Here is a 57671-nt window from a genome sequence, read left to right as displayed (position 1 = left end):
CTACTCCCTCTGGAACTTCAAAATCTACGGCGGCGAACCGGCCCCGGCGTCCACGACCCGCACCGACCTCGCCCTGAACCACCCCGCGTACACCAACTACTACCAGGACGCGGGCCACTCACCGGCGGCCGTCACCGACGGCGGCTGGCCGGCCGACCTCAGGGGGGACACGACCCGCTGGTCGACGGACTGGAACGCCGACCGCTGGGTGTCCGTGGACCTGGGCGCGCCCTCGACGATCGACACGGTGGACCTGTACTGGGAGTCGGCGTACGCGGTCGACTACCTGCTCCAGGTGTCGGACGACAACCGCACATGGCATACCGTCTACGAACCGTCGGCGGCGGACATCGCGGCCCGCCGCGCGAACGTGAAGTCGCCCGGGGACGCTGCCGGCCTGCACGACACGGTCAAGCTCCCCTCCCCGGCGACCGGCCGCTACGTCCGCATGCTCGGCAAGGAACGCCGCTCCTTCTACAACCCGGCACCGGCCACCGCCCAGTTCGGCTACTCCCTCTACGAGTTCCAGGTCTGGGGCACGGGTGGCAGCGCGACGGCGGCGTACCCCGCCCTCCCCGCCGACCAGCCGGGCACGTACCGCACCACGTTCTTCGACGACTTCACGGGAGCGGGCCTCGACCGTTCCAAGTGGCGGGTGGTCCGCACGGGCACGGAGATGGGCCCGGTGAACGGCGAGTCGCAGGCGTACGTCGACTCCACGGACAACGTCCGCGTGGCGAACGGCGAGTTGCTCCTCCAGGCCAAGTACTGCAAAGGCTGCACGAAGGCGGGCGGCGGCACCTACGACTTCACGTCGGGCCGCGTCGACACCAACACCCACTTCGACTTCACGTACGGCCGGGTCAGCGCCCGCATGAAACTCCCGGTGGGCGACGGCTTCTGGCCCGCCTTCTGGCTGCTCGGCAGCAACGTCGACGACGCGTCGGTCTCCTGGCCGGCCTCCGGCGAGACCGACATCATGGAGAACATCGGCTACGGCGACTGGACCAGCACGGCCCTGCACGGCCCCGGCTACTCGGCGGACGGCAACATCGGCGCCCGCCAGACGTATCCCGCCGGCGGCACCGCGGACCAGTGGCACATCTACGCGGTCGAATGGACCCCGACGGCCATGCGCTTCTACGTCGACGATCACCTGGTCCAGGAGACGACCCGCAACGTCCTGGAGTCGACGCGAGGCCAGTGGGTCTACGACCACAACCAGTACGTGATCCTCAACCTGGCCCTGGGCGGGGCGTACCCGGCGGGCTGGAACAAGGTGACCAGCCCCTACTGGGGCCTGCCCCAGTCGAGCGTGGACAAGATCGCCGGTGGGGGAGTGCGGGCTGAGGTGGACTGGGTGAAGGTGGAGCAGAAGGGCTGAGCGGCGGCTGCGCGCGCCGGGCAGTCGTCCGGCCCGCGTCCGTCACCCTATGCAAAGCAAGTCCTTCATTGAGTGTGTGTTGACCTTGTCAACGACACGCATCGTTGCCTGTCAGGCAAATCGCTGTGTACGGTTGCGGCCATGGCAGACAAGCCCGCGGCACCGGCAGGGTCCCTGGTCACCAGTTCCGAGATCGCCCGGATCGCAGGCGTGACCCGTGCCGCGGTGTCCAACTGGAGAAGGCGGTACGACGACTTCCCCGCCCCTGCCGGCGGAGCGGTGAACAGCCCCCTTTTCGACCTTGCCGAGGTGCAGGAATGGCTGGACGGGCAGCGCAAGGGGCAGGACGTCACGCAAGAGGTCCAGCTGTGGCAGACGCTGCGCGCAGCCTACGGTGACGACATGATCGGCGGTCTCGCGGATGTGGCGCAACTGCTCGCCGACGACGCGGGCAAGCCGTCCGAGGCGCTGCCGGAGGACGCCGGACGCCTGGCGCGGGACCTGGCCGACAGCGGATCAGCGAGCGAGGTGGTGAACGCTCTCGCGGAACGTTTCACCGACTCCGTCCGCCGGGCCGGATCGGATCAGGTCACCTCCCCACGCATCGTCCGCGCCGTGCAGCACTTCGCCGGAGAGGTGGCGCCCGAAGACACCGTCTTCGACCCGGCCTGCGGTATCGGCACGCTGCTGCTCGCGGTCGGACCCGCGCACGGACCCCGAAGGTGCGGCCAGGAATCGGACCCCCGTAGCGCGCGCTTCGCTCAACTACGAGCTGCCCTCACGGGCCGTGCGGACGCGGACATCGTCACAGGAGACTCGCTGCGCCATGACCGGTGGCCGGAGCTGAAGGCCGATCTCGTCGTCAGCGATCCACCGGTGAACGACACCGACTGGGGTCGTGAAGACCTGCTTCTGGACTCACGTTGGGAGTTCGGAACACCCTCACGGGCCGAGAGCGAGCTTGCGTGGCTGCAGCACGCCTATGCGCACACGGCACCCGGCGGTCGCGTCGTCATGGTCATGCCTGCCTCAGTCGCTTACCGAAAGGCAGGCCGCCGCATCCGCGCCGAACTCGTACGGCGCGGGATCCTCACCCAGATCACCGCCCTGCCACCGGGCGTCGCGGCATCACATGCGCTCCCCGTACACCTCTGGCAGCTGCGCCGACCACGTTCCCTCGGCGACGCCGTCACCAGTGTACGTATGGTCGATCTGACTGCTAACGATCCGGACGGCTCACTGGAGGCGAGACCCGACCAAGTGGCGGAGGTGTCTCTGATCGAATTGCTCGACGACGCCGTGGACCTCACCCCAGGGCGGCGCGTCGCCGAGTCACACCGTGACTTCGTGGCCGAATACCAGGCCCTGAAAAAGGAGCTGGCCCACCAGGTGCGGCAACTGGCCGAGCTTCTGCCGGCGCTGACCGAGGGCGCCGGCGCCAGTGCACTGGACGGGCCGTCCGTCAGCGTCGCCGACCTCGCTCGCGCCGGACTGGTCCAGTACGGCGATCCGGAACCGGTCTCTGTCAGCGACCAGCTCGACACCGACTTCCTCCAGGGATTCCTGCGCAGTTCGGCGAACACCCGCAGGTCCACGAGCGCCAGCGGCACGTTCCGCCTCGACGGCAAGGGCGCCCGGATCCCGCAGATGAGCATCGCCGAACAGCGCCGGTACGGGGCCGCGTTCCGCGCACTGCAGGAATTCGAAGAACTGACCCGGCGGGTGTCCGAGTTGAGCAAGCAGACCTCCGCACTGGCACGGGACGGTCTGGGAAACGGAGCACTGGCACCGACGGAGTAGCGGCTGAAACGGTCGCTCCGATTTCCAGGTCAGCCGACCGAAGGCACGAACGGACTGGCCGCGCCACTCCACGACACCGCCAGCGCCTCCCGAGCCCGCGTGCATGCCACGAAGAGCAGGCATCGCTCGCGCAGCGGGTCCGAGTCGTGCTGCAACGCGTCCACGGAAGCCGGTGTGACCTCGCGTGTGAAGGGCACCGCACTCGCCGTCGCCCCGAGGACGGCCACGCACCGGAACTCGAGCCCCTTCATGGCGTGCATGGTGGCGAGCCGCACGCCGTCGACGTCCGGCCCGGGGTTGTCCTTGACCTTCACCACCGGGACACCGGCCGCCCAATTTGTCGTAGGCCTTGTCCAGGAGCACGTTGAAGCGGGCGCAGACGCCGATTTCGGAGGGCCGGATGCCCTGGGCTATCCAGTCCTGGACCCGTTCGACGAGCGATGTCACCTCGGTCTGCTCCGAGCCGTAGATGAGGAACTACGCGCTGCCGTTCATGCCTTTCTCGGTCAGCACACGCCCGCGGGCGTATGGCCCACCGTTCGGCAGCCGCAACCGGAACTCCGGGTACTGCTTCTCGTCACCGTCCATGCTGATCGCTCCCCTCAACAGCCGGCTCGGATGAAAGGCTAGGCCGCCCGCTCGACACCTTTCGTCGTCCGGTGCTGGAGAAGCGCCGGACGCCTCACTACTGCCTTGGTGCGCGCAGACTGATCGAGGTTCGGACCCGTGCCCCGTCCAGCACAGTGTGGTCGATGACGGGCCGGGGCCTGGGAGTGGCCGCGGTCAGCTTGATCATGCCGCGGTCACTCAACGCGGTCTGCCATTCGCTCGGCCTGGGACGGGTACCGCGCTCACCGGCCGCCTGCGAGAAGAGCCGGAGCACCGCGTCATCCTGGCGGTCATTCAGGCAGCCGGCTACGAGTTCCAACGCTTGCCCCGGCGTGACATACGGATCCTGGGCCAGAATGCGCCCGACCACGAGAGCAGTCTTGTACGCGTCCGTGTCCACCGATGCCTCGGTCGAGGGCACCAGCGGGTCGTTCCAGTCGGGAGTTCCGGCCTGGGCCTGCACGGGTGCCCGCCCCACCTGGCGGAAGCCGTCGCAGTCCAAGAAGTACACGGCGGTTTCCGGAGTGAGCGACCACAGTACGTTGGCCTGTGAGATGTCCCCGATCACGAGCCCGGCGCCGTGGAACCAACCGATGGCCTCAGCACAGTCCAGGGCCAGCGCTTTGCGCTGCTCCGGTGTGGGCTGGACCACCTCCTGCCAGGCCACCTTGGGTTGCCTGATCAGATACTGCAGTTCGAGCAGCTTCGTGGATCCCGCAGCGGTGCACCACGTCATGTCGGACGGGGCGCGTCGCATCAGGAAGCCGACCACTCGATTTCCCTCGACCACCCGGCACAGCGGCCAGGCGGCAAGGGAGTCGAGGCGGCTGCGGTCGGACCGGCCTAGGCTCTGCCGGAACGCGACCAAGTCTGCGAGGGCGCCACCGTTGACCTTGGACGGGTTCTTGTACTCCTTGAAGAGCAGCGGCCCGTCGGCCAGAGCGTGCACATCACCCTGGCCGCCGCTGCCGACCCGGTCCCGTAGAGCGAGTGACGCGCGGGCGATGTCCACACCGTCTTCCGCGCTCATGCTCCGTCCTCCCACACGCAGATGACGGTGCGGTCGTCGTCGTAGGACTTGGCCCGTGTCTGCGCCTGCCAAAGGAAGTCGGACAGCGAGGGAATTTCAGGGCCGCCCCAGGCGTCAGCGAGATGGTCGGCGAACCCCGGGTCCTTCTGTGTCAGGGGGTTGGTGATGCCGTCGGTGCCGAGGAGGAGAACCTCGCCCGGCAGGGTGGGCACCAGGGCAGCCTTCACGCTGCTGTAGGCATGGGGAAGCGCCTCGGTTCGGGTGTCGAGAATGGCGCCGTCATCCATGGGATTCACATGGTGCCAGCGGCCCTCTGCCAGGACGAAGAGCCCACCGTCGCCCACGCTGAACAGGGCGCGTTCACGGACGCGAGGGTCCGTGGGGACGAGCAGAACGTGCAGGGTTGTCGCGTAGTCGGCGTCAACATGCACGCGCTTTTTCCGGTAGGCCTCTTGCTGCCAACCGGCTCGCAGTTCGTGAGCCACCCCCGTGATGGCCTTGTTGGCCAGTCCGCAAAGTTCGGTCTCGTTCTGCGCGCACAACGCCGCATAGATGCCTTCGGCCTCGTGGTCCAGGTACTCAGCCGTGAGACGTGTGACGCGATGCGACCCGATATGTGAATAGCGGGCTGAGCCGACCCCATCAGCCACCGCCAGGAGAAGCATCTCGGCGTCCGGGGGACCGATCCGCGTGATAGTCATGGCGTCCTGGCGACAGGTTCCCTCCCAGTTGTGGGAGTCCCCACGCACCGATGTGGCCCGCACGGTGATAGCTCCCACGCGGGCGCCATCCAGAAGGACAGCGGGGGTGACTGCTGCGAACGCGTCCCCGTCCCGTACGGAGGGGCGTGACAAGGGATGCGGCGGATAGCTGGGAGGACGGTGACCGATGTGATCGGGTACTCCGCGCAGTATGCCGACCCCGGCCTCCTGGGTCGCCATAGGGCGTTCCAGGGCATGGGCCTGCGGTGCCGGCGACTCGTTCGCCTGCGACCGGGAGATCGCCTCGTCCGCGACCATCTCGGGCGGCAGCGTCGCATAGTGGGCGTCGACGACGTTGCCGGCGGCGGGTTGGTCCACGTTCCAAGCGACCTGCCCTGCGTCGCCCGACTTCTCGAAACTCACCGGGCCGCTCACAGCTTGTCCAGGGAGAGCTTCGAGAAACCGGTGATCTGCTCCTCGACCTGGAGCTCGAAGCCCTCACCGCCCTGGGCGGCCATGCTGGTCGCAGAACTCACAATGGAGCGGGTAAGGCTCGAAGCGAACTCTCTGATTGCCATGGCAGGGGAGATCGATTCATCCTGCTGGATGAACGCCTTGAAGTTGGCCACCTCCGTGATGGTGGCTGGTTCGGCGTCACTGATCCCGAACGCGATGATCTTCGGCGCATAGCGGAACGAATTGAGTTCCTTGAGGTCGGTACGCCAGCCCTCGTCCGTGGGGATGCCGTCGGAGAGGAAGAAGACCACCGGCCTGTAGACGTCGTGGCCTTCGGCCTTCAGCTCCGCGACGTCCCTCTCGATGGTGTTCTTCAGCAGGCGGAAGGCGGCTCCGAAAGAGGTGACTCCGCCGGCCGTCAGGGACGGCAGTTGCGTCAGCTCGCTCAGGTCGGCGAGCGGCTGAAGCACGGAGGCCTGCGTGGAGAATCCGATCAGCGCGAAGCGGGTCTTGTCCGCGACGCTCGGGTTGGTGCTGATCTCCTGGTGCAGGTCGGGCAGCGCCGAGTTGATGGCGTCCACGCCACCTCCGGCCATGGAACCGGACTCGTCACACACCATGTAGAAGGGAAGGATCTGCATGGACTCTCCTGAGCTCAAGAAAACGGCCTGAAGACGGCTTGGCCGTCACCGGGTGTAGAAGTAGATCTCCAGGTCGGCCGCGCCGGAAGCGCCGCCGTTCCAGAAGTCCCGTGTCGTGGCGTCGCTGAACATGTCCGGGCGCGCCTTGTGCAGGGACTTGTTGATGTCGCGGGCGTATGCCTGACCATCAGTGGGTTCGTGGGCCTGTCCGAAGGTCAGCACGAAGGCCGCGTCGCGTGCCTTGTACCGGGCGGTGGCAGCGCGCAGCTCCTTCACCATCCGCGAGGTGTCACCCGGCAGCGCCGCCACATGGAGCTTGACCGGCTTGCGCTCCACGGAACGCGGCCCCGTCGGTCTCGGGCTCGGCTTGGGCGACGGCTTGCCGTCGGCCGACGGGGAGGGATGCGCGGCGGCTTGGGCCGCCAGCGGATCCCCTCGGTCGCCCATGGACACCAGAGCAAGGACGAGCAGCATGTCGGCGAAGAGCCACCCGGCAAGGTGCAGAGGGTTGAACCTGAAGCTCGGCTTGCGAGGGCTCACCGTGCCGATCCGATCCCGGCCTGCAGCTCCTTCGCCTGCCGCAGCTCCTCCTCCGCGCGCCGCAGTTCATCCGCGGCGCGCCGCTGGGCCGCCTCGGCTCCGAGTCGCGCCGCCTCGGCGTCGGCTCGTGCCGCCTCCGCATCCGCTCGTGCCGAAGCCACGTCGGCTCGCGCGGTTTCCGTCTCGCTGAGCGCCCGCGCCAAGGCGTCGGTGACGCTCGCGAAGCGGTCGGCGGCATCGTGCAGGGCACGGCTGCGGGCCTCGATGCCGAGCAGGGCCTCGCGTGACGACTCTGCGGCCTCGCTGGAGCGCTCGGCTACTGCGCCGAGGTCGTCGAGCAGTCGGCCGTTGACGTCGGAGACGACCTCGATGCCTGTGGTGAACCCGCGCTGCGAGGCCGCCAGTACGGTCAGGGAGTCCTCGACCTGCTGGGCCGCGTCGGACAGCGCGCCGCGGACACGGTCGCCGTTGTCGCCCACCGCCGACTCCAGTCGGTCTGCGGCACGAGATAGCACGTCGCGCATTGCGTCGCCGGCCGCCCGCAGGTCTTCCAGCGCCTTGTCGAGCACGCCGGTCTGACCGCTGACCGCGTCGGCCAGCTGCCGTCCCGCCTGTGTCACCGGGTCGGCGAGATCCTGGACGGCGGTCTGAAGGGCCGTTCCACTGTTCCGGACGGTTTCCTCGATCTGCTTGACCACGTGCTCGATCGGCCGCACGTACGCCTCGGCCTGGGAGAGGCGCTGCTCCGCCTTCTCCATGGCCTCGCCGACGAGTTCCGCGGCGCGAGTGAGTTCCTCCTGCGTGGCGATGGCCTTGGAGTGCATGCGCTGGAGTCGTCCGGCCGCCGAGTTGAGCTCCGCCGCGAAGCGCTGAGGGGAAGCGACACGATGCCGGTTGAGGCAGAGCTGAGCGCCTGTCAGGACCGGGGTGAGGCGTGCGAGGACTGCCTGGGTACGGTGGCGTGCCTGCTCCTCGCCTCGTTCGGCGGCGGTGCGACGGTAGCCGTGGACCGCCGTGAGGACGAACAGCATCCCCAGCGCAACGCAGCCCGTCACAGCGACGTGCCCGAACCGGAACACGTCGCCCAGGTGTCCGTCGAACCCGGACTGCCACAGCTGCAGAAAGGGTCGGCCGGCCGCCTTGGGGTCGTCACCGGTGAGTGCTCCGTACGCGCTCGAGGCCTGCCAGAGTCCGAACCACGTGAAGAGCAGGGGCAGGAAGACCAGGGCGCCGAGAACCACGTCGAGCAGGGAGTTGAACCGCGTGCGGCGGCTCTCCTCCGAGGTCTCGGCAATGCTCTCGGGCCGTGCGAAATGCCCCATCAGATCGAGGTCGGCCCACGGGTCGAGGGCCTCCGCGTCATTGGAGACCAGTGCCTTGGCCAGTGCGCGCAGTTCGTCGGCGCGCGGCGCGAGCAACGGTTCCTGCGCCATGTCGTCGAGGTGACGTGCCGCCACCCCGCTGTCGATTTGAGTCCCCGCGAACATTCCCTACCCCTGCCCGGTGATACCGGGCCATCTGTGCAGATCCATGTGACCGTCGGCGCGGCAGTGCCTTGACGCTCACGCCTGCGTGTCAACAAACATGGTGCCTACAATGTTCACACCTTCTTCACCGCTGACGCAACAATAGGTGAGAATCACACGGTCGATCCGGCGTGTTGAGAACGATCGATATCGATCGGTGATGTACGGGGAGGGCTGCGATGAGCGGTGACACAAGGCAGCGAGGGGTCATCCAGCTGGGCCGAGGAGCGGCGCCCGTCCAACCTGAGCCCGCGGAGCGACGCCCGCGGGAATCGCGGATGCGCACCGTGGACCTCACCAAGCAGACGCCGCGCGCCCAGATCGCGGGCCGGGGCATCCTTCAGGTGAACCTCAAATGGTCGGTGGCCTCGGAGGCCGACCTCGATCTGGGCTGCATGGTCCTCACCCGCGACGGAATGGGCGCCGCTGTACAGCCCCTCGGTGAGGAGTGGGGGAGTCTCGACGCCTGGCCCTACGTCAGCATCGACCAGGACGACCGGACCGGCGAGACCTCCGACGGGGAAACTCTTCGTATCAGCCTCGAGCACCGCCGCGAGTTCACCAAACTCCTCGTCTATGTGTACATCTACGAGGGCGCGGCCGACTTCCGGACACTCGGAGGCGTCGTCACCGTCAGCGCACCTAGCGGCACCTGGCGCATCCACCTCGACGACTCCCCGGACGGCGTCACCGCATGCGCCATAGCGCTGCTGACCCCGGGGCAGGACACGCTCGAACTCCGACGTGAGGGCCGCTGGTTCACGGCACAGCCGTGGCTGCCGAACCAGCTGCTCATCGACAAGGCATACGGCTTCGGCTTCGACTGGGTGCAGGGCAGCAAGCCGCCGCTGTGAGCCGGTCCCGGTCCGGCATGGGTTCTGGCCGAGCCGTCCGCTGCGGCCACCTCATGGCAGCGCGGTGCGCATCCACGCGCCCGCCTGCTCCGGTGGGGCGTGTGTGTCGATGCCGAGCACGTGGATGACACCCAGACCGCGTTGAGGACTCCCGACCTGAAGGGTGCGTTGGGCGTATCCTCCCGGCTGGGGATGGACGATGACCGCTCGCGGCGCGTTGACCGGGGTGTAGCCGGCGCTGTAGGTCAGGAGCTGGTGGATGTCGCCCGCGCTCACGCCGTGGCGGTCGTAGCGCTTGTACTTGGCGTCGACGGGCAGCAGGGCGTGCTGGTGCGTGCCGGGGCCGGGCAGGCTGAGCAGCATGTCGGGGCGGAACGTCGAGGCGCTGCCGAGGTCGCCGCGGACGGTGATGCCGGTCTTTCCGTTGCTGGGGACGGGGCGTCCGCCGTGCGGGGCGACTGCCTCGGTGGCGAGCCGCCGGACGACGGCTTCCCAGAGGGCGGGCATGGCCAGTAGGAGGCCGCCTGCCGTAGAGCCGTGGTCGGTCAGCAGGTCGTTCGGGCCTCCGCCGTGCAACAGCAAGCGGGCCCACGTGTGGGCAGCCCGATAGCGGGCGTTGAGGCGCGTGTACTGGGTGCGCTCGAGGGCGCGCAACGCGGCGGCCGGCGTGCCGGAGTGCGGGAACGCGTCGGCGACGTCGTGCAGGCGGCGGGCCAGTCCGGCGTCGGTCGACAGGCTGAGCGCTGCCATCAACGCCGTCCCGAGTATGCGGTTGTCCCCGATGTCGGCCTCTCGGTCGAAGGCGCGGACATGCAGTTGGTCCAGTTGCCCGAAGCGGCGGGTGACCTGCGCGGCGACGTCCAGGCGCCCGCGCAGTACCGGCTGGAGGCTCTGACGGCGCACGTAGTCCCGACGCAATCCCTCCCGCAGGAGCTTCTCGCACTCCTCCAGCAGGGCCGAGGCCACGAGGTCGGCGTAGCCGTCAGGGGAGCTGGACCAGCGCCTGGCCGCCGTCGGGACGGTGGTGTGGAGCGCGTAGGCGAGCCACGCCATGAGCTGCTCGCCCGGGATCGCGAACTTCGGTTTGATGACCAGCCGTACCCGGTCCAGGGGCACTACGCCGACGGTGGCGTCGGCCTTGAGCCGCCAACCCGCTCGGGCTGTGGTCAGGGTCAGACAGCCTCGTGCCTGCAGGGCGTGGAGCCGGTCGAGATCACGGGCGGTGAGCTGGTCGGAGGCCAGCTCGGCGGACTCGTACTCGCCGAGCCGGACCCCTGGGCGGCGGTCAGGCATCAGGGCCCGTCGTGTCGCTGGTGAATTCGGTGGCCAGCGCATCGGCGAGGTCCTGAGGAGACATGAGCACGGGCCGCCCGGTGTCCTGGTCGACCAGGCCGCCGAGGACGCGGTGGAGCAGGTCCGCGCGGCCGAGACAGTAGTCCTCCAGGAGGGGCACCACCTCGTGGTGGAAGGCGGCCGCCAGGTCCTCCTCGGTGGCGATCGGCTCTCCGTCGCGCATCAGGTAGGCGTGCCCGATCTGGTGGTCGGCGTCCAGGTGGTGGGCGATGCGGCTGTTGAGAGACTCGAAGAAGGCCGCCAGGTCGAGCGGGCCGACCGTTCCCGACACGGCGTCCGGGTCGGGACCCACGGACAGGAAGGCGAAGCGGCGGCGTACCGCGGCGTCCAGATGGCTGATGCTTCGGTCGGCCGTGTTCATCGTGCCGATGATCCGGACGTTCGGCGGCACGGAGAAGCTGCGCTTGCTGACCGGCAGGTCGACAGACAGGTTCCGTTTGTCGAGTTCGAGGAGCGTGATCAGCTCACCGAAGATCCTCGGCAGGTCGCCCCGGTTGATCTCGTCGATGATCAGGAGGAAGGTCTGGTCGGGATGGCCGGCGGCGCGTTTGCAGAGCGAGTGGAACAAGCCGTCCGCGAGGGCGAGAGTGAGCCCGGAACTCTTTGCGTCGAGGTCGGGCTTGAAGCCTTCGACGAAGTCCTCGTATCCGTACGAGGGATGGAAGGTGACCAGCCGGACCCGGTTACCGCTCAGCACCTCGGCCTGCGCCCGAGTACGTCGCTCCGGCTCCGAACCGTCGAGTACGTCCGCGCGGCCGGCCAGGGCGAGGGCAGCACCGAGGGCGAGCCGCGTCTTGCCGGTGCCGGGCGGTCCGTGCAGGATGACCTGGCCCTTGCGATCGAGGGCGTTCATGACCGCCTGCACGTCGTCGGGCAGGTCGACGGGCGTGCTCGACACCACCGGACGGGCGTCCCGAGCGATGCCGGATGGCCGCATGGTGAACCTGGCGAAGGTGGCCGGGTCGACCCTGGCGAAGGTGGACCGCCAACCGCGCTGGGGCTTGGGCAGTCTCTGTGCGTGGGATAGGTCCCACTTCACCGGGACGATGTGCTGGTACTCCGGTCGATCCGGAAGGAACTGGTAGCTCGCGGTGACAGTGCCCGTGGCCAGGATCTCGTCGAGCCCGCGGTTGGCGACGATCCGGTCGCCCGGCTCCAGATCCCGGAAGGCGAGGAGCCGGCGTGCCGTGTTCAGACTGCCGCCGCTGCCGCTGGGATATCCCCTGTCAAGGGCGTCCTTGAGTTCTGTGTCGCTCCGGTACTGGCCCAGGTCACCCAGCTCGTCCCAGCCCACGCAGATGAAGTCGCCGTCGCGGCACTCGCCCCAGAGCCGCCCGCGCTCGCCAGGAGCGATTTTCCAGATCGTGCGTTGCCGGGGACGTGGGTCGAAGTCCTGGTAGAGGAACGTCATCACTTCGTGCCTGCTCCAGCCCTCGAACTCGGTGCGCGACCGTATGAGTTCGAGGAGCCTGCGATTGCTGCGCCAGGCAGGCGCATCGGCTTCCGCCGTGCCGCCGAGCAGGATCAGGAACCGCCGCAGGTGTTCGGTGGAGTAGACGGGCAGGAAGTGTTCGGGGAAGTAGACGGCCAGCGACTTGGTCACCAGCGCCGGACCGAACCGCAGCGCGGAGAGTTCGTCCACGGCTTCGAAGTCCCCAGCGGCGACCGCGTCGAAGGCTGCGACGAACTGCCCCCGAAGCTCCTCCCACGCATCTCGCGGCTCGGCCTTCCCTAGCGGAGCCGCCAGGCGCCACTCGCCCGAGTTGTGGAGGAACATGATGTGCTTCGCGGCGCTGCCGCCCTTGATGCTGCCCAGGTCCGGAGTGAGGAACTCGAGCAGGCGGCAGTACGTCGGTTCCGATCCGGCGGGAGCCGACTGTCCGAGGGCATAGCGCTCGAGCGGTAGCGTCTTCCATCCCTCCAGCGGGAACTGGGACAGAACCCGCTTGCGCTCCACCTCGGCAGCAGACTCCCTCTCCGCTACGGCCGTCCGGTCGAACCGAAATGCCGCCGTGCGCACATCCACCCCACCTGTCATGCCGCCATGATGCCGGAAGACGTTGATCCCGCAGCCGGAGGTCGATGGTTCGTCTGCGAACGGCTCTGTGGGCTGACACCATGGACCGGCAGGGGCAGCTCCAGCTCGCTACGCGCGGAGCGCAGCGACACAGGTGATGGGGGAAGCCGTGGAGGACTGGATCTACATCCTCAACCCGAACAAGGACACCCTGGACGGCGAACCATCGACCAAGGGGACCATCCGCCGACTTGGCCCATGAAGAACCCGAACTCGACCTCTGGCTCAGCCGGCGCAACCGTATGAGCCCAGGAGACCGTCTGTGGTTCTACTTCAGTCAGCCGGAGTCAGCCGTGGCGGCGCTGGCCGAGATCGACAAGGAACCGTACGAGGATCCCGAGGATCCGGAGTTCTCGTACCGGGTCGAGGTGACCCTGCTGCCGGAGGCGACGGATGCCTTGCACGACAGCCCGGTCAGCCGTGAAGAACTGGGGCTCGGCCAGGTGAGGTCGGTGCAGAAGGTGAAGCCCGCAGCGCTGTCGGTGCTGCTGGCGAGAGCGGGGCTGGAGGACGACGGGACGTGGGCGGAGCCGGACAGGGCAACCGGCTTGAGATCTCCGCGCCCGTCGAGCAGGCAGGTCACGTCCGGCTCTCGTGATCGGCATGCCGTCCTCGCGTCTGCCGCCCATCGGAGACCGGGCCGCCCTGAGCGTCGAGAGCTACCGCTGGAGCCGGTGACCGGCTGAGGCGCCACACCCGCCGCAGGGGGCTGGTCACTCGCCTCCGGCCGCCGCCAGGTGCTCGCGCATCACGGCGGCGATGCCCGTGGCGTCTCCTGTCGCCGGCAGGCGCCACGACATCTCGTCGCCGTTCTCCATCACGAAGCTGCTCATGAAACACACACTGGCGGGCGAGGGGACGTACGAGTCTCGGAGCCACACGGCGAAGGCGGCCGCTTCGTCCGGCGTCGCCTCGATGACGCTGATGTAGGCGTAGTCCACGGTAGGCATCGCCGACGTACCGGTGATGTAGACGTCCGGCGCCACCTGGATCTCGAAGTCCAGGACCGGAAAGTCGCGCAGGGCGGAGGTGTTCGCCTCCAGGAAGGCGCCGGGGAAGTCCCGTTCCAACGCGTCACGGAAGGTTTCCAGGCTCGCCTGCCATGCTGCTGGGTTGTCCGTGGGCGGAGCGAAGACGAAGTTCGACCGCTGGTGGTACTCGGTTGTCACAGAAGTCCTTCACTCTCAGGGTACGTACCGTGCGGAACCGCTGACACCGTTCATGGCGATCATCGACTCCCAGTAGGCGGCGTTGTCCTTGCCGTTCGTCACGATCTCAAGTCCGCGGATCTCCGAGTTGGCCGGATTGGCCATCGCGTTCTTGTATCGGCGCAGCTCCCGCTCGTCACCGCCGTACATGCCGTCGATCATCGGGTCGAACTTCAGCTTGCCCTTGTCGTCCACCTTCACCGGCTTGGCCAGCGTTTCGTTGACACGTTCGATGCTGCGAAAGCTGCGCTTCTTGCAGTTCGGGTCCTGCACGTGCTTGGCCTCCACCAGGTAACCGTCCGCCGGACGTATGCCGTCGACCATGAGACCACGCTGATGCCCGACGAGGGGAACCTCGCGCTCCGGGTATCCCGCCACGCGCAGCTGGTAGGCGTTGTTCGGATTCGTGGCGCCACCGCCTCCGGCGAAGCCGCCCGTGTTCAGCGAGTTGAGCCAGGTCCGGAAGTGCTGCTGCTCGGCAGGCGTGAGCAGACGGGTGGTGCCGGGCTCCGGGGGGATGGGGTCCTGCGCGGGTATGGACGGGTCGACCCTGCTCGCCATCGGCACGAGCCCTGGTGGCTGTCCTCGGAACGAGGCGAGGGTGATCGGTACCGGCACACCGCCGGGCACCGGCACCGGCAGCAGGGGCGGGAAGGGCAGGCCGGGCGGGTCGTCCGAGCCATGCGGGAGCTTGACGCGGCCCTGGGACTCGTCGAGGGCGTGGGCGACGTTGCCGAGGCGGTGGATCCACACGTCGTCGAGTACGGCGTCCAGCAGTCCGCCGTCGTCGCCGTTGCCGCCGAACATCGGCTGGTCCCAGGGCATGTCGACGTGGAAGAGGTCCGTCCGGTCCTGGATGATCTTCCGCTTGGCCGCCTCGACGTGGTCGGCGTACTGGTCGCACGCCTTGGCGAGCTGGTTGCAGGCGGCCACGAGGTTGCCCACCAGGGTCTCGTCCTGCTGTGCCTGGTCCGGTGGTTCGGCGAAGCCGACGAAGTCCGCGAAGTAGCGCCGGAAGGCGTCCGCGGCCTCTCCCGAGTGGGCCTTGTCCGCGGTGTGCGCGTAGGCCTGCGCGTCGTGCAGGAAGCGCAGCATCATCTTGCCGCCGGCCCGCCAGGAGCCGGCGACGTCACGGAGCTTCTCCGGTGACCCGCGGAACCGGTCGCTCATGCCGGCGGGCGCGTATTGGTCGTACCAGGCGGTGTCGCCGACGACCTCCGGCAGTTCCTGCCCGAGGCCCAGGAAGCTCTCCGTGCAGTCCTCACCGGGGTCGCCCATGCCGGCCGTCAGGTCGACCTGCTTTCCTAGGATCGCCGAGGCGATGTGGCTCTCATGAGCCATGAACTCGCGGGCGTTGCGCATCAGCCCCTTGCCGGTCTCGCCCATCACATAGGCGCTGAAGCCCATCTTGTCGAGCGTGGTGGCCGCCGCCGGCTTGTACACCTTCGCGAACGCCCGCCCGGCGTCGTCGTCCCCCGCCATTCCATGCTGTCGGTCCAGCTCGTGGAAGAGCGCGATGGCGGTGTCGCGGGTGCCGACCATCACCGTGCCCACCATGCCCATGGACGCCTTGATCATGCCTTCGGCGATGACCTTCAGGTCCGGTGGCAGCCCCACACGCATCTCCCCCTGACGTACGGCCCGACGAGGCCGGCGAGTTGGACGTCTTTTCTATCGCACAAGGATTCGTCGCGGTACGGCGGCATCGCGACAAGGCGATTCACTCCAAAGGCGAGGCCGGCGTGGCCAGTCCACGCAGACGGTCTTACCGCCGGGCGGCCACGGCTCTGTGCCCCAGCGGTCGGCCAGGGCGGTCACCATGAGCAGGCCGCGGCCCGACTCGGCGTCGGGGGTGTGGTGAGGTCCGTGGCGGGGGAGGGGAGGCGGTCGCCTTGCGCGTCGGTCATGGCGATCCGTAGCAGGCCGGCCGACGGGTCGAAGTGAAGCGGCAGCCGGAAGTCACGGCCTTGAATGCGGCCGTGCAGTGCTGCGTTGGCGGCCAGTTCGGCGATGACTTGTTCCGCGCGTTCGGTCAGGGGCGGCGGCACCTGCCAGACCTGGAACTCCGCCACGGCGAGGAGACGGGCGAGCCGGGCGCCGCGACGGGTGGACGACAGCTGCTCCGCGAACGTCCGGGCGGTGGTGGGGGAGTGGGGGGTACTCACGTTCGTGGGGGCACCGTGACGCGCGGGAGGTGGCGGGCACCAGGTGCACGGCCCGTACGTTGCGTCAACGTACGGACGCGTTCGGTGGACAGGGCCAAATCGGTTTGGCCACGCTGGGGTTCTGGACCAGGTTCGGCGCTCACTTACCTTCCTCGCCGCGTTCTTCCTCACCTCCGCGACGACGGCGCGCTCGCTCGACGATATCGCTGGAGAGCTTGCCCTTGACCGAGTTAGCGCGGTCGAGGGTCTCGTTGCCGAGGCTCCTGGCGGCACCGACGCCCTTCGCTCCTGTTTCGAGTGCCTTGTCTCTCACTACAGCAGCCGCGTCCACCCACCGTCTCGCCTCCGACGACCGGCGCCCGGACTCGATCCCGAGGCGCTCGCGGAAGTCATGGACGCCGGTCGCGACGTGATTGGCCGACTGGACTACAGCCGGGGACTTGGTCGGATGCAGCAGCACCTTCGCGTTGGCCGTGTCAGCAGCTGCGTTCATCCGGGTCAACAGACGTTCGGTGCTCCGCGAGATGAGATCCAGCCGGTTCTGCCGGGCAGCCCGAAGCCCGACGCGGTGCTGGTCCAGCTCATCCGGAGTCGCGTCGAGCACTCGGTCGAGTTCGAGCACGGCGACCGCCTCTTGTAGTTGGAAGCAACGAGCCAAGACAGCTAGCCACTCCTGCGCCTTGGACTCGGCGTCCTGAGCCGTAGCGGCGAGATCACCAATCTTTGTCTTGCTCTCCATCTTCTCCGCGAGTGCGTCGAGTTGACGCAACGCATACGCCTGGGTATCTGCGATCGTCGCCGGCGCGCCCTGCACCTTGGACCACGTGACCTCGGAGACCCGGCCCACCTGCTCTCGGATGGTCATGGTCTCGTCGATCAGGAAGTCAACTCCGATCATGCGGGCCACCACAGCGTCCTTCTGGGCGCGGAGCACGTCATCGACCTTTTCGTCGATCGTGGCGAGATAGTCGGTGATCTCGTCCATGGTCTGCTGCATCGCGAGCTGGGCCATGATCCCCGCGGCACCAGACAGAAGCGCCGGGTTGGTCAGGAACGAGCCGGCCCCCTTCTCGACTTGGAGCCAGTTCTTGATCGAGCCAGGTTTCCCCACCATCGCATGGCTGACACCTGGCGTCTTGCTTTCCATCAGCCCGAACTTCTTGACACGCTGCGCGGAATCGTGGGTCAGCTTCAGCCAGCGACCAGAGCTTGCGGCAATGTCCGAACCTGCCTGCGCGGCTGCAGCCCCACTACCGAAGGCGGACTTGAGCCGTTGCAGGCCGAGGTCTTTGGACGACAGTCCCTCCGAGACGAGGAAGCGTTCGACATCCGTCGCATTGCCGATGACCGCCAGACCATCACCGTCACTGATCAGCTGAATCTCTTTATCCATTGCCCGCTCCTGAAGTGGCTTCTCGCAGTTGAGGGTGATCGGGATGCGCGCGGCGATCGCCGGGCGGTCAGGCGGGGTGCCGGGGGCCGTGGCCGGGCGGCGGGGTGAGGGTGGAGCGGTAGTTCTCGCCGTCCACCAACGGGTTCTCCAGGCTGACGCCGGCTGCGGCCATGCGGTCGTACTCGGCGAGGATTAGCTCCTTGGTGCGGTAGGTGCCGTACTTGGCCTCGTCCTTGCGGCGGACGGTGGGGAAGGCGTCGAGGATGTAGTCGGCGTCATCGCGGGAGATTCCGTAGAGATGGAAGAAGAGTGAATCCAGTTCTGCGCGGATTTGCTCACGACGCTCGTCGCTCCTGAGAAAGGGACGGCCGCTGTCACCCAAGTCTTCCGCGAATCTCGCCATCTCACGGGTTATATAATTCAACGTGACGGGCGCCGGCCGCGGCGCCGGCGCCGACGGGGCGGCGAGGGCTCGGGCGGCCATGGCGGCCAGGGGCCGAGTCGGGTCGAGAGCGCTCCAGTGGGGGAGTCGCGGAGTGTCGCCGTCGCCCACGGCCAGCGGATACAGGGAGTCGTGGACGTCGGCCGCACTCGCCGGGCGGTCGGCAGGGTCCTTGGCCAGCAGCCGGCCGACGAGACGGATCAGTTCGGAGGGAATCCCTCCCCGGATGACGCCGAGCGGCGTCGGCTCGGTCTCGAGGTGCTTGCGGGCGAGTTCGAACGGCGACTCGCTGACGAACGGCGGTACGCCGACCAGCATCTCGTACAGCACACAGCCGAGGGTGTACAGGTCGGCGGCCTGGGTCACCAGGCGGGCCTCGAACTGCTCGGGCGCCATGTAGCGGGCGGTGCCGACGCTGACGCCGGTGCTGGTGAGCCGTGCCTCGTCCGGATCGTCGACGATGCGGCCCATGCCGAAGTCGAGGACCTTGACGGTGCCGCCCCGCGTCAGCATGACGTTCGCCGGTTTCAGATCGCGGTGCACGACGTCGGCCGCGTGGGCCGCGCTCAGCCCGTAGGCTATCTGGGCGCCGATGGCTGCCACCCAGGAGACGGGCAGTTGGCGCTCCTCCTCGATGAGGTCGCGCAGTGTCTCTTCGTCCAGGAACTCCATGGCCAGGTAGGGCAGTCCGCCATACTTACTGATTCCACCGGCTATGAGCCGTGTCAGGTTCGGGTGCTCGAGGCGGCGCATGATGCGCACCTCGCGTGCGAAGCGCTCCACGGCCTTGTTGTCCGTGCCGGTGTCGATCAGGCCGCCGGTACGGCGGCGAAGGATCGTCTTCACGGCGACCGGGCGGTCGGCGCTGCCCTCCGGGGCCCGGAGATCCTCGCCCCGGTGAACCTCCCCCATGTTGCCCTTGCCGATGACCTGCCCGACACGGAACCTGCCATCGATCAGCTCGTGGCGCACGGTTTCTCCCCCGCCCTCTATTTTCCCGTCCCGTCAAGGGACTTGCCCCTGTGACCGCTGTCCTGCCGCCTGGTTCCGAAGCGGAGAGTGCTGACGCGGTCACCGTACACGAGAAGCGTCAACTTTCCTAGAGAGCAGATGTGTTGACAGTGTTAACGCAATGCCTTTACTGTCCGGCGTGTAACCGTGTTGGGGGTGGATGGCATGCCGGGACAACAGGACGTCGGAGAGTCGGAGGTTTCCGTCACCCGAGCCGCCCTGGCGGAGCTGATGGTTCATCTGCGCCGGGCCGCTGTCGGCGGAGTCGTGCCGGAGTCGGTGTTCCTCGCGCAGGCGCGCAGGCTGGGGCTCGGCGAGGGGGAGCGTGAGCGCCTGCGGGGCGAACTGCTCAGGCTGAAGGTGCCTGTCCAGAGGAACGTGGTGCATGCAGGCATCGACATTCCAGATGTGGAAAAGGTTGCACGGAAGCGTGTAGAAATTGTGTTCCCCCGGCTGGATCGGGGGATGCGGCTGCTCGAGCGGTACGCCGATGCCGAGGGGTACGTGACATCACGGGCCCTGGAAGGGGTCGTACGGCTCGCGGGACTGAACTCTCGCGAGGCGGCGGCCCTGAGAGAGGCCCGGGTGGGGCGGCCCGAAAATCCGTCGGTGGAGACGACGGCCGGGGCCGCGCTCGATGAGATGGGCGGGGAGCCGGAGCCGGCCACTGACGCTCGGGGCGTTGCAGAGAAGTCGGTCGGCGAGCCTTCGACCGCAGAGGAGCGAGCCTCACAGGCGGAGAGCGGCGAACCGGCGGAGGACTTCCCGCTCGAACCGTCCGAACTGTCCGAACCCTCCGAAGCGGTCGTACGTACGGACGCGGACCGGGCCGCCGCGGTCGCCGCGGCCCGGTCCGTCATGCGCGAGGACCGTATGCGTCGTCGGCCGGAGAACCGCCTGCTCACCGCGCAGGAGGAGGTAGGGCTCGCCGTGCTCGTGCGGGGAGGTGCGGACGAGGAGCCTGAACAGGAGACGCTCAGCGCGCTGCCGTCGGACGACATCAGGATTCGCGCGCGGGACTGCCTGGTCGTGCACAACCAGAGACTCGTACACAGCATGGTTCCCCGCTATCTGGAGCAGGGGCTGGACTATGACGACCTGTTCCAGCACGGAGCGCTGGGGCTGATGCGGGCGGCGCGCAAGTTCGATCCGGCGAAAGGATTCAAGTTCTCGACGTACGCGACCTGGTGGGTACGTCAATCGATCACCCGGGGTATCGCGGACGAAGGAGCCGTCATCCGTATCCCCGTCCACATGCACGAGCAGATCCGCAGAGTGGCCAACGCCGAACGGTCCCTTGCGGCGCAGGGGCGACCGGCAACGGCTGCCGAGGTCGCCGTCCTGTGCGACGTGAGTCTGAGCAAGGTCGAAGAGGCTCGACGGCTGAGCATGCGTACCGACTCGCTGGACCGGGTGATCGGGGATGGAGCGACCCTGGGGGACTTCGTGGCGCGTACCCGGGCCGTGCCGTCCTTCGAGGCGCGGGTGCACGACGCGTTGCTCCTGGCGGACGCCATGGCCGTGGTGGACACCTTCTCCGGCCGCGACCACCGGATTCTCGTACGGCGCCTGGGACTCGACGACGAAGCACCGTCGACGCTGGATCAACTGGGCAGCGAGTTCGGTGTGACGAGGGAGCGCATCAGGCAGCTGGAGGTCAAGCTGTTGCCTGCGTTGCGGGAGCGGCTGCGGAGCGCTCGTCTCCTCGGGGGCAGTGCCTCCTCGGTGCAAGAGAACTCCGGGGCAAAGGAGAACAGTTCCGCCAAGCGGGTCTCCCGCACTGGCCGTCCAGCTCGTCCTGTCCGTGCTGGCACGGCACCTGATCTGTCTGTGGCCACGCTGCCCAGCGGCCGACCTCCGACGGAGTCCCCGGTGGATCGGGAGGACGGGATGGCGACGGAGATGGCGGCGTCCGTGGACACGCCGGACTGGGACAGGGCCCGCCGGTTGGCCGAGGAGCCGTCCGGACAAGCGTGGCTCGCGAACTACGCCCTCGCCGCGGTGGGAGGCTCGGGGCTCGCCGAAATCCTCGGTCAACCGGCGGCCGACGCGGTGCTCAGGATCGCGCGGGAGCACGAGCCGGCCGACCACGACGTGCTGGCAGCACTCGAGGTGCTGCGCCGTGTCTGCGACGGCGCCGCGGCGTTCGCCTTGCGCCCCCAGGACTTCCTCGACCGCCCTTCCGAGGCGCTGTGCGGCGTGACGCCGCGGGCCTACCTGGCCCGCAAGCCGTTGGTGCACGGTGAGCCCCGGCTTGCGATGCGTGACGCCCTCAAGGAGTTCCTGGCCGCACCGCAGGCCCTCCCAGAGGCGGCGCCGGTGGCAGGCGAGGAGGAGGCCCCGGCCCAGCCAGAACCGGCCGAAGAAGCGTGTGTCGAGTCGGGCTCGGTCGAAGAGGTGCTGATCGAGCCGGAGCCGGCCGAGGAGGAGTCAGCCGAGAAGGACCATGCATCTGCCCCGCTGCCGCGCGATGAGTCGGCGACCGCTGCCGACGAGCCCGCCACCAATGTGGCCGAATCCGAGCGGAGCCGTACAACGGTAAGTGCCCTGGGAAAAGAGGACATGCCGACACGACCGCAGTACACCGCCGACTGGGACAAGGCACGAGAGCTGGCGCCGCCGCCCTTCGGCGGGGGTGTGGCCTGGCTCGCCGAGTACGCGTTGCTCGCCGTCGGGCATCTACAGCTGGCCGTGCTGCTCGGCTCGCCCGCCGCGGATGCCGTGGTCAGGGCCGGGCGGGAGCGGGGCACGCTCGACCGTCGCGTGGTCAAGGCCCTGGAAGTACTGAAGAGCGTGTTCGATGCGCTCAAAGAGCTCGGGCTGAGGCCTGAGCACTTCTTCGAGTGGACGTCCGAGGCACTGGACCGGACGACGCCCCGCGCGTACCTGGCCGCCAAGCCCCTGGTGGCGAACGAGTCGCGTGTTGACATCCGTCACGCGCTGGACGAGTTCGCGACGACACGGCCGGCGCAGCGCGACGCCGATCCGGAGACCGCGGATGCAGGTACTTCGGAGGACGCACGGGCTGTATCCGTGGAGGGCGCGACAGCACCCGTGCCGGAGCCCGCCCCGCACCCCGTGCACAGTGCCGACGTTCGGACTGATCAGGCACTCCCCGTCGAGCCCCCCGCAGACCTCGCGCGACTACTCGCCGAGGCCCGGGCCCTGCACGATGCGGAGATCGCGAGCCTGACGCAGAGCCACGAACGGCGTATGGCCGACGTGCAGCAGGCGGCCGAAGCGCGGGTCAAGGACGCCTTGGCGCAGACGGAACAGCAGCTCGACAGCTGGCAAGAGACTCTGCTCAACCGTGCGGACAAGGCGCTGGCCCGGCAGGAGCAGCACCTGCGGCGCCAGGCCGACGAGCGCGTCGCGCGGCTCAAGGAGGAGCAACGCGAGGCGAACCTCGCCGCCACACGTCGTGCACAGGAACGCATCGTGGACCTCGAGATCCGGTTGCGACACGCGGAAACGGCGGCCTCCAACGTCTCGGCCGAGCAATCGTCCCGGGCCCAGGCCCGGGCAGAGGAGGCCGAGCAGCGGCTGCGTGTGTACCGCGACGCCGCCGAAGCGCGCATCGCACAGCTCGAGGCGCGGCTGCGACAGAGCGAGACCCGGCTCATCGCCCGGGACCGGGCCATGTACGAAGCCGGGCTGCGTGCCGCCACCGACGTGGAGCAGGCCCAGCAACGGGCCGAGGCGGCGGAGCAGCGGGCCGAAGCGCTGGTGACGGCCGCCAACCAGAGGGAAGCACGGGCTGTGCAGGAGCAGCAGCTTGCCGCCGCACGCCTCGCTCAGGCCGAACACGACGCCTGGGCCCGCATCTCCGAGTTGCAGGCGCAACTCGCCGTCCTCCAGGCACCGGCAGAGGGCCGGGCATCCCTGCGGGACCGCTGGCGCCGGTCCTGAGGGCGAACATTTCCCCTCTGCTTTTCGCACCTCTCCACCAGTCCCCAGGAGCATCATGGACGCCCGGCAAGAGCTCGTCGACTACCTGCACCGCCAACTCGTCGGTCCTGTAGGCGGCGAGCAGGAGATTCTCGACGCCCCGCCCGACCGGCAGTACCTCATGGGCACCCTCTATCCGCAGGAAGCCGATCTGCAGAGGCAGCTGTACCTGGCGGCGGAGGAGCCGGACGGTCCGGGCACGGAAGCGCGGGCCGACGACACCTCTCCGTCCACGGATCCCGTTCCCGAGGCGAACTCCTGGTTGCCGTCCTCCCTCGGCCTGAGCTTCTACACCGACACGACCACAGTCACTGTCAGCTGCTCCGGTGCCCGCTACGAGACCAAGGCCGCAACCGGCGAACGGGGCCGGCGCTGGCTGCGAGTTCCGCTCACCCCCGAAACGCACACGCTCGGACCCGACCGTGACCGCGTGCCCGTGCTCGACGGCAGGGCTGAGATCCGGGTGCGCCGGCGCACGTTCGGGAGTGGGCATCTGGTCACCGTGGCCCTGGTCAACGCCACGCACCACGAGCAGGCGCTCGGCAGGGTGGCACAGTGGGACCGCATGCTGTTCCAGGTGGGCCTGGAGGCGCGGCCCATGGACGGTACCGTCCTGCCCTACCCGAGTGTCCGCCTGGCCAGCCGCGACCCCGAGGAACAAGAACTGCGACTGCAGTACCGGCACGTCCAGACACACGCCGTGGGGCACGGGTGCGCCGTCGAGGAGCAGCGCGACGAGGACTCGGGACGGGTGACCGCAGTGAAGGCCGCCGTCATGCCGCAGGCCGAGGTCAGCGGCACCCGGGCTGCCGGACTCACCGACTCGCCCGTACTCAACGTCCTGCACCTCGCCGACGACACCGTCTCGGTGGAGCAACTCCACGAGGAGCTGCACGAGTTCGCGGCCCACTACCGGGCCTGGTACGTGGGACAGCTCAACACCGAGATCCCCGAGTGGGGCCGCGACGCCGCCGATCGCATTCTCGACCGCATCGACGCGGCGGTCATCCGCATCGAGTCCGGTGTGCGCGCGCTCTGCGACCCACACCGCCCCGAACTCCTGCACGCCTTCCGGGCCGCGAACCGTGCCATGGCACTGCAGATGCGGCACTCCGCTCGCGACCAGGCCGGCGAGCGGCGCGCGCGCCGTGACCCCGTGCTGCTCGACCCGACGCCGAAACCGGACGCGACGTGGCGGCCGTTCCAGCTGGCGTTCTTCCTGCTCGCCGTGGACGGGGTCGCCGACCCGGGACACCCGGACCGAGACGTCACCGACCTCATCTGGTTCCCCACCGGCGGTGGAAAGACCGAGGCCTACCTGCTGCTGGCCGCCTTCGTCATGGTCCTGCGCCGCGCCGCACCCGACGGAGGCGGGACCGCCGTCGTCAGCCGCTACACCCTCAGTCTGCTGACGACACAGCAGTTCCAACGGGCGGCCACCACTGTCTGTGCTCTGGAGACTTTGCGCCGCGCCGACCCGGAGACGTACGGAGAGGAGCCGTTCTCCATCGGCCTCTGGGTGGGCGAGGCCACGTCCCCGAACTCCTACGACACGGCCCGCACCAAGTTCGAGGAAGTACGCGGGGCCGCCAAGCCGGACGACGTGTTCATCCTGGACCGGTGCCCCTGGTGCGGCACACGGATAGTTCCCTCCCACAAGTCGCCGGACATCGGCGACTACGGCGTGCGTGCGACCGCCGACTCCTTCGCCTTCCACTGCCCGCGCGACGACTGCGCCTTCCACGACGAGCTGCCCGTCGGCGTCGTGGACGAGCAGCTCTACGACCGGCCGCCCACGTTCGTGCTCGGCACCGTGGACAAGTTCGCCCGGCTGGCCTGGGAGCCGCGGGCCGGGCGGCTCTTCGGCGCCGAGACCGGGAACCTGCCGCCGTCGCTCGTCATCCAGGACGAGCTGCACCTGCTCACCGGCCCCCTCGGCACCACCGTCGGCCTGTACGAGTCGGCCGTGCTCGGTCTGTGCACGACGCCCGAGGGCGTCGGACCGAAGGTGGTGGCCTCCACGGCGACCATCCGCCGCTCCGGTGAACAGATCCGTGCGCTGTACGGCAGCGAAGTACAGCTCTTCCCACCGGCCGGACTCGACGCCCGGCACTCGTACTTCGCCGAACCCGACAGGTCCCGGCCGGGCCGGCTCTACCTCGGCGTCATGGCCCAGGGGCACACCGCGGGCCGCGCCTCGGTGGCCACCGCAGCGGCCATGTTGCAGGGCGCCTGGGAACTGCCCCTGGAACACCGCGACGACTACTGGACCCTGGTCGCCTACCACCACAGCCTGCGCGAACTCGGGCGTACCGTCACAGCCGCGGCCGACGACATCCCGGCCCAGCTCAAAGGCCTGGATTCCGGGTCCGGCTCAGGCATACGGGAGCTGGGCGATCATCAGGTCCAGGAGCTGACCAGCAACCTGCCCCGCGCGGAGCAACCCGTCCTGCTCGACCGGCTCGAGAAGGGCTGGAAGGACGAGCAGTCGGTGTCCTTCCTGCCCTGCACGAACATGCTGTCCGTGGGCGTGGACGTCAAGCGGCTCGCGCTCATGCTCATGCAGGGCCAGCCCAAGACGACGGCCGAGTACATCCAGGCCACCAGCCGGGTGGGCCGGCACACCGTGCCCGGTCTCGTCGTCACGTTCTTCAACGCCACGCGCCCCCGCGACCGTTCGCACTACGAGTCGTTCGACGTGTATCACCGGTCGTTGTACCGGCATGTCGAACCGACGAGCGTCACACCGTGGTCCGTACCCTCGCGCCGCCGCGCACTGCACGCCGCGCTCGTCATCCTTGTACGGCATCGCCTCGGCCTGGCCGCGGAGAACCAGGCAGGCCACATCCTCGACCGGATGACCGAAGCGGAGGCACTCGCGGACGAGTTGTCGGCACGGGTGGTGACCGCCGGAGAGTCCGTCTCGGCCGACGCCGTGCGCAAGGAACTCGGCGAACTCCTCACCGACTGGGAGGAGGCCGCCCGCGAGGCGCGAAAGGACGGCCGGGCGTTGTACTACCGCAACCAGGGCAAGGGCCAGTCCAACCTCATCAAGAGCTTCGAGCAGCGCTACGGCCTGTGGGAGACGCCCAACTCCATGCGCAATGTCGACCGTGAATGCCAGGTCATGGTGAAGGGAGCGGACCTGTGAGCCGCACACTACGGGTACGTCAGTCACAGACCGTCCTGCCGTTCGGGGTCGGAGCCGTCTTCGACATCCAGGGTGAGTCGTTCGTGGCCACCGGCATCGGTGACTGGCCGCAGCGGGCCAAGCAGCGGGTGGAGTCGCCTCGCCTCGCCACTCGTCTCGGGGTCACCGGCTTCTACGCCGCCCCGCCCACCGCCAATGACCGCTACGACGCCCCGGACACCCCCGGTGCTCCCTACATCCGTTTCCCCGCCTGGCTGTTCTGCGGAGCATGCCGACGCATGAAGCGCTGGCGCATAGCGGACGAGAAGCCGGGACAGCCGCCGCGCTGCCCGTCCTGCTCGACCGGCCCCACCCTCGCGCCGATGAGGTTCGTGCAGATCTGCTCCGCCGGCCACCTCGGAGACATCGACTGGTGGTTCTGGGCCCACTCACGACGTGACGCCACCGAGCGCAGGGAGTGCGGAGAACGCGAAAAGCTGCGGTTCCTGGTCTCCGAGCGGGCCTCCGGCCTCGAAGCCCTCTCCGTCGCATGTGCGGCGAAGGGCTGCGGAGCCTCCCGCGACCTGCTCGACATCCTCGGCACGCACGGCATGCGCTGCTCCGGACGCAACCCGTGGCAGCGGGCGAACGAAACCGTGGAGTGCCTGAAGCCCGTGCAGATCGCGCAGCGCACCGCAGGCAATCTGTACTACCCCGTCGTGCACTCCGCCCTCGACATACCTGAGACGGAAACCCCGGCGCACCACGACGAGAAGACCGCGATCCGGGTGCGCGAGCACGACCTGTGGGTCTCCCTGTGCAAGGTGGCCGCCACCCCGCGCGCCGAGGTCTTCCGCGAAATGATCAAGGATGACACCGGGGCGGACGACGTCCTGCTGGATCTGCTCCTGGCCGAGGAGACGGGACAGCCTGCGACGCAGACTCCCCAAGCGGCGGCCCCACCTGCGCGCCCCGACCTCAGCCGCGAGGAGTGGGAGGCCTTCATGGCGCCTGTCCCGCCCGCCACGCGGGACTTCGCACTGCGCGAGAGCACATTGGGCCTGGCCCAGGAGACCGAGGAGCCCTGGGTGGGGCTGCGGCGCGGCATCGGACGGATCCTCCTCGCCGACCGCCTGCGCGAGGTGCGTGCCCTGTCCGGCTTCACTCGCGTGTCACCGGACGCCACTGTCGTACCCGCCGACACCGCAAGGCGCCTGAAGTGGCTCCCTGCCGTGGAGGTGTTCGGTGAAGGCATCTTCCTCACCCTCGACAAGGACACACTGGGGAACTGGGAAGCCGACGACCGGGTGATTCGTCGCGTCGCCGGAATGCGTGCCGACCTCGACCGCGCCTTTCAGAAGGACCGGCTCCAAGCCCTCACCGGAGCAGAGCTCGCCCCGAGATTCGTCCTGCTGCACACCCTCGCGCATCTCCTCATCCGCCAGCTCTCCTTCGAGTCGGGCTACACGACGGCGAGTCTGCGTGAACGGATCTACGCCCGCCCCGAACAGGACCAGTACGGCATCCTCGTCTACACCGCCGCCGGCGACGCCGAAGGCACGCTCGGCGGACTCGTACGTCAGGGAGAACCGGCGCGTCTGGCGGAGACGCTGCTGCGCATGACCGAAGCAGCCGCATGGTGTTCCGCCGACCCCCTGTGTGCCGAGCATGCCGGGCAGGGCTTCGGCAACCTCAACCGGGCCGCCTGCCACGCCTGCGCTCTGCTGCCGGAGACGAGTTGCGAGTCAGGCAACACACTGCTCGACCGTGCCCTCGTCGTCGGCGGGGAGCAGGTGCCCGGCTACTTCGAGCCCATCGTCACCGCCGCCCGGGCAGCGGCGGCCGCAACCCTGGAGCAGGCCGCCCCATGACGCACACCTACCTCGACCTCAGTTCTGACCAGCGGGACGCGCTCGACAGCCTGCCGTTCGACGGCAACCACCTGATCAGTGGGCCGCCCGGCAGCGGCAAGAGCCTGCTGGCAGCCCAGCGCGCCGTCATGCTCGCACTCACCGGCACCCCGGCTGTCCTGCTCACACGGTCCCATCTGCTCCACCAGTCCTTGGCCTCCACCGTCCACGCTCTGGGGCCGAGGGACCGTGGAGTTCGTGTCGCCACGGCGCACGCATGGCTCGCCGACTGGTACGGCCCGAAGCCTCCACGCGCCGAGGACGGCTGGTACGACTGGTCTGCCTTCTACGATCGGGCCGCCGAAACCGAACCCGACCCCGGTCTGACCCTGGTCATCGACGAGGGACAGGACCTCCCCCCGGAGTTCTACCGACTGTGCAGGCTCCTCGGGGCCCGGATCACGGTGTTCGCCGATGAGTGCCAGCGCCTGACCGACACGAACTCCACCCTGGCGGAGATCGCCCAGCGGCTCGGCAACTGCACACTCCTGGAACTCGACGGCAACCATCGCAACACCCGACAGATCGCCGCCCTTGCCGCCCGCTTCCACACAGGGGCCGGCCTGCCCGTGCTACCCGAACGCGAAGGGCCGCCGCCGCGCGTGCACCGCCTGCCCGAGCGGGGCGCCGCCGACCTCCTGGTCACGCTGACCCAGCGGCACCCCGATCACACCATCGGTGTGATCGTGAACTCCAAGCACACCCAGTTCTCGATCCTCGGCAGTCTGGAGCGGAGAGCACCGCGGCTCAAACCCCAGCTGTACACCTCCCAGGCAACCAAGGGCCGGTACCGCACCCTGGACCTGGCTCGCCCCGGCATCGTCCTGGTTCACCGGGCCAGCGCGAAGGGGCTCGGATTCGACACGGTCGTCGTCCCCGACACGCACACCGACGCGGCGGTGGATCCCACCTCTGCGGCCCTGCGGATGACCTACTACGTGCTGGCCACCCGAGCCCGGCACGAACTGCACTTGGCCTACGAAGGCGAGAGCGAGCCGCCGCTGCTGGCTCAGATCGGCACGGGTGAGTTGGTCCGCGGCTGAGCCGGGCGACAGCCGGTACGGGGGTGTCTTAGCCGAGCTGAGTCGAGCTGCGTGCCGGTTGTCCGTCCGCTGGACAGGACCGGGATCGAGCAGCGGCGGTTGTTCCGGCGGTGGCTGAACAGACGATCCATGCCCCACGTATCCCCCCACCGTGGGAAGATCCCTCAGCATGAGCGCATCCCCGGCCGTGAGGAGCCTGCGCGCTGCCGTGTTCGCCGCGGTGTGCGTGCTGCTCGCCGCTGCCGGGCACGGGCTGGCCATGGGGGACATGCCGTCGGTGGGGGCCGACGCGGGCGCGTTTCTCGGGGTCTTCGGGCTCGGGTGGGCGCTCGGCCGGCGCGAGCGGTCATTGCCCGGCATCGGCGCGGTCATGCTCGCCACGCAGGCGGGGCTGCACTTCGCCTTCGGGGCGGCCCACCCGGGCCCGGCGGCCGGTTCGGGGCGTGCTCACGTCATGCACATGGCCGCCATGATCGGGCACGGCATGACCGGGCACGGCATGACCGGGCACGTTATGACCGGGCACGGCATGGCGGCGATGCACGCCCGTTCCGCGACGGTCCATGCGACGACGGCGCACGCCACGACCGCGTACGCCACCCTCGCCCATCTTCTCGCCGCCCTCCTCGCCTCCTGGTGGCTGCGGCGGGGCGAGGCCGCGCTGTGGTCGCTGCTGCGGCGGGCCGTCGCACTCGTGCCCGGGCTCATCGCCTGGTGGCGGAACGCCCCGCTGCCCGACCCCACCGGGCGCACCGCGCCCCTTCCCGCCGCCCCCGAACCGCCCCGCCGGCCCGCGCTGCGGCACGCGGTGAGCCGTCGTGGGCCCCCGCGCCCGATCCCGTACACGGTCTGAACCGGGACTGACCAGCCCACACCCCTCACCCGTACGGAGATCCACTCACCCATGTCCACGACACGCACGCACACCCGCACCCGCACCGCCGCGGGACGTACCACCCTGCGCCGCGCCGCGACCGTCACCGCCCTCGCCGCCGCCGGCCTGTTCGGCGCCGCCGGAATCGCCTCGGCGCACGTCACCGTGCACCCGGAGAGCTACGCCAAGGGGGCCACGGACGGCGTGCTCACCTTCCGCGTGCCCAACGAGGAGGACAGCGCCTCCACCGACAAGGTGCAGGTCTTCCTGCCCACCGACCACCCCGTCCTCGGCGTCCTGGTCCACCCGCAGGACGGCTGGACCCCGAAGGTCACCACCACCAAACTGAAGACGCCGGTCAAGACGGACGACGGCACCATCACCGACGCGGTCTCCGAGATCACCTGGACGGGCGGGAAGATCGGCGCCGGGCAGTACGAGGACTTCGACGTCGCCTTCGGACAACTTCCCGACAGCACCGATCAGTTGATGTTCAAGACGCTGCAGACCTACTCCGACGGCAAGGTCGCCCGCTGGATCGAGGCGCCGACGGGAGGGGAGGAGCCGGAGAACCCGGCGCCCGTCCTGAAGCTCACGGCCGCGGGTGACGAGAACGCGGCGCCCACCGCGTCCAAGGGCGACTCCGACGGCGCGTCCAAGGCCACCGCCGCCTCGAACGACTCCAGCGACTCCACCGCCCGTGGTCTCGGGATCGCCGGACTCGTGGTCGGTGTGCTCGGCCTCGCCGCCGCCGCGTTCGCGATCCTGCGCGGCCGCTCGGCTCGGTAGCAGCCCGTACCAGGGGAGGGCCCGGACCGGCATCGCGCGTGCCTGGTCCGGGCCCTCGCGCGTGCGGAGACACGGTCGAAAACCGGTTGCGGCCACGGGGGTGGTGGTGAGGATGGGCCCATGGGAGAACGAGCGCCAGTGGAGCCGTTCGGGGGGACGGGGTACGCCGCTCGGGTGTCCGCCCACACCGCGGTGGGAGCCCGCCTGAGCCTGCTCAGCGATCGTCGGCTGCGGGACGTGGTGGCCGGTGCGCGGGGGCTCGGCTCCGGGGTCGGCGGCAGGGCGGCCGAGCTGGAGGTCGACGGTCTGCGCGTCTTCGTCAAGCGCGTGCCGCTCACCGACCTGGAACTGACGGCCGATCGTATACGGTCGACCGCCAACCTCTTCGGACTTCCCCTCTTCTACCAGTACGGGGTCGGCTCGGCGGGCTTCGGGGCCTGGCGTGAGCTGGCCGCGCACCTCATGACCACGAGCTGGGTGCTGAGCGACGAGTACGCGGGATTCCCGCTGCTGTACCACTGGCGGGTTCTGCCGGACACTCCTCCCGACGGCTTCGCCGACGCCTTCGGCGGGGTCGAGGGAGCGGTCGCGCACTGGGACGGATCAACGGCTGTCCGGCGTCGACTGGAGGCCATCGGCGCGGCCTCCGCCAGCCTGGTCCTCTTCCTGGAGCACGTGCCGCACACGCTCGCCGACTGGCTCCGCGACCCCCGGCACGCAGCCGGGCCCGGACGGGCGGACGGCCCGGCGGACGGTTCATGGGCCTATTTGTGGGCCGAGGACGCGCTGCGCGAGGGCACGGAGTTCATGAGCGGACGCGGACTCGTCCACTTCGACGCCCACTTCCGGAACGTGCTCACCGACGGCCGGCGGATCTACTTCGCCGACCTCGGGCTGGCGCTGAGCCGCGACTTCGAGCTGTCCGCCGCGGAACGCGGATTCCTGACTGCCCACTTGCCGTACGACCGCTCGTACGTCCCCACCCACCTGCTCCGCCACCACCTGCCCGACGAGGTGCGCGGGGGCGTCGAACCCGGGGCGTTCCTGCGCGGGTGGACCGAAGGCGACCGGCCCGGCAGCGTTCCGCCGGGTCTTGCCGCGCTCATCGACCGGCACGCACCGCACGCGCTCGTCCTGGACGACTTCCACCACCGGCTGCTCACCCATGGCAAGCACACCCCGTTTCCCACGGCCGAGGTCCTGCGGGCGCTGGCCGCCGGGGCGCCGTCGGCGAAGGGGTGAGAGCGGCACGCCGCTGTTTGTCGACCGTCCCTCGTCGACAGTCGACAGTCCCTCGTCGACAGCCGACCGTCGACGCCGTGCGGTCAGCGCGCCGCCAGCTCCAGCTTCAGCTCCCGCACCAGCGGCTCCACGGCGGCCGTCTCCTCGACCCCCGCCCTCGCAGAGTTGCCGTACAGCCACAGCACGTCCCGGCCGAACGACCAGACCAGGGAACCGAGCGAGAGCAGGACGATGCCCAGGTTGGCCGTGTGCGGCAGCAGATCGGCACCCGCGAGCAGCAGGCAGATGCCCTGGAGCGCGGCGACCGTCTTGCGGGCGAACGACGGGGGCAGCGGGGCGTTCAGCCAGGGCGCGACCCGGGCGGCGGCGACGAACGCGTAGCGCATGCCGCCGATCAGCAGGACCCACGGGCCGAGCTGCGTCGACACGTACACGCTCAGCACCAGGATCAGGAACGCGTCGACCTCCATGTCGAAGCGGGCCCCGAGCGCGGAGGAGGTCCCGGTGCGGCGGGCCACCTTGCCGTCCACCCCGTCCAGCAGCAGGGCGACGGCGGTCAGGCCGACCAGCAGTGTGACCGGCGGGGAACTCTCGAAGGAGTCCGCGACCAGCGCGGTCACCCCGCCGACCAGGGTGGCCCGGCCGAGCGTGACCCGGTTGGCGGGACCGAAGGAGCTGAGCCGGGAACGGTGCAGGGCGCGGGAGAGGACCGCCCAGGTGGCGAACGCGAAGACCAGTCCCGTCAGCCAGCCGGCCGGCCCCATGCCGATCGCCGAGCCGAGCAGGGCCAGCAGCAGGATCTGCACGCCCGCTCCCACAGCGGTCTCCTGCTGGAGCCTTGCGTCAAACGTGTTGTTCAGGGCCACCGCACATTCCTCCGGCCGAGTGACAGAGTCGATCACCGCCGCGTACTGTGCGCGGCCTGTGCACATCTCGGTACGTGAACCACTTCCCGATCGTTCAGGAGGATGCCGATGAACCGGTCGGCCCGCGCGTTCTGGCTCCGCTCGCCGGGGCTCGGTGAGATCCGTGAGGTCGCCCTCACGACGCCGGCCGAGGACGAGGTGCTGGTCCGCGCGCTGTACTCCGGAGTGAGCCGCGGCACGGAGACCCTGGTGTTCCGCGGCGGGGTGCCCGCGTCCCAACACGCCGTGATGCGGGCCCCGTTCCAGGAGGGCGACTTCCCCGGGCCGGTGAAGTACGGCTACCTGAACGTCGGCGTCGTGGAGGAGGGCCCCGCGCACCTCCTGGGCCGTACGGTGTTCTGCCTGTATCCGCACCAGAGCCGTTACGTCGTTCCGGTGAGCGCCGTCACCGTCGTACCCGAGTCGGTGCCCGCCGGGCGGGCCGTGCTGGCCGGGACCGTGGAGACCGCGGTGAACGCCCTGTGGGACGCCGCGCCCCTGGTCGGCGACCGGATCGCGGTCGTCGGCGGCGGCATGGTCGGCTGCTCGGTGGCCGCGCTGCTCGCCCGCTTCCCCGGCGTACGGCTCCAGCTCGTCGACGCCGACCCGGCGCGCGCAAAGACGGCGCGGGCGCTCGGCGTCGACTTCGCCGGCCCGGAGGAGGCCCTCGGCGACTGCGACCTGGTCGTGCACGCCAGCGCCACCGAGGCGGGACTGACCCGCTCCCTGGAACTCCTCGCCACCGAGGGCACGGTCGTGGAGATGAGCTGGTACGGCGACCGGCGCGTCAGCCTGCCGCTCGGCGAGGCCTTCCACTCCCGCCGGCTCACCGTGCGCGCCAGCCAGGTCGGCACCGTCTCCCCGGCGGCCCGCGCGGGCCGCGGCTACGCCGAACGGATGGCGCTCGCCCTCGACCTGCTCGCCGACCCGGCACTGGACGCCCTGGTCACCGGGGAGAGCTCCTTCGAGGAACTGCCCGGTCTCATGCCGAAGCTGGCCTCCGGCGAGATCCCGGCCCTGTGCCACCGCATCAGCTACGGTCAGGACCCCCGACCCGCGACCTGACCTGCGCGGGGACGAGTGCCTGAGCAGGAAAAGGGTGAGGAGAGGCTGAACACGGGGAAGTCAGGAGCCGTACTACACGGCATCCCCCGGCAGGGAACCGCCGGGGACACCAGACGCGCCGCACCTGGAGGGTCGTCCGTTGTTCAGCATCACCGTCCGCGATCACATCATGATCGCCCACAGCTTCCGCGGCGAGGTGTTCGGACCCGCGCAGCGACTGCACGGCGCCACGTTCCTGGTGGACGCCACCTTCCGCCGTGAACAGCTGGACGAGGACAACATCGTCGTGGACATCGGTCTGGCCACGCGCGAACTCGGCGCCATCACCGGCGAACTGAACTACCGCAACCTCGACGACGAACCCGAGTTCGCGGGAATCAACACCTCCACCGAGTTCCTCGCCAAGGTCATCGCCGACCGGCTCGCCGAACGCGTCCACAAGGGCGCGCTCGGCGAGGGCGCCAAGGGCCTGAAGTCCCTCTCGGTGACCCTGCACGAGTCACACATCGCCTGGGCGAGCTACGAGCGTGGCCTGTGACCGAGACGACCATGGCGAAGACGCGGCTCGCCTACGTGCCCGCGCAGCCCACCGCTTCCGAGAAGGCCGGGATCATCCCCATGTCCCTGCGCACCGTGCACTTCGTCATGCCGGGCGGCGTCGACGACCCGGCCGCGCCGAGCGGCGGCAACGCCTACGACCGCCGGGTCTGCCTCGACCTGCCCGGCTTCGGCTGGCAGGCCGTGCGGCACGCGGTGCCCGGCAGCTGGCCGCGCCCCGGCCGGGCCGACCGCGACGTACTCGCCCGCACCCTGCGCGAACTGCCGGACGACACCGTCGTCCTGCTGGACGGCCTGGTCGCCTGCGGCGTCCCCGAGGTCGTCGTCCCCGAGACCGAACGCCTGCGCCTCGCGGTACTGGTGCACCTGCCCCTCGGCGACGAGACGGGCCTCGACCCGCTCGTGGCCGCCGACCTCGACGCGCGCGAGCGTGCGGTGCTGCGCGCGGTGCCCGCCGTGATCGCCACCAGCGACTGGGCGGTCCGCCGCCTCGTCTCCCACCACGGCCTGGCGCCCGAACGGGTGCACGCCGCCGCCCCCGGCGCCGACATCGCGCCCCTCGCCCCCGGCACCGACGGCGTCTCCCGCCTCCTGTGCGTGGCCGCGGTCACCCCGCGCAAGGGCCAGCACCGGCTGGTGGAGGCGCTGGCCGCGGTCACCGACCTGCCGTGGAGCTGCGACTGCGTCGGCGGGCTGACCGGCGACCCGGAGTACGTCGCCCACCTGCGCGGCCTGATCCGCGAACACGGCCTCCAGGACCGGCTGCGGCTGATCGGGCCGCAGGCCGGCGCCGCACTCGACGCCAGCTACGCGGCGGCCGACCTGATGGTCCTCACCTCCTACGCGGAGACGTACGGCATGGCCGTCACCGAGGCCCTGGCGCGCGGTGTACCGGTGCTGGCCACCGACGTCGGCGGGGTGCCCGAGGCGGTCGGCCGCGCCCCCGACGGCGGCGTCCCCGGCATCCTCGTGCCGCCGGAGGACCCCGCCGCGTTCGCCGCCGAACTGCGCGGCTGGTTCGGCGAACCCGACGTGCGCCGCCGGCTGAAGGCCGCCGCGCGCGGGCGCCGCGCCGCCCTCGACGGCTGGGCGACGACCGCCCGCAGCCTGGCCGGGGTCCTCGGCCGGCTTCCGCAGGCCCCGGGGAGGGCGGCATGACCGAGACGACGACGGTGACCGGCGGCATCCCCGCCCAGCCGGGGCCCCGCGAGGGCGCGTACCAGCTGCCCGCAGGGAGCGAGGAGACACGGGTGGACGCCGGTGAGCGGACGGGCGAGCCGTCCGGTGCGGCCGCCGGGCCGGACGGGCCCGACGAGCAGGGCAGGCAGGGAGGGCACGGCGAACATGGCGGTTCCTCGGGTGTGATCCCCGGTGCCGGTCCTGTCACCCGGCCCGGTGAGCGGGCCACCCTGCGGCTGAGGGACGGCGCCGACGCGAACCACGGCGGGCACGGCGAGCACGGCGAGTACGGCGGGCACGACGACCGGCCCGGGGGACACGACGCCGGCGAGGAGCCGGCGAGGTACGCCCCGGAGTGGCTGCAACTGCGCGAACCCGCCGACGCGGACGCCCGGGCGGCGGACCTGCTGGACCCGCTGCGGGACCGGTTCGCCGCCCTGCCCGACCGGGAGGGCGGCCTCGTGGTGCACGACCTGGGCTGCGGCACCGGCTCGATGGGCCGCTGGCTCGCGCCCCGCCTCGACGGCGCCCAGCACTGGGTCCTGCACGACCGCGACCCCTACCTGCTGCACTTCGCCGCCGTCGCCTCCCCGCGCTCCGCCGCCGACGGCAGCCGGGTCTCGGTCGAGACGCGCCGCGGCGACGTCGCCCGGCTCACCCCGGACGCGCTGGCCGGGGCCTCCCTGGTGACGGCCTCGGCGCTGCTGGACGTCCTCACCCGCGAGGAGATCGACGCCCTCGCCGACGCGTGCGCCGGCGCCGGCTGCCCGGCCCTGCTCACGCTGTCCGTCGCCGGACGCGTCGAACTCGCCCCGGCCGACCCGCTGGACGCGGAGCTCACCGAGGCGTTCAACGCCCACCAGCGCCGGACCGGCCTGCTCGGCCCGGAAGCGGTCACCGTCGCCTGCGAGGCGTTCGCCGAGCGCGGGATGACGGTGCGGCTGCGTCCCAGCCCGTGGCGGCTGGGCCCCGAGCACGCCGCGCTGACCGCGCAGTGGCTGCGCGGCTGGGTGGGCGCGGCCGTCGAACAGCGGCCCGAACTGCGCGAGCGCGCCGAGCGCTACCTCGGCGAACGCCTGGCCGCGTGCGAGGCCGGTGAGCTGGAGGCCGTCGTCCAGCACACCGACCTGCTGGCCCTGCCCCGGCCGTCGGGAGGGGCCTCATGAGCGAGCCGGCCGGGGGAGGAGCGGGCACGGCCCGCCCGCCGGAGGCGTCGACGGCGCTGCTGGAGCTGCCCGCGGGTGAGGCCGTGCGGGCCGGCGGCGCGACGCCGGGCGGGTCCGGATCCGCCACGACGGGGGAGCACGGCGCCATCGAGGCGGCCGGGTCCGGGGCCTGCGCGCCTGGCGAACTCGGCGCCTGCCTGCCTGCCGAGGCAGCCGGCACCTCCGAGTCGCCACAGCACACCGGGGAATCCGACACCTCCGCCCGGACACCCGCGCCCCGCACCCTCCTCGCACGTCTCAACTCCCCAGCGTTGCGCACCCACTTCGGCACCGTGGCCGGCACGGTCATCCTCGCCGCGCTGTTGTGGCGGCTCGGTACCGGCGTGCTGCTCGACGGGCTTCGGCGGATCGACTCGACGACGCTGCTGGCGGCCTCCGGCATCGGCGTGGTCACCACCGTGTTCAGCGCGTGGCGCTGGCAGTTGGTCGCCCGGGGCCTCGGCATCCGGCTGCCGCTGGGTGCCGCGGTGGCCGACTACTACCGGGCGCTCTTCCTCAACGCGGCCCTGCCCGGCGGCGTGCTCGGCGACGTGCACCGGGCGGTGCGGCACGGGCAGAGCGCCGGTGACATGCGGCGCGGGGTGAAGGCGGTCGTCCTGGAGCGGGTCGCCGGGCAGATCGCGCTCGCGGTGTTCGGTGCGGCGGTGCTGCTGACCCTGCCGTCGCCCGTCCGGTCGGACGTCCGCGTCCTCGGCCTGCCGGTGGCTCTGGCCGCGGCGGCCGCGCTCGCCGTGGTCCGCGTCGTCCGGGGCAACCGCGCCTCCGCCCCCGGCGGCGGCATGCGCCGGTTCCTCGCCGAGGCACGGCAGGGCCTGTTCTCCCGCCGGTCCGGCCCCGGAGTGGCGCTGTCCTCCGCCGTCGTCCTGGCCGGGCACCTCGCGATGTTCGTCGTGGCGGCCCGGGTCGCGGGCTCCGCCGCGTCCGTCGCGGTGCTGCTCCCGCTCGCCGTCCTCGCCCTGGTCGCCATGGGCCTGCCGCTGAACGTCGGCGGCTTCGGCCCCCGCGAGGGCGTCACCGCCTGGGCGTTCGGCGCCGCCGGGCTCGGCGCGAGCAGCGGAGTGGCCGTCGCCGTCGTCTACGGCGTGCTCAGCTTCGTCGCGGCCCTGCCCGGCGCCGTCGTCCTCGTCGCCCGCTGGTGGACCGGGCTGCGCGGCTACTCCCGTACCGCGCCGGCGCCGTCGGGGGACGTGAGCAGCGCGAAAAGCGCGCCGAACGAATCCGCCAGGCTCGCCAGCAGTTCCTTCCCCTTTTCCGCCGAGCCCAGGGAAGGACGGCCGATGACGCCCGAATCGGTATAGGCGGACATTCCCACGGTGAGCAGATGGCGACGGTCGTCCGCGGTGAAATCGGCGGACTCGTATCCAGGGCGGACGAATTCGGGGTGAGAGTGCAGCAGAATCGACGTCTCGATTTCTCCCGCGTGCATGTCGGTCAGCAGCGAGGTGGTCACCCCCGCCCGCTGCCGAGCCGTCTCCCAGTCCTCCGCGGCCGGGAAGAGCCCCATGCGCTCCCCGCGCGCGGACGCCTCCTGGACGACGTTGCCCAGCACGTAGTTCCCGCCGTGCCCGTTGACCACGACCAGCGCCTCGACACCGGAGCGGCGCAGCGACTCGGCGATGTCCCCGACCACCGCGTGCAGGGTCGGCGCGGAGATGCTGACGGTCCCCGGCCAGGCCGCGTGCTCGTGCGAGCAGGACACCGTCACCGGAGGAAGGAGGTGCACCGGGTACGCCTCGGCGATCTCCCGTGCCACGGCACAGGCGACGAGCGTGTCGGTCGCCAGCGGAAGGTACGCCCCGTGCTGTTCGAGGCTGCCGACGGGAAGGACGGCGACCTGTGTTGAAACGCCCGCCCCCCGCATCCGTACGTCTTCCGTAGTGTCCGCCGGCACCACCCCGTATGCCACCGGCCGCGCGCCCGAACCACTCATCTTTTCCCGGCCTTTCGTCTCTGCTTAGGAATCAGATCATGACAGAAAACCTCGGCGTCCTCGGCAAGAAGTCTTCGCGGCGTTCGGGCGCGGAACGCGTCGTGAATACCCCGTTGCCCACCGTGTACGGGAAATTCCAGGCGATCGGCTACCTGGACCACGACCGCGGTGACGAGCAAGTCGCCCTCGTGCACGGCGAGATCGGCAGCGAGAACGTTCTGGTCCGGCTGCACTCGGAGTGCCTGACCGGGGACGCGTTCGGCTCCCAGCACTGCGAGTGCGGCGACCAGCTGGCCTCCGCCATGCGCGCGGTGGTCGCCGAAGGCAGCGGCATCGTCGTCTACTTGAGGGGGCACGAGGGGCGCGGCATCGGCCTGCTGGCCAAGCTGCGCGCGATGGCCCTGCAGGCTGAGGGCCTGGACACGGTCGAGGCGAACCTGGCGCTCGGCCTGCCGGTCGACGCCCGGGACTACGGCGTCGCCGCGCAGATCCTGCGTGACCTCGGGGTGCGCTCGGTCCGCCTGATGTCGAACAACCCGCGCAAGCGAGAGGCGCTGGTGCGGCACGGCATCCAGGTCGCCGAGCAGGTGCCGCTGCTGATCGAGCCGTGCGAGAGCAACATCACCTACCTGCGGACCAAGCGGGAGCGGATGGACCACATCCTGCCCCACCTGGACGCGGTCGCCCACGGCTCCTGAACCGCCGGCTCCCGCCCGCCGGGCCCCTGCCCACGGCTCCGGCCCGCCGACTGCCGACGGCGGACCGCCGACGGCCGACCGTCGGGCCCGTCCCGCCTGGGTCCCGGCCGGGGGAGCCTGCCGGAGGGAGCCCGCCAGGGCAGGCGCCCGCCCGGCGCCGTGGCGCGCGCGGCACCCGGGTGACATCGTCTACAGCGACAGCGTCGGACTCGGCATCCGGGACGCGGCGGCGGCCCGGGCCGTGAACCGCGCGGTGAAGGAGGCGGCGAGTGAACCTTCGGGCCCGGGTGGTCATCGTCGGTGGCGGGGTGATGGGCACGAGCATCGCCTACCACCTGGCGCGCGCCGGAGTGCGGGACGTGGTCCTGGTGGAACGCGACGAACTCGCCGCGGGCTCCACCTCCCGGGCCGCGGGCGGGGTGCGGGCCCAGTTCTCCGACGAGCTGAACATCCAGCTGGGCGCCCGCAGCCTGGAGGCCTTCGGCCGGTTCGAGGAGGAGATCGGCCAGGACATCGGGCTGCACCGGGTCGGCTACCTGTTCCTGCTCTCCACGCCCGAGCAGGTCGCCTCCTTCGAGGCGGGCGTGCGCCTGCAGAACTCCCTCGGAGTGCCCAGCCGGATGCTGACCCCGGCGGAGGCCCTCCGGCTGTCGCCGCTGATCAGGACCGACGGGCTGCTGGCCGCCGCCTACTCCCCGGACGACGGCCACTGCACCCCCGAGGCGGTCGTCCAGGGCTATGCCGCCGCCGCCCGCGCCCGCGGCGCCCGCATCCTGCGCCACACCGAGGTGACCGGCGTCGAACGTGACGGCAGCACCGTCACCGCCGTCACCACCACCCGCGGCCGCATCACCACCGGCACGGTGATCTGCGCGGCCGGTGCCTGGTCACGTGCGGTCGGCGCCCTGGCAGGCGTGGACCTGCCGGTACGGCCGCTGCGCCGGCAGATCGCCGTCACCGAACCGGTGCCCGGCCTGCCGCCGGCGCTGCCCATGACCATCGACTTCACCACCAGCCTCTACTTCCACGCCGAGGGCCCCGGACTGCTGCTCGGCATGTCCGACCCGGACGAGCGGCCCGGCTTCGCCACCGACACCCACGACCGCTGGATCCCCCGGCTGTGCGAGGCGATGCAGCGCCGTGCCCCCGCCCTGTTGGAACTGCGCCGCACCGGCGGCTGGGCCGGTCTGTACGAGAACACGCCCGACCACAACGCGCTGATCGGCGAGGCGTCCTCGGTATCCCGTTTTCTGTATGCGACCGGCTTCTCCGGACACGGTTTCCTCCAGGGACCCGCCGTGGGCGAGATCGTCCGCGACCTGTACCTGGGCCGCGTACCCTTCCTGGACGTCAGCCCCCTGAGCGCCGGCCGGTTCGCGGCCGACGCCCCGCGCCCGGAGGCGAACCTGGTATGACCGAGCTCCACCTGTGGCTGCGCCACGAGGCCCGCACGACCGAGCGGCGCACGCCGGTCGTCCCCACCGACGCCCGCCGTCTCGTCGCGGACGGGGTCCGCCTGACCGTGGAGGAGTCCCCGCAGCGGATCTTCCCCCTGGAGGAGTACGTGGCGGCCGGCTGCGGCACCGCACCGGCGGGCTCCTGGGTGACGGCCCCGCCGGACGCGGTGATCCTCGGATTGAAGGAGCTCCCCGGCGACCCGCCCAGGCTGACACACCGGCACATCTCCTTCGGGCACGCCTACAAGGGGCAGCCGGGCGCGGCCGACCTGCTGCGCCGGTTCGCGGCCGGGGGCGGAGCACTGCTGGACCTGGAGTACCTGGTCGACGAGCACGGCCGCAGGCTCGCCGCCTTCGGCTACTGGGCCGGCTACCTGGGCGCCGCCCTCACCGTGCTCCTGCACCGCGGCCGGCTGAGCGCCCCCCTGCGGCCGACCGGCAGAGAGGAACTGGACGCCGCCCTCCAACCGGTCGCCGATGACGAGGAGTTCACGGCTCTCGTGATCGGCGCGCTGGGCCGCAGCGGCCGGGGCGCCAACGCCGCCCTGGACACCGCCGGCGTGACCGCCACCCGCTGGGACCTCGCCGAGACCCGCGACCTGGACCGCGCGGCCCTGCTGGCCCACGACGCGATGCTCAACTGCGTCCTCGCCACCACCCCCGTCCCGCCCTTCCTGCGCGAGACCGACCTGGACGACCCGGCCCGCCGCCTGCGCACCCTGTGCGACGTCACCTGCGACGTCGGCTCCCCGCTGAACGTCCTGCCCGTCTACGACCGCACCACCGACTGGACCGCCCCGGCGCGCCGGCTGCGCGAGGACCCGCCGCTGGACCTCATCGCCATCGACAACCTGCCGTCCCTGCTGCCCCGCGAGTCCAGCACCGACTTCTCCGCGGCCCTGCTGCCCGAACTGCTCGGCTTCGGCACCTCGGCGGCCTGGCGGCGCTGTCTCGACCGGTTCCACCAGGCCTGCCGGGAACTCGGCATCGCAGAAGGGTAGTTGCGTCATGACTGAGCGCGTTCCGGCGAGCGGCACCGTGCACTGGGTGGGCGCCGGCCTGTCCACCGGCAGCGGACTGGCGGACCTGTGCGAGCGGGCCGGCCGGGTACGGCTGTGGCACCGCACCGAGGAACGCGCGGCCGACGCCCTGGCCGGAATGGGCCTGACGGGACGGGCCGGACCCCGGGCGTTCACCCTGCCGGCCCTCGCCGCCGCACTGGCGCCCGGCGACGTCGTCGTCTCCATGCTGCCCGCGCCCGAACACGCCGGGCTGCTGTCCGCCTGCGTCCGGGCGCGGGCGCACTTCGCCTGCTCCAGCTACGTCTCGCCCGAGGTGCTCGACCAGGTCCCGACGGCCCTGGCCACCGGTCTCGTCGTGCTCACCGAGGCGGGCCTCGACCCGGGCATCGACCACCTCTTCGCGCACAGCCTCATCGGCCGGGCACGTGCGGACATCGGACCGGACACCCCGGCGGCCTACCGCCTCACCTCCTACTGCGGCGGTGTCCCGGCGGTCCCGAACGACTTCCGGTACCGCTTCAGCTGGGCACCCCTCGGCGTCCTCAACGCGCTGCGAGCGCCCGCCCGTTACCTGCAGGACGGCGCCGAGGTCACCGCCGCCCGGCCCTGGGAGGCGACCCGGCCGCTCGTCCTGGCCGGGGAGACCTTCGAGGCCTACCCCAACCGGGACAGCGTCCCTTTCGTCGAGCAGTACGGGCTGCCGGCCGCCTGGACGCCCCGTACCTTCGTGCGCGGCACGCTGCGCCTGGACGGCTGGCGCAAGGCGTGGGAGCCGGTCTTCGAGGAACTGCGCACGGGCGACGACGAGCGCATCGCCGCCCTGGCCCGCGAACTGGCGGCGGCCCATCCGACCACGGACGCCGACCGCGACCGCGTGGTGCTCTCGGTGTCCCTGACGGTCGAGGCCGCGGACCGAACCTGGACCGGCGGGTACCTGCTCGACCTCGTCGGCGACGAGGAGGAGTCGGCGATGGCCCGCTGCGTCTCCCGGCCCCTCGCCCTGGGCGTCCGTCACATCCTCGACGGATCCCTGCCGGCCGGCCTGAACCGGGCGGCGGAGACCGCCGCGCGATCAGCCCTCTGGCTGGCCGAACTCTCCGATGAGGGACTGGACTTCAGCTTCCGGCGGGATACCTAGAGGGGCCTTCGGGCCGGCCGGTCCGCCTGCGCTGCGCGGCCCCCCGGTCGGGCGGCTCAGTGGTGCTGTCCGATGCGGTCGACCACCTGGATGTCCTCCAGCGTTGTGGTCCGGTAGTAGTAGTTGACCTGCTTCCACTCGCCGTTCACCTTCTTCGCGGAACTGCCCTTGGTGCGCAGGCCCAGGTAGTCGTAGGTCTTGCGGTCGAAGAGGAAGGTGAAGGCGGCCTTGGGGTGCGAGACGCCGACGGCGCGCCGCCCGGTCACGGTCGCGTCGTGGTAGTCGAGCCTGATCCGGGGCAGCTTCGACAGCGCTTCGAAGGCGGCGGCCTGCAGCGCCGGAGGCAGCACCCGGGGCTCCGTCAGCAGCATGCACCCCTCGAAGAACGCTTGCACGTCGTTCAGCAGCGAGCTCTTCATGCCGGGCCTGAACTGGGCCAGGAGCTTGTCGGGGTCCGTCGGCATTCGCTGGAGCTCGGAGTAGACGGTCGGCGGCCAGCGCACCTCGTGCTTGCCGAGCGGCGGGTCGTGGTGGATCTTCCCGTTCTCCTGGCGCAGGGACGGCTTCGAGCCGTCCACCGACGTCCAGCTCTCGTCGGTCCACGTCCGGGTCCTGCCGCCGTTGAGGTACGTCTGGACGACGTACGTCCGGGTGTAGAAGTACTGGTCGTCGCGCGGGACGGGCAGGTCGCGGTTCGCGGTGCGGGACCGGTCGGCGGCCCGCCGCAGCACCTCGGCGGCGCTGACCGTGTCCAGCCGGGTCGTGCGGTCGTGTCCGTCGCCGTCGCGCGTGACGACGACGCTGACGCCCGCGCCCGCCGCGACGGCGCCGGCGAGCGCGGTGCGCAGCACCAGGCGCCGGTTCAGCCCGCCGGTGCGGGCGGTGCGACCGCGGGACTCCTCGGTGACGGCGGTCTCCAGGCGGGCCCGGGCCGCCGCACGGGCCCGGTCGGAGAGTCCCTCGGCGCCGGTGTCCCAGTCCCGCACCTGCGTCAGCTCATCCATGATCGGTCTCCTTGCGGTGCGGTCGAGGTGGGGTGGCCGGCTGCGGCCAGTGCCTTGCGCAGCCTGGTGCGGGCCCGGTGCAGACGGGAGCGCACGGTGCCGACCGGCACGCTCAGGGCCTGCGCGGCCTCCTCGTAGTCCAGTTCGCCCCAGGCGATCACCAGCAGCACGTCCCGGTACCGGGCGGGCAGCCCGGCGAGGGCGCCGGCCAGCGCGCTGTGCGACCCGCCGCTGAGCCGTTCGGCGACCCCGTCCTCGGGACCGTCGTGCTCCGTCCCGGGCGCCAGGGAGGCCACCCGCGACAGCGCCCGCAACCGGCGCGCCTCGTCGCGACGGTGACGCCCGATCAGGTTGGTGGCGATCCCGTACAGCCAGGGCCGGGCGTGCGGATGCGCCGGGTCGTAGCGCCGCCGCCGCTGGAAGGCGATCACGAAGGTCTCCGCCATCAGGTCGTCGGCGGTGTCGGAGCCGAGGCGCCGGGCGATGTAGCGGTGGATGTCGTCGGCGTAGCGGTCGAAGATCACGGCGAACGCGTCGGGCGTCTCCCAGGACCGTTCGATGACCGAGCCGTCGGAGCCGCCGCTCGCGGCCGTCGCCGGGGCGGCCGCGGCGCCGTTGTCTCGCAGCGGGGTCACGTTCCACCTCTGTGGTTCATGCACGTCCTCGGGAATCGGGTCGTGGTGTCGTGGTCACCCGCTGTTCGCCGATGCCGGGCACGGAGTTCCAGTCCGGCAAGTGACCCGCATCACAGCGCCGTTGGTGCGCATCCGAGGGCCGGAAGCCGTGACCGCGGCGGCCGGCCGGGCGGTCCTCGGGGTCAGTCCGTCAGCGCCTCGTGCACCAGCCGGCGCAAATCCGGGAAGACCTTCAGGCCCCTCGGCCGCACCTGGGTCATGAACTGCACGGTGAGGTCGTGGGCCGGGTCGACCCAGAAGGCGGTGGTGGCGACTCCGGTCCAGCCGTACGTGCCCCGGCTGGTCGGGGCCAGGGTGCGGGTCGGGTCGGTGACCACGGAGACGTTGAAGCCGAAGCCGAGTCCCCGGTTGGCGCGGCCCTGGTGGGCGGGGGCGCCGAAGGAGCTCAACTCGGCTTCCCCGGGCAGCTGGTTGCGTGACATCCGGGCCACCGTGCCGGGCGACAGCAGGCGGACGCCGTCCAGTTCGCCGCCCCGGCGCAGCATCTCCATGAACCGGTGGAAGTCCGGCGCACTGGAGACCAGACCGCCGCTGCCGGACAGGAACCGCGGCCGGTCCAGCACCGGCAGCCCGGGGACCGGCGTGATACCGCCCTCCTCCGTCTCGCCGTACAACTCGGCCAGCCGGTCCACCTGTTCGGGGGCGATGTGGAAGCCGGTGTCGGTCATGCCGAGCGGGCGCAGGATCCGCTCCGCGACGTACGCGTCCAGGGGCCGGCCGGAGACCACCTCGATCAGCCGGCCCAGCACGTTGGAGGCGACCGAGTAGTTCCAGCTCGTGCCCGGCTCGAACTGCAGCGGCATGCGCGCGTACACCTCGACGGTCTGCGCGAGATCCTTGCCCGGCGGCACCGAGTACTCCAGGCCCGCTTCCCGGTAGAGCGCGTCCACGGGGTGCTCGTGGTAGAAGCCGAAGGTCAGGCCCGCCGTGTGGGTGAGCAGATGCCGGACGAGGACCGGCCCGGCGGCCGGACGCGTGCGGACCCCGGCGCCCGCACCGCCCTCGTACACCCGCGGTTCGGCGAAGGCGGGCAGGTACCGGTCGACCGGGTCGTCCAGCGACAGGCGGCCGTCCTCCACCAGTTGGAGCACCGCGACCGCGGTGACCGGCTTGGTCATCGAGTAGATCCGCCACAGGGTGTCCGTCCCGACCGGCAGCCCGGCGGCGACGTCCCGGTGGCCGTGGACGGTCAGGTGGGCGACCCGGCCGCCGCGCGCCACGGACACCAGGTACCCGGGCAGCCGGCCCTCCTCGACGTGACGGGCGAAGAATTCGTCGAGCCGCCCCAGGGCCTCCGGGCAGAGCCCCGCCTCGTCCGGGTCGGCTTCCTGCCGCAGCTGTGCCATCGTGCTCCTCCGCATCGATCCCGCGCGTGCGCTCCGGCCCGCCTGCCGGGACGCACACCCTCATCGTCGCGCAGGAACACCCGGACGGACCCGCCCGTCCGTGATCTCCCTGTCCGGCGCGGCACCGGGTCCGGGCAGCGCGCGGGCGGCCGGTACACCGAGCGCCGCCACGGCCGCGAGCACGAGCAGCGCCGGCCGGGGCCCGGCGCCCATCAGCGCCGTCGCCGCGGCCACCCCGAGCACGGGCCCCACGTTGAGCGCGGTCTGCTGCAAGCCGCCCGCGACCCCGGCCACCGCCACCCGCGCGCCGCGTACGACGACCTCGGTGGCCGCCACCATCACCGTGCCGAAACCGGCGCCCAGCAGCGCGAAACCACCCCCGAGGGCGGGCGTGCCGGTGGCCCCGGACAGGACCAGGACGCCCGACGAGAGCAGCGCCATGGCCGCCGCGACCGTCCGCCGCGCGCCCAGCCGGCGCAGCAGCGCCGGGCACAGGACGGCGGACAGCACCATCAGCACCGCCAGCGGCAGGCTGCGCAGGGCGCTCTGGAACGGGTCGAGGGCCAGCCGCCGCTGGAGCACGTACGTCTCGGCGAACAGGGTGCCGAACAGCGCGGCAGACGCGGCGACGAGCAGGCCGAGCGCGGCCCCCACCGCCGGGGAGCCGATCACGCCGGGCGGCAGCAGCGGATGCGCGCCGCGCCGCTCGTGCCGCACGAAGACGGTTCCGGCGAGCACCGCACCGCCCAGCGCGGGCACGCCCCACGCGCTGGAGCCGGGCAGCGTGACCAGCGCCTGCACGAGACAGGCCAGGGCGAGCGCGAGCAGCAGGGCCCCGGGCAGGTCCAGCGGGGCTCGGACCGCCGGGCGGCGGTCCGAGCCCGGCAGCGCGAACGCCGCCAGCCCGAAGCCGGCCGCGGGCAGCGCGCCGACGAAGAACACCGCCCGCCAGCCGAGACCGCTCACCAGTACCCCGCCCAGCAGCGGACCCACTGCCGCCGCCAGGCCGATCGCGGCGGTGCGCACGGCCAGCGGCACCGCCAGCCGCTGCGGCGGGTACGCGGCCCGCAGCATCCCGAGCGTCGCCGGCTGCAGCAGCGCCCCGAACACGCCCTGCGCCACCCGCAGTCCGATCATCCAGCCGATGCCGGGCGCCAGGCCGACGCCCGCCGACGCCGCGCCGAACCCCAGCATGCCGAGCCCGAACACCCGCCGGTGCCCGTACCGGTCGCCGAGCCGCCCCGCGAACACCAGCAGGCTCGCCACCGCGACGAGGTACGCGGTACTCGTCCACTGCACCGAGGCGAACGACGCGTGCAGCGACCGTTGCAGGGAGGGCTGGGCGACCGTGAGGACCGTACCGTCGAGGGCGACGAGCACGGCCCCCGCCACACTGCTCGCCAGCGTCAGGCCGCGGTTCACCGCTCGTCCCGCGGGCCCAGGTGGGCGTCCAGTACCGCGTCGAGCAGCGGGCCCAACTGCTGTTCGCCGGTGGCGAGCTGGAGGCTGTTCCAGTGCCAGAGCTGGGCGACGCCGTGCAGGTTCGCCCACAGCGCGCCGGCCACCCGCCGGGCGTCCGCCTCGGGCCTGACCCGACCCACCAGGTCCGCGAGCACCCCGAACAGCGGCAGGCTGGTCTCCCTGAGCACCGAGCCGCCGCTGTCCAGCAGGTCGTGACGGAACATCAGCTCGTACATGCCCGGGTTGTCCAGCGCGAACTCCAGGTAGGCCCGCGCCAGTCCGGTCAGCCGTCGGCGCGGGCCGGTGACACCGGGCGCGGACCTGCCGACCCGGTCGCCCAGGTCGGTGAACCCCCGGTGGGCGATGGCGGACAGCAGCTCACGGTGGGTGGGGAAGTGGCGGCGCGGCGCCCCGTGGGAGACCCCGGCGCGCCGGGCGATCTCCCGCAGCGTCAGCGCCTGCACCCCCTCGGCGGCCACCAGTTCCACGCCCACATCCACCAGCCGGGCCCGCAGGCCCGTGTCGGACTCGCCCCTGGATCCCGTGTCTGACTCGCTCATGGATACTGTCTACCAGCGACGAGTAGACAGTGTCTACTCGCGGTTGTCGTGCCTCCCGGGCGCGGGGAATGCGGGACGGCCCCGGCCAGTTGACGCCCGTATGACAGAGGACTCGACGCAGGACTCGACACGGGCTTCGACGCAGGACGCGCTGCTCCGGCTGCTTGCCGGTACGAGGGGAGGGGTGCTGGTCACGCTCAAGGGCGACGGCCGGCCCCAGCTGTCCAACGTCAGCCACGCCTACTACCCCGAGGAGCGGATCGTCCGGATCTCCGTCACCGACGGCCGGGCCAAGACCCGCAACCTCCGCCGCGACCCCCGCGCCTCCTACCACGTCACCAGCGACGACCGCTGGGCGTACACGGTCGCCGAGGGTACGGCCGAGCTGTCGCCGGTCGCCCGCGATCCCCATGACGACACCGTCGAGGAACTGGTCCGGCTCTACCGGGACGTCCTCGGCGAGCACCCGGACTGGGACGACTACCGGGCCGCCATGGTCCGCGACCGCCGGCTGGTGGTACGGCTGCCCGTCGAGCGGGTCTACGGCATCCCGAAGGGCTGAGCCGCGGCCCGCCCGGGGGATGCGGACCGGGGCCGGGCCGCCCCGGCGCCGGACCGTGCCTCGATCGCGCGCAGCACCGCCACCATGTCCTGTCCGCCGTGACCCAGCCCCACCGTCTCCTCGAACAGGGCGTGGCACACGTCCAGCAGCGGTGAGGCCAGCCCCGCCCCGCGGGCCGCCTCGGCGATGAGCCGGTTGTTCTTGAGCACGTCCAGGGCGGCGGCCTGGACGGCGAAGTCCCCTTCGCGCAGCTTGGGCGCCTTCATCCGGGACACCCCGCTGGCCATGGGGCCCGCGTCCAGCACCTCCAGGAACAGCCGCCGGTCCAGGCCCTGCCGGTCGGCGAAGTGGAACGCCTCGGTCAGTCCGGTCACCAGCGTGATCAGGAAGAGGTTCACGGCCAGCTTCATCAGCAGTGCGCCCGGCGCCGCACCGCACGCGAACGTATCCCGGCACAGCGGCGCGAGCAGCGGCCGTACGGCGTCGACGGCGGACTCCTCGCCGGCGAGCATGGCCACCAGTTCCCCCCGTTCCGCCGGAACCCGCGACCCCGAGACGGGCGCCTCCACGTACCGGCCGCCGGCCGCGCGCACCTCGGCCTCCACGGCACGCGAGTGCTCGGGGGAGGTCGTGCCCATCGGGACGACGATCCGCCCGGCGACCCGGCCCCCGAACTCGGGAGTGCCGCGCCCCAGGACCGCGTCGAGGGCCGCCTCGTCGGCGAGCATCAGCAGCACCGCCTCCGCCCGCGCGAACACCTCCCCGGGGTCCGTCGCGACCTCGGCGCCGGCCGCGCGCAGCGGCTCGGCCCGCTCCGGTGTCCGGTTCCACACCACGAGGGGCGTGCCGGCGGCCGCCAGGCGCAGCGCCATGGGCCGGCCCATCACCCCGAGACCGATGAATCCGACCTTCACGGCACTGCCCTCCGCTCCACGGCCCCCGGCCCCGACAGGCCGACTATGACCGTCGTCATAGTAGCGGCTCTTATGACGTCGGTCATAGAGTGGTGGAGCGGTGGGACGGACCGGGCGGATGCGAGCACGGGCGCGCGCCGGCGAGCGGAGGTCACGGATGGCGGAGTCGCGGCACGGACCGCGCGAGCGGATGGTGTTCAGCGCGGCCCAGCTGATCCGGCGCCAGGGGGTCGGCGCCACCGGCATGCGGGAGGTCGCCGCCCACGCCGGAGCGCCGCGCGGATCGCTCCAGCACTACTTCCCGGGTGGCAAGGAACAGCTGGTCAACGAGGCCGTCGGCTGGGCCGGCCGGTATGCGGCCAAGCGGGTGGCCCGGTTCCTGGCGGGCCTGGACCGGCCGACGCCGAGCGGGCTGTTCGCGGCGATGGCCGCCCAGTGGACGCGGGAGTACGAGGCGGACGGCTTCGAGGCCGGCTGCCCGGTCGCCGCGGCGACGGTGGACTGCGCGGCCCAGGACGCCTCCACCCGACAGGCGGCGGCCGCCGCGTTCGCCGCCTGGCGCGGCCCGGTCGCCGAGGCCCTGACCGGCATGGGAGTGCCCGGCGACCGCGCCGACACCCTCGCCACCCTGATGATCAGCGCCCTGGAGGGCGCGATCCTCATGGCCCGCGCGGAGCAGGACGTACGCCCGCTGAGGGCCGTGACCGGCGAGCTCGGGCCGCTGCTCGACGCGGCGGTGGCGCACCCCGCCTGAACCACGGCCCCAGGCCGTGTCCGCGAAGTCCCGCCTGCCCCACCGGGCGGACGAGGGGACTGCATCCGTTCGGCGGAGCGCGCCGAGGGGCGGTCAGCCGGCGGCGGTGCGCTCCGCCGTGAGGTGGGCGATCACCATGTCGCCGAGCAGGGTCCGGTAGCGCTCGCGCTGCGCCGGGGCCACCAGGTCGCGGCCGAAGAGGACACCGAAGGTGTGCCGGTTCGCCACCCGGAAGAAGCAGAACGAGCTGATCATCGCGTGCAGCTCGACGGCGTCCACGTCGGCAGTGAACACTCCGGACTCCCGCCCGGCGGCCAGGATCCGGCGGATCACGTCCAGCGCCGGCGAACCGATCCGCCCGAGCTTCCGGGAGGCGGCGATGTGCCGGGCGCCGTGGATGTTCTCGATGCTGACCAGGCGGACGAAGTCCGGGTGCCGCTCGTGGTGGTCGAACGTCAGCTCGGCCAGCCGGCGGATCGCCGCGACCGGGTCCAGGCCGTCCACCTCCAGGCGCCGCTCGGCGTCGCGGATCGCCCCGTACGCCCGCTCCAGCACGGCCGTGAACAGCTGTTCCTTGCCGCCGAAGTAGTAGTAGATCATCCGCTTGGTGGTGCGGGTGCGGGCCGCTATCTCGTCCACCCGCGCGCCGTCGTAGCCGGCCCGCGCGAACTCCTGCGTCGCCACGTCGAGGATCTCGGCCCTGGTGCGCGCGGCGTCACGCGCCCGCCCCTCGGGGCGTGCCGGCTCTTCGGCGCTGGTCATCGGGTTCCTTCGGGCGTGGGGCAGTGCCGGTGATTCTAGAAGCAGGCCCGCCGGGACGTCCCGGGTCCTGCCGGGGACGCCGGTCACACCCGTTCCGTGCACTGCCGAAGTCCCGCCGAGGGCGCCTGGATCCCGTGACGCCCGTCCCGGGTTCTGCCGGGGACGCCGGTCACACCGGTTCCGGGGCCTGCCTGGTCCTGCCGGGGACGCCCGTGACATCCGTGCCGGGCGCGGGAGGGTGGGCGCCGATTCCGTGCCCGGCAGCGCCGCGGCCCGGGTCACACGGGGTGACCCGGGCCGCGGCGTGGCGCTGTCAGGGGCGTCGGTTCCACTCGGCGATCACGGGGTGGCCGTGCTCGGTGGAAAGCCGGCCGACGGTGCCGGTCGCGAGCTGGAAGAGGCGGCCCTCGGCGGGCGCCAGACCCAGCCGGCGTGCGGTGAGCACCCGCAGGACGTGGGCGTGCGCCACGAGGACGACGTCACCGGTGCCGGCGGCGAGCGCCGCGTCCACCCGGGCCAGCACCCGGTCGGCCCGGGCCCCGACTTCCTCCGGCGACTCGCCGGGGTGCCCCTCGGGTCCGGGCGGCACGCCGTCCGTCCACAGGTCCCAGCCGGGCCGGTCGCGGTGGATGTCGACCGTGGTGACGCCCTCGTAGCCGCCGTAGTCCCACTCGTGCAGCTCGGGCTCGGGCACGGCCCCGGTCAGGCCCGCCAGCTCGGCGGTGCGCACGGCGCGGCCCAGCGGGCTGGTCAGCACCAGGGCATAGGTCCGTCCGGTGAGCAGCGGAGCGAGGGACTTGGCCTGTTCCTCACCGAGCGTGGTCAGCGGCAGGTCGGTCCAGCTGGTGTGCTGTCCCGACCTGCTCCACTCCGTCTCACCGTGGCGGACCAGCAGGAGGTCCCCCACGGCCGGTCAGTCCTTCTTCTCGACGGCGTGCCCGCCGAACTGGTTGCGCAGCGCCGCGACCATCTTCATCTGCGGGGAGTCGTCCTGGCGGGAGGCGAACCGGGCGAAGAGCGAGGCGGTGATCGCCGGGAGCGGCACCGCGTTGTCGATGGCCGCCTCGACGGTCCAGCGGCCCTCGCCGGAGTCCTCCGCGTAGCCGCGCAGCTGCTCCAGGTGGTGGTCCTCGTCCAGGGCGTTGACCGCGAGGTCGAGCAGCCAGGAGCGGATGACGGTGCCCTCCTGCCAGGAGCGGAAGACCTCGCGGACGTTGTCCACCGACTTGACCTTCTCCAGCAGTTCCCAGCCCTCGGCATAGGCCTGCATCATCGCGTACTCGATGCCGTTGTGGACCATCTTCGAGAAGTGGCCCGCGCCGACCCGGCCCGCGTGGACGTAGCCGTACGGGCCCTCGGGCTTGAGCGCGTCGAAGACCGGCCGCAGCCGCTCCACGTGCTCCTTGTCGCCGCCGACCATCAGGGCGTAGCCGTTCTGCAGGCCCCACACGCCGCCGGAGACGCCCGCGTCGACGAAGCCGATGCCCTTCACGCCGAGCTCGGCGGCGTGCTTCTCGTCGTCCGTCCAGCGGGAGTTGCCGCCGTCGACCACCGTGTCGCCCTCGGACAGCAGGTCCTTGAGCTCGTCGATGACGCCCTGGGTGGCGGTGCCGGCCGGGACCATCACCCACACCGTGCGGGGCGCCTCCAGCTTGCCGACCAGTTCTTCGAGGCTCTTGACGTCGGAGACTTCGGGGTTGCGGTCGTAGCCGATGACGGTGTGGCCGGCGCGGCGGATCCGCTCGCGCATGTTGCCGCCCATCTTGCCGAGACCGATGAGACCGAGCTGCATGATCAGTTCTCCGATGCGTTCTTGAGAGTGCGGTAGGCGGCGACGAGGGCCGTGGTGGAGGGGTCGAGCCCGGGCACGTCGGCGCCTTCGGTCAGGGCGGGTTCGACGCGCTTGGCGAGGACCTTGCCGAGCTCCACGCCCCACTGGTCGAAGGAGTCGATGTTCCAGATCGCGCCCTGTACGAACACCTTGTGCTCGTAGAGGGCGATGAGCTGGCCGAGGACGGACGGGGTCAGCTCGCGGGCGAGGATCGTCGTCGTGGGCCGGTCGCCCGGGAACGTCTTGTGCGGGACCAGCTCCTCGGGCACGCCCTCGGCGCGGACCTCCTCGGCGCTCTTGCCGAAGGCGAGGGCCTGGGTCTGGGCGAAGAAGTTGGCCATCAACAGGTCGTGCTGGGCCTTGAGTTCGCCGCTCAGCTCGGCGACCGGCTCGGCGAAGCCGATGAAGTCCGCCGGGATCAGCTTGGTGCCCTGGTGGATGAGCTGGTAGTACGCGTGCTGCCCGTTGGTGCCGGGCGTGCCCCAGACGACCGGCCCGGTCTGCCACTGCACCGGACGCCCGTCGCGCTGCACCGACTTGCCGTTGGACTCCATGTCGAGCTGCTGGAGGTAGGCGGTGAACTTGGACAGGTAGTGCGAGTACGGCAGCACCGCGTGGGTCTGGGCGTCGTGGAAGTCGCCGTACCAGACGCCCAGCAGGCCCAGGATCAGCGGGGCGTTGGCCTCGGCGGGCGCGGTGCGGAAGTGGTCGTCGACCAGGCGGAAGCCGTCCAGCATCTCGCGGAAGCGGTCCGGGCCGATCGCGATCATCAGGGACAGGCCGATGGCGGAGTCGTACGAGTAGCGGCCGCCGACCCAGTCCCAGAACTCGAACATGTTGGCCGTGTCGATGCCGAAGTCCGACACCTTCTCCGCGTTCGTGGACAGCGCCACGAAGTGCTTGGCCACCGCCTTCTCGTCCCCGTCGAAGGCCTTGAGCAGCCAGGAGCGCGCCGAGGTGGCGTTGGTGATCGTCTCGATCGTGGTGAAGGTCTTGGAGGCGACGATGAACAGCGTCTCGGCCGGGTCCAGGTCGCGGGTGGCCTCGTGCAGGTCGGCGCCGTCGACGTTGGAGACGAAACGGAACGTCAGCTCACGCGCGGTGTAGGCGCGCAGGGCCTCGTAGGCCATCGCGGGACCGAGGTCGGAGCCGCCGATGCCGATGTTGACCACGTTCTTGATCCGCCTGCCGGTGTGGCCGGTCCACTCGCCGGAGCGGACCCGCTCGGCGAAGCCGGCCATCTTGTCCAGCACGGCGTGCACGGCCGGTACGACGTTCTCGCCGTCGACCTCGACCACCGCGTTGGGCGCGGCCCGCAGCGCGGTGTGCAGCACCGCCCGGTTCTCGGTGACGTTGATCCTCTCGCCGCGGAACATGGCGTCCCGCAGACCGAAGACGTCGGTGGCGGCGGCGAGTTCGCGCAGCAGCGCGAGGGTCGCGTCGGTGATCAGGTGCTTGCTGTAGTCGATGTGCAGATCGCCGACCCGGACGACGTACCGCTCGGCGCGGCCGGGGTCCGTGGCGAACAGCTCGCGCAGGCGCGGCTGCCCCTCGGCACGGTGGTCGGCCAGGGCCGCCCACTCGGGCCTGCGGGTGAGCACGGGGGTGTCTGACGGTGCGTCGGACATGTCAGGCGTTCTCCTTGGTGGCCTCGCCGTTGAGGGCGATGGCGTACATCTCGTCGGCGTCGAGGCGGCGCAGCTCCTCGGCGATGAGTTCGGAGGTGACACGGACCTTCAGGGCGAGGGTGCGCGGCGGCTGGCCCGGCAGGGTCAGCGTGGCGAGCGGCCCTTCCGGCCGGTCGATGACGATCTCGCCGTTGGCGGTGCCGAGCCGCACGGCCGTGACGACCGGACCCGCGCTGACCACCCGGTCCACGGGGACGCCCAGGCGGGCCTCCAGCCAGCGCGACAGCAGTTCGGCGCTGGGGTTGTCCTGCTCGGCCTCGACGGCCGCGGAGGTCACCTCGGTGCGGGCCTGGTCCAGGGCGGCGGCCAGCATGGACCGCCACAGCGTGAGCCGGGTCCAGGCGAGGTCGGTGTCGCCGGGGGCGTAGTTGCGGCTGCGGGTGTCCAGGACCTCCATCGGCCGTTCCACCGCGTACAGGTCGGTGATCCGGCGCTGGGCGAGCGCGCCCAGCGGGTCCTTCGCCGGGGCGTCGGGCGCGTCCACCGGCCACCACACGACCACCGGGGCGTCCGGCAGCAGCAGCGGCAGCACCACGGAGTCGGCGTGGTCGGACACCTCGCCGTAGGTGCGCAGCACGACGGTCTCGCCGGTGCCGGCCTCGGAGCCGACCCGGACCTCGGCGTCGAGCCGGGAGTGGGTGCGGTCGCGCAGGGTGCGGGCGTGCCGCTTGATGACGACCAGGGTCCGCGAGGGGTGTTCGCGCGAGGCGTCCTCCGCGGCCTTGATCGAGTCGTAGGCGTTCTCCTCGTCCGTGACGATGACCATCGTCAGGACCATGCCCACGGCCGGGGTGCCGATGGCGCGGCGCCCCCGCACCAGCGCCTTGTTGATCTTGCTTGCCGTGGTGTCGGTCAGGTCGATCTTCATGGCCTGCGCCAGCTCCGTCCGTCTCGTGCGAGCATCTCGTCCGCTTCCCTCGGGCCCCAGCTGCCCGACGCGTACTGCGCGGGGCTGCCGTGCGCCGCCCAGTACCCCTCGATCGGGTCCAGGATCTTCCAGGACTCTTCCACTTCCTGGTGACGGGGGAACAGGTTGGCGTCGCCGAGCAGCACGTCCAGGATGAGCCGCTCGTACGCCTCCGGGCTGGACTCGGTGAAGGACTCGCCGTAGGCGAAGTCCATCGACACGTCCCGGATCTCCATCGAGGTGCCCGGCACCTTGGAGCCGAACCGCACGGTCATGCCCTCGTCGGGCTGGACGCGGATGACGATCGCGTTCGAGCCCAGCTCCTCCGTCGCCGTGGAGTCGAAGGGGGAGTGCGGGGCCCGCTTGAAGACCACCGCGATCTCGGTGACCCGGCGGCCCAGCCGCTTGCCGGCCCGCAGGTAGAAGGGGACGCCCGCCCAGCGGCGGTTGTCGACGCCCAGTTTGAGCGCGGCGTAGGTGTCGGTCTTCGACTTCGCGTCGATGCCGTCCTCCTCCAGATAGCCGACGACCTTCTCGCCGCCCTGCCATCCGGCCGCGTACTGGCCGCGCACGGTGTGCATGCCGAGGTCCTCCGGCAGCCGCACCGACTTCAGCACCTTCAGCTTCTCGGTGAGCAGCGCCTCCGCGTCGAAGGCGATGGGCTCCTCCATGGCGGTCAGCGCCATCAGCTGCAGCAGGTGGTTCTGGATGACGTCACGGGCGGCGCCGATCCCGTCGTAGTAGCCCGCGCGACCGCCGATGCCGATGTCCTCGGCCATGGTGATCTGCACGTGGTCGACGTACGACCGGTTCCAGATCGGCTCGTACATCTGGTTGGCGAAGCGCAGCGCCAGGATGTTCTGGACGGTCTCCTTGCCGAGGTAGTGGTCGATCCGGAACACCTGGTCCGGCTCGAACACGTCGTGCACGATCGCGTTCAGGTCCTGGGCGCTGGCCAGGTCGTGGCCGAACGGCTTCTCGATCACCGCGCGCCGCCAGGAGCCCTCGGGCGGGCTCGCCAGGCCGTGCTTCTTCAGCTGCTGCACGACCTTCGGGAAGAACTTCGGCGGCACCGAGAGGTAGAACGCGAAGTTGCCGCCGGTGCCGCGGGAGGCGTCCAGCTCGTCGACGGCGTCCTTGAGCTGCTTGAACGCGGTGTCGTCGTCGAAGTCGCCGGGGATGAACCGCATGCCCTCGGCGAGCTGCTGCCACACCTCCTCACGGAACGGGGTGCGGGAGTGCTCCCGCACCGCGTCGTGCACGACCTCGGCGAAGTCCTGGTCCTCCCAGTCGCGGCGGGCGAACCCGACCAGCGAGAAGCCCGGCGGCAGCAGACCGCGGTTGGCCAGGTCGTACACGGCCGGCATCAGCTTCTTGCGGGACAGGTCGCCGGTCACACCGAAGATGACCAGGCCGGAGGGGCCCGCGATGCGGGGCAGCCGGCGGTCGCGGGCGTCGCGCAGCGGGTTCACCCAGTCGGCGGCCGGGCCGACCGGCACGCGCACCTCCTCGGCGGCGGGTGTCCCGGGTTCCGGGGCCTTGGTCGTCATTACGCGTCAACTCCCTTGCTGTCCAGGGACTTGGTGACGGCGTCCAGCAGTTCCTGCCAGGCCGTCCCGAACTTGGCGACGCCCTCGTCCTCCAGCTGCTGGACGACCTCGTCGTAGGAGATGCCGAGCCGCTCCACGGCGGCGAGGTCCGCGCGGGCCTGCTCGTACCCGCCGGTCACCGTGTCACCGGTGATCTCGCCGTGGTCGGCGGCGGCCCTCAGGGTGGCCTCCGGCATCGTGTTCACGGTGCCGGGCGCGACCAGCTCGTCCACGTACAGCGTGTCCTTGTACGCGGGATCCTTCACACCGGTGGAGGCCCACAGCGGACGCTGC

47 protein-coding genes and 3 pseudogenes (2 of these 50 running past the window's edge) are annotated in these 57671 nt (G+C 71.0%); 22 read left to right on the top strand and 28 right to left on the bottom strand.

The features are described from left to right. Nucleotides 1-1384 carry the 3' portion of a discoidin domain-containing protein gene (locus tag PV343_RS08480; protein ID WP_319146178.1) on the top strand. Its footprint begins 494 nt before the window's first position, so the window shows 1384 of its 1878 coding nt (coding positions 495-1878); the start codon falls outside the window, past its left edge; it ends in the stop codon at nt 1382-1384. A gap of 141 nt (nt 1385-1525) precedes the next feature. After that, nucleotides 1526-3184 (top strand): N-6 DNA methylase, encoded by a 1659-nt coding sequence (locus tag PV343_RS08475; protein WP_319146177.1) that lies wholly within the window; start codon nt 1526-1528, stop codon nt 3182-3184. 29 nt (nt 3185-3213) lie between these two features. Here PV343_RS08475 and PV343_RS08470 read toward each other — a convergent pair. From PV343_RS08470 to PV343_RS08445, 6 genes and pseudogenes are all read right to left on the bottom strand, one after another. After that, nucleotides 3214-3652, bottom strand: a pseudogene (locus PV343_RS08470) (3'-5' exonuclease); the annotation flags it as partial. 217 nt (nt 3653-3869) lie between these two features. After that, nucleotides 3870-4823 carry a hypothetical protein gene (locus PV343_RS08465; RefSeq protein WP_319146176.1) on the bottom strand — a complete coding sequence of 318 codons (954 nt, stop codon included), beginning with the start codon at nt 4821-4823 and terminating at the stop codon, nt 3870-3872. Next, complete coding sequence (locus tag PV343_RS08460) at nt 4820-5947, bottom strand: protein phosphatase 2C domain-containing protein (protein WP_319146175.1); 1128 nt, start codon at nt 5945-5947, stop codon at nt 4820-4822. Before PV343_RS08460 ends, PV343_RS08465 begins: the two co-directional genes overlap by 4 nt. 8 nt (nt 5948-5955) lie before the next feature. Continuing rightward, nucleotides 5956-6621, bottom strand: coding sequence for a vWA domain-containing protein (locus PV343_RS08455; protein ID WP_093473262.1), 666 nt, complete (start codon nt 6619-6621; stop codon nt 5956-5958). A 45-nt stretch (nt 6622-6666) separates the two neighbouring features. Beyond that, nucleotides 6667-7161 carry a hypothetical protein gene (locus tag PV343_RS08450; protein WP_319146174.1) on the bottom strand — a complete coding sequence of 165 codons (495 nt, stop codon included), beginning with the start codon at nt 7159-7161 and terminating at the stop codon, nt 6667-6669. Then, complete coding sequence (locus PV343_RS08445; RefSeq protein ID WP_319146173.1) at nt 7158-8594, bottom strand: hypothetical protein; 1437 nt, start codon at nt 8592-8594, stop codon at nt 7158-7160. The genes PV343_RS08450 and PV343_RS08445 overlap by 4 nt, the downstream gene beginning before the upstream one ends. A 371-nt stretch (nt 8595-8965) precedes the next feature. Here PV343_RS08445 and PV343_RS08440 point away from each other — a divergent pair, with 371 nt between their 5' ends. Next, nucleotides 8966-9541 (top strand): tellurium resistance protein, encoded by a 576-nt coding sequence (locus PV343_RS08440; RefSeq protein WP_319146172.1) that lies wholly within the window; start codon nt 8966-8968, stop codon nt 9539-9541. A gap of 51 nt (nt 9542-9592) precedes the next feature. Here the strand turns inward: PV343_RS08440 and PV343_RS08435 are convergent, their stop codons facing one another. Together PV343_RS08435 and PV343_RS08430 are read right to left on the bottom strand one after the other, a co-directional pair. Beyond that, nucleotides 9593-10834: a 5-methylcytosine restriction system specificity protein McrC gene (locus PV343_RS08435; protein ID WP_319146171.1), complete on the bottom strand. Its 1242-nt coding sequence runs from the start codon at nt 10832-10834 to the stop codon at nt 9593-9595. Further along, entirely contained in the window at nt 10827-12932 is a 2106-nt protein-coding gene (locus tag PV343_RS08430) for an AAA family ATPase (RefSeq protein ID WP_319146170.1), read from the bottom strand. Before PV343_RS08430 ends, PV343_RS08435 begins: the two co-directional genes overlap by 8 nt. 230 nt (nt 12933-13162) lie before the next feature. On the opposite strand from PV343_RS08430, the gene PV343_RS08425 reads away from it, so the two are divergent. Next, on the top strand, nt 13163-13657 hold the full coding sequence (locus PV343_RS08425) for an EVE domain-containing protein (RefSeq protein ID WP_319146169.1): 495 nt from the start codon (nt 13163-13165) through the stop codon (nt 13655-13657). 27 nt (nt 13658-13684) lie between these two features. Here PV343_RS08425 and PV343_RS08420 read toward each other — a convergent pair whose 3' ends face one another. From PV343_RS08420 to PV343_RS08400, 5 genes are all read right to left on the bottom strand, one after another. Then, on the bottom strand, nt 13685-14140 hold the full coding sequence (locus tag PV343_RS08420; RefSeq protein ID WP_319146168.1) for a hypothetical protein: 456 nt from the start codon (nt 14138-14140) through the stop codon (nt 13685-13687). 15 nt (nt 14141-14155) lie between these two features. Then, on the bottom strand, nt 14156-15802 hold the full coding sequence (locus tag PV343_RS08415; protein WP_319146167.1) for a restriction endonuclease fold toxin-2 domain-containing protein: 1647 nt from the start codon (nt 15800-15802) through the stop codon (nt 14156-14158). Between the two features lie 191 nt (nt 15803-15993). Next, entirely contained in the window at nt 15994-16344 is a 351-nt protein-coding gene (locus PV343_RS08410; protein ID WP_319146166.1) for an ATP-binding protein, read from the bottom strand. Nucleotides 16345-16483: 139 nt separating this feature from the next. Next, nucleotides 16484-17737, bottom strand: coding sequence for a hypothetical protein (locus tag PV343_RS08405; RefSeq protein WP_319146165.1), 1254 nt, complete (start codon nt 17735-17737; stop codon nt 16484-16486). 67 nt (nt 17738-17804) lie between these two features. Continuing rightward, the gene (locus PV343_RS08400; RefSeq protein WP_319146164.1) at nt 17805-19151 is read right to left on the bottom strand and encodes a serine/threonine-protein kinase; all 1347 of its coding nucleotides are present in this window, start codon (nt 19149-19151) and stop codon (nt 17805-17807) included. 204 nt (nt 19152-19355) lie between these two features. Between PV343_RS08400 and PV343_RS08395 the strand changes: the two genes are divergently transcribed. From PV343_RS08395 to PV343_RS08365, 7 genes are all read left to right on the top strand, one after another. Continuing rightward, on the top strand, nt 19356-23099 hold the full coding sequence (locus PV343_RS08395; RefSeq protein ID WP_319146163.1) for a sigma-70 family RNA polymerase sigma factor: 3744 nt from the start codon (nt 19356-19358) through the stop codon (nt 23097-23099). A 55-nt stretch (nt 23100-23154) separates the two neighbouring features. After that, nucleotides 23155-26289, top strand: coding sequence for a helicase-related protein (locus PV343_RS08390; protein ID WP_319146162.1), 3135 nt, complete (start codon nt 23155-23157; stop codon nt 26287-26289). Further along, the gene (locus PV343_RS08385; protein WP_319146161.1) at nt 26286-28139 is read left to right on the top strand and encodes a DUF1998 domain-containing protein; all 1854 of its coding nucleotides are present in this window, start codon (nt 26286-26288) and stop codon (nt 28137-28139) included. Before PV343_RS08390 ends, PV343_RS08385 begins: the two co-directional genes overlap by 4 nt. Then, entirely contained in the window at nt 28136-29221 is a 1086-nt protein-coding gene (locus tag PV343_RS08380) for an AAA family ATPase (protein ID WP_319146160.1), read from the top strand. Before PV343_RS08385 ends, PV343_RS08380 begins: the two co-directional genes overlap by 4 nt. Before the next feature lie 169 nt (nt 29222-29390). After that, nucleotides 29391-30074, top strand: coding sequence for a hypothetical protein (locus PV343_RS08375; RefSeq protein WP_319146159.1), 684 nt, complete (start codon nt 29391-29393; stop codon nt 30072-30074). 51 nt (nt 30075-30125) lie between these two features. Then, nucleotides 30126-30884 carry a YcnI family protein gene (locus tag PV343_RS08370; protein WP_319146158.1) on the top strand — a complete coding sequence of 253 codons (759 nt, stop codon included), beginning with the start codon at nt 30126-30128 and terminating at the stop codon, nt 30882-30884. Nucleotides 30885-31004: 120 nt separating this feature from the next. Beyond that, nucleotides 31005-32126 (top strand): protein kinase family protein, encoded by a 1122-nt coding sequence (locus tag PV343_RS08365; protein ID WP_319146157.1) that lies wholly within the window; start codon nt 31005-31007, stop codon nt 32124-32126. A gap of 83 nt (nt 32127-32209) precedes the next feature. Here PV343_RS08365 and PV343_RS08360 read toward each other — a convergent pair whose 3' ends face one another. Continuing rightward, nucleotides 32210-32992, bottom strand: a complete 783-nt coding sequence (locus PV343_RS08360) for a CDP-alcohol phosphatidyltransferase family protein (protein WP_319146156.1) — start codon at nt 32990-32992, stop codon at nt 32210-32212. Between the two features lie 108 nt (nt 32993-33100). Here PV343_RS08360 and PV343_RS08355 point away from each other — a divergent pair, with 108 nt between their 5' ends. From PV343_RS08355 to PV343_RS08335, 5 genes and pseudogenes are all read left to right on the top strand, one after another. Beyond that, the gene (locus tag PV343_RS08355; RefSeq protein ID WP_319146155.1) at nt 33101-34096 is read left to right on the top strand and encodes a zinc-dependent alcohol dehydrogenase; all 996 of its coding nucleotides are present in this window, start codon (nt 33101-33103) and stop codon (nt 34094-34096) included. 139 nt (nt 34097-34235) lie between these two features. Continuing rightward, nucleotides 34236-34634: a 6-pyruvoyl trahydropterin synthase family protein gene (locus tag PV343_RS08350; protein ID WP_319146154.1), complete on the top strand. Its 399-nt coding sequence runs from the start codon at nt 34236-34238 to the stop codon at nt 34632-34634. A gap of 11 nt (nt 34635-34645) precedes the next feature. Continuing rightward, complete coding sequence (locus tag PV343_RS08345; RefSeq protein WP_319146283.1) at nt 34646-35812, top strand: glycosyltransferase family 4 protein; 1167 nt, start codon at nt 34646-34648, stop codon at nt 35810-35812. Next, entirely contained in the window at nt 35809-36999 is a 1191-nt protein-coding gene (locus PV343_RS08340) for a class I SAM-dependent methyltransferase (RefSeq protein ID WP_319146153.1), read from the top strand. The genes PV343_RS08345 and PV343_RS08340 overlap by 4 nt, the downstream gene beginning before the upstream one ends. Further along, a pseudogene (locus PV343_RS08335) lies at nt 36996-38111 on the top strand (lysylphosphatidylglycerol synthase transmembrane domain-containing protein); the annotation flags it as partial. The gene PV343_RS08340 and the pseudogene PV343_RS08335, both read left to right, overlap by 4 nt. Before the next feature lie 101 nt (nt 38112-38212). Here the strand turns inward: PV343_RS08335 and PV343_RS08330 are convergent. After that, nucleotides 38213-38989: a creatininase family protein gene (locus PV343_RS08330; protein WP_319146152.1), complete on the bottom strand. Its 777-nt coding sequence runs from the start codon at nt 38987-38989 to the stop codon at nt 38213-38215. A 38-nt stretch (nt 38990-39027) separates the two neighbouring features. Between PV343_RS08330 and ribA the strand changes: the two genes are divergently transcribed. The 4 genes from ribA to PV343_RS08310 all read left to right on the top strand — a co-directional run bounded on the left by ribA (nt 39028) and on the right by PV343_RS08310 (nt 43304). Next, complete coding sequence (gene ribA, locus PV343_RS08325; protein WP_319146151.1) at nt 39028-39687, top strand: GTP cyclohydrolase II; 660 nt, start codon at nt 39028-39030, stop codon at nt 39685-39687. A 269-nt stretch (nt 39688-39956) separates the two neighbouring features. Next, the gene (locus tag PV343_RS08320; protein WP_319146150.1) at nt 39957-41102 is read left to right on the top strand and encodes an NAD(P)/FAD-dependent oxidoreductase; all 1146 of its coding nucleotides are present in this window, start codon (nt 39957-39959) and stop codon (nt 41100-41102) included. After that, nucleotides 41099-42145, top strand: coding sequence for a saccharopine dehydrogenase (locus PV343_RS08315; RefSeq protein WP_319146149.1), 1047 nt, complete (start codon nt 41099-41101; stop codon nt 42143-42145). Before PV343_RS08320 ends, PV343_RS08315 begins: the two co-directional genes overlap by 4 nt. Nucleotides 42146-42152: 7 nt before the next feature. Then, a complete protein-coding gene (locus PV343_RS08310) occupies nt 42153-43304 on the top strand; it encodes a saccharopine dehydrogenase family protein (protein ID WP_319146148.1) in 1152 nt (383 codons plus the stop codon). A 56-nt stretch (nt 43305-43360) separates the two neighbouring features. On the opposite strand, the gene PV343_RS08305 is transcribed toward PV343_RS08310, so the two are convergent. The 5 genes from PV343_RS08305 to PV343_RS08285 all read right to left on the bottom strand — a co-directional run bounded on the left by PV343_RS08305 (nt 43361) and on the right by PV343_RS08285 (nt 48370). Further along, on the bottom strand, nt 43361-44308 hold the full coding sequence (locus PV343_RS08305) for a CU044_5270 family protein (protein ID WP_319146147.1): 948 nt from the start codon (nt 44306-44308) through the stop codon (nt 43361-43363). Beyond that, the gene (locus tag PV343_RS08300) at nt 44296-44943 is read right to left on the bottom strand and encodes an RNA polymerase sigma factor (RefSeq protein ID WP_319146146.1); all 648 of its coding nucleotides are present in this window, start codon (nt 44941-44943) and stop codon (nt 44296-44298) included. Before PV343_RS08300 ends, PV343_RS08305 begins: the two co-directional genes overlap by 13 nt. Before the next feature lie 182 nt (nt 44944-45125). Then, nucleotides 45126-46349: a serine hydrolase domain-containing protein gene (locus tag PV343_RS08295; RefSeq protein WP_319146145.1), complete on the bottom strand. Its 1224-nt coding sequence runs from the start codon at nt 46347-46349 to the stop codon at nt 45126-45128. Between the two features lie 60 nt (nt 46350-46409). After that, nucleotides 46410-47771: an MFS transporter gene (locus PV343_RS08290; RefSeq protein ID WP_319146144.1), complete on the bottom strand. Its 1362-nt coding sequence runs from the start codon at nt 47769-47771 to the stop codon at nt 46410-46412. After that, nucleotides 47768-48370, bottom strand: a complete 603-nt coding sequence (locus PV343_RS08285) for a TetR/AcrR family transcriptional regulator (RefSeq protein ID WP_319146143.1) — start codon at nt 48368-48370, stop codon at nt 47768-47770. The genes PV343_RS08290 and PV343_RS08285 overlap by 4 nt, the downstream gene beginning before the upstream one ends. A 100-nt stretch (nt 48371-48470) precedes the next feature. Between PV343_RS08285 and PV343_RS08280 the strand changes: the two genes are divergently transcribed. Then, nucleotides 48471-48932: a PPOX class F420-dependent oxidoreductase gene (locus PV343_RS08280; protein WP_319146142.1), complete on the top strand. Its 462-nt coding sequence runs from the start codon at nt 48471-48473 to the stop codon at nt 48930-48932. Here PV343_RS08280 and PV343_RS08275 read toward each other — a convergent pair. Further along, nucleotides 48911-49876, bottom strand: a pseudogene (locus tag PV343_RS08275) (NAD(P)-dependent oxidoreductase); the annotation flags it as partial. The gene PV343_RS08280 and the pseudogene PV343_RS08275 sit on opposite strands and share 22 nt — an antisense overlap. A 127-nt stretch (nt 49877-50003) precedes the next feature. On the opposite strand from PV343_RS08275, the gene PV343_RS08270 reads away from it, so the two are divergent. Further along, nucleotides 50004-50600 (top strand): TetR/AcrR family transcriptional regulator, encoded by a 597-nt coding sequence (locus tag PV343_RS08270; RefSeq protein ID WP_319146140.1) that lies wholly within the window; start codon nt 50004-50006, stop codon nt 50598-50600. Between the two features lie 93 nt (nt 50601-50693). Here PV343_RS08270 and PV343_RS08265 read toward each other — a convergent pair whose 3' ends face one another. The 7 genes from PV343_RS08265 to tal form a co-directional block, all read right to left on the bottom strand. Further along, on the bottom strand, nt 50694-51362 hold the full coding sequence (locus PV343_RS08265) for a TetR/AcrR family transcriptional regulator (RefSeq protein ID WP_319146139.1): 669 nt from the start codon (nt 51360-51362) through the stop codon (nt 50694-50696). 313 nt (nt 51363-51675) lie between these two features. Beyond that, nucleotides 51676-52269: a histidine phosphatase family protein gene (locus PV343_RS08260; RefSeq protein WP_319146138.1), complete on the bottom strand. Its 594-nt coding sequence runs from the start codon at nt 52267-52269 to the stop codon at nt 51676-51678. A 6-nt stretch (nt 52270-52275) separates the two neighbouring features. Beyond that, nucleotides 52276-53154 carry a phosphogluconate dehydrogenase (NAD(+)-dependent, decarboxylating) gene (gene gnd, locus PV343_RS08255; protein WP_319146137.1) on the bottom strand — a complete coding sequence of 293 codons (879 nt, stop codon included), beginning with the start codon at nt 53152-53154 and terminating at the stop codon, nt 52276-52278. Nucleotides 53155-53156: 2 nt separating this feature from the next. Beyond that, nucleotides 53157-54821: a glucose-6-phosphate isomerase gene (pgi, locus tag PV343_RS08250; protein WP_319146136.1), complete on the bottom strand. Its 1665-nt coding sequence runs from the start codon at nt 54819-54821 to the stop codon at nt 53157-53159. Nucleotide 54822: 1 nt separating this feature from the next. Further along, complete coding sequence (gene opcA, locus PV343_RS08245) at nt 54823-55749, bottom strand: glucose-6-phosphate dehydrogenase assembly protein OpcA (RefSeq protein WP_319146135.1); 927 nt, start codon at nt 55747-55749, stop codon at nt 54823-54825. Continuing rightward, a complete protein-coding gene (gene zwf / locus PV343_RS08240; protein ID WP_319146134.1) occupies nt 55746-57338 on the bottom strand; it encodes a glucose-6-phosphate dehydrogenase in 1593 nt (530 codons plus the stop codon). Before zwf ends, opcA begins: the two co-directional genes overlap by 4 nt. Further along, nucleotides 57338-57671, bottom strand: the final stretch of a protein-coding gene (gene tal, locus PV343_RS08235) for a transaldolase (RefSeq protein WP_319146133.1). 809 nt of this gene lie beyond the right edge of the window; only the last 334 of its 1143 coding nucleotides appear in the window; its start codon lies beyond the right edge, outside the window — the gene reads right to left on this strand; it ends in the stop codon at nt 57338-57340. Before tal ends, zwf begins: the two co-directional genes overlap by 1 nt.

This window comes from Streptomyces sp. WI03-4A, from assembly GCF_033792105.1.
Taxonomy (GTDB): Bacteria; Actinomycetota; Actinomycetes; order Streptomycetales; family Streptomycetaceae; genus Streptomyces; species Streptomyces collinus_A.
The sequence above is the reverse complement of the archived record's forward strand: the minus strand, read 5'-3'. Positions and strand labels throughout refer to the sequence as shown.

Excerpts from the sequence above, each read along its gene's own strand:
- PV343_RS08295 (WP_319146145.1), bottom strand. The coding sequence starts at position 46,349 with ATGGCACAGCTGCGGCAGGAAGCCGACCCGGACGAGGCGGGGCTCTGC.
- PV343_RS08305 (WP_319146147.1), bottom strand. The coding sequence starts at position 44,308 with ATGGATGAGCTGACGCAGGTGCGGGACTGGGACACCGGCGCCGAGGGA.
- PV343_RS08395 (WP_319146163.1), top strand. The coding sequence starts at position 19,356 with ATGCCGGGACAACAGGACGTCGGAGAGTCGGAGGTTTCCGTCACCCGA.
- PV343_RS08390 (WP_319146162.1), top strand. The coding sequence starts at position 23,155 with ATGGACGCCCGGCAAGAGCTCGTCGACTACCTGCACCGCCAACTCGTC.
- PV343_RS08455 (WP_093473262.1), bottom strand. The coding sequence starts at position 6,621 with ATGCAGATCCTTCCCTTCTACATGGTGTGTGACGAGTCCGGTTCCATG.
- PV343_RS08340 (WP_319146153.1), top strand. The coding sequence starts at position 35,809 with ATGACCGAGACGACGACGGTGACCGGCGGCATCCCCGCCCAGCCGGGG.
- PV343_RS08375 (WP_319146159.1), top strand. The coding sequence starts at position 29,391 with ATGAGCGCATCCCCGGCCGTGAGGAGCCTGCGCGCTGCCGTGTTCGCC.
- PV343_RS08330 (WP_319146152.1), bottom strand. The coding sequence starts at position 38,989 with ATGAGTGGTTCGGGCGCGCGGCCGGTGGCATACGGGGTGGTGCCGGCG.
- PV343_RS08445 (WP_319146173.1), bottom strand. The coding sequence starts at position 8,594 with ATGGCGCAGGAACCGTTGCTCGCGCCGCGCGCCGACGAACTGCGCGCA.
- PV343_RS08475 (WP_319146177.1), top strand. The coding sequence starts at position 1,526 with ATGGCAGACAAGCCCGCGGCACCGGCAGGGTCCCTGGTCACCAGTTCC.
- PV343_RS08440 (WP_319146172.1), top strand. The coding sequence starts at position 8,966 with ATGCGCACCGTGGACCTCACCAAGCAGACGCCGCGCGCCCAGATCGCG.
- PV343_RS08285 (WP_319146143.1), bottom strand. The coding sequence starts at position 48,370 with ATGAGCGAGTCAGACACGGGATCCAGGGGCGAGTCCGACACGGGCCTG.
- PV343_RS08405 (WP_319146165.1), bottom strand. The coding sequence starts at position 17,737 with ATGGATAAAGAGATTCAGCTGATCAGTGACGGTGATGGTCTGGCGGTC.
- PV343_RS08345 (WP_319146283.1), top strand. The coding sequence starts at position 34,646 with ATGGCGAAGACGCGGCTCGCCTACGTGCCCGCGCAGCCCACCGCTTCC.
- PV343_RS08415 (WP_319146167.1), bottom strand. The coding sequence starts at position 15,802 with ATGCGTGTGGGGCTGCCACCGGACCTGAAGGTCATCGCCGAAGGCATG.
- opcA (WP_319146135.1), bottom strand. The coding sequence starts at position 55,749 with ATGAAGATCGACCTGACCGACACCACGGCAAGCAAGATCAACAAGGCG.
- pgi (WP_319146136.1), bottom strand. The coding sequence starts at position 54,821 with ATGTCCGACGCACCGTCAGACACCCCCGTGCTCACCCGCAGGCCCGAG.
- PV343_RS08270 (WP_319146140.1), top strand. The coding sequence starts at position 50,004 with ATGGCGGAGTCGCGGCACGGACCGCGCGAGCGGATGGTGTTCAGCGCG.
- PV343_RS08310 (WP_319146148.1), top strand. The coding sequence starts at position 42,153 with ATGACTGAGCGCGTTCCGGCGAGCGGCACCGTGCACTGGGTGGGCGCC.
- PV343_RS08355 (WP_319146155.1), top strand. The coding sequence starts at position 33,101 with ATGAACCGGTCGGCCCGCGCGTTCTGGCTCCGCTCGCCGGGGCTCGGT.
- PV343_RS08370 (WP_319146158.1), top strand. The coding sequence starts at position 30,126 with ATGTCCACGACACGCACGCACACCCGCACCCGCACCGCCGCGGGACGT.
- PV343_RS08380 (WP_319146160.1), top strand. The coding sequence starts at position 28,136 with ATGACGCACACCTACCTCGACCTCAGTTCTGACCAGCGGGACGCGCTC.
- ribA (WP_319146151.1), top strand. The coding sequence starts at position 39,028 with ATGACAGAAAACCTCGGCGTCCTCGGCAAGAAGTCTTCGCGGCGTTCG.
- gnd (WP_319146137.1), bottom strand. The coding sequence starts at position 53,154 with ATGCAGCTCGGTCTCATCGGTCTCGGCAAGATGGGCGGCAACATGCGC.
- PV343_RS08265 (WP_319146139.1), bottom strand. The coding sequence starts at position 51,362 with ATGACCAGCGCCGAAGAGCCGGCACGCCCCGAGGGGCGGGCGCGTGAC.
- PV343_RS08430 (WP_319146170.1), bottom strand. The coding sequence starts at position 12,932 with ATGACAGGTGGGGTGGATGTGCGCACGGCGGCATTTCGGTTCGACCGG.
- PV343_RS08315 (WP_319146149.1), top strand. The coding sequence starts at position 41,099 with ATGACCGAGCTCCACCTGTGGCTGCGCCACGAGGCCCGCACGACCGAG.
- PV343_RS08435 (WP_319146171.1), bottom strand. The coding sequence starts at position 10,834 with ATGCCTGACCGCCGCCCAGGGGTCCGGCTCGGCGAGTACGAGTCCGCC.
- zwf (WP_319146134.1), bottom strand. The coding sequence starts at position 57,338 with ATGACGACCAAGGCCCCGGAACCCGGGACACCCGCCGCCGAGGAGGTG.
- PV343_RS08365 (WP_319146157.1), top strand. The coding sequence starts at position 31,005 with ATGGGAGAACGAGCGCCAGTGGAGCCGTTCGGGGGGACGGGGTACGCC.
- PV343_RS08465 (WP_319146176.1), bottom strand. The coding sequence starts at position 4,823 with ATGAGCGCGGAAGACGGTGTGGACATCGCCCGCGCGTCACTCGCTCTA.
- PV343_RS08280 (WP_319146142.1), top strand. The coding sequence starts at position 48,471 with ATGACAGAGGACTCGACGCAGGACTCGACACGGGCTTCGACGCAGGAC.